This is a genomic window from Ruminococcoides intestinale, from assembly GCF_040095935.1.
Taxonomy (GTDB): domain Bacteria; phylum Bacillota; class Clostridia; order Oscillospirales; family Acutalibacteraceae; genus Ruminococcoides; species Ruminococcoides intestinale.
In genome coordinates, this window is sequence record NZ_JBBMFQ010000003.1 from 1 (window position 1) to 57,671 (window position 57,671).

Sequence of the window (57,671 nt, forward strand, 5' to 3'; positions counted from 1 at the left end):
CCGTGAGGCATTCAGCTTGGCAGTACTAATAGGTCGAGGGCTTGACCACAAGATTTCTTTGGTCAGCTGTGTAGTATATACTTAAACCGATTGGTCATTCCAATATGAATTTAACTAATCTTTCTTCTTAATCTTCTTTCCTTTATTCAGTTTTCAGGGTGTTTACCCTTTTATATACACCGAGTAATCGGTGGTTCATTTGAACTTTCAGCACCACATTATGTGGTGCTTTTTTGTTTATATTTCAGAAAAAAGTAAAGGGGTATTTTATAACCAAATATTGAAATAGTATTGATTACAATTACTGTATATGGTACAATGATAACAGTTCTAAAAACTATGATGTAAATTTGGATGGTACAGCACATTGATACAGAAGATGATATAGGGGGATAAACAATGAAAAAATTATTATCAATCATACTCGTTGGAATTTTGGCGGTTTCATCTTTCATTTTAACAACATTTGCTGCTGAAAATGAAAAGTCCGAAACTGAAATAGAGCGTGAGAAACTTGGCTGGCTCCTTGACGCATTTAAAATTCTCAACACAAACATTGGTGAGGCGAGAATCTATAACTATGTTGCAGGTGATACATATAATGCTGCATACAATCTTTATAATCAGGACGAACTTGCAACAGCCGAGGAATATAAAAATATGAAGGACAAGCTGTATAGTGCCGCTTATAACCTTCATGTTGATGTTGCATATGCCAAAACTGCTTACGATATGCCTGTAAGGAACAGAATTACAACAACTGGTATTCTGATGAGCAATGGAACGAATTTCAGCATAAGCTTGCTGATTTAAAAACCAACTTAGAGCCGTATATTGCAGGCACTAATGATTACGATGTTTGGGCTATTACAAATGCCTACAACGAACTTCTTGCTGTGTACAACAAGATGACGAATGCCTATACTTTAAAAGGTGATGTGAACAAAGACGGTGTTGTTAATGTTGTCGATGCTACCCTTATTCAGAAATATATCGCCCATGAGGTTGAATTTACAGGTGCGCAGAAGATGTTAACAAATGTAGCAAAGTATGAAAGCGATATATCGGTCATTGCCGCTACTGATTTACAAAAATTTATTGTTGGTCTTAATGGCGACTTTGGAAACAATCATATTTTCCTTGACGAGCAGGATGGTATACAGTATTTTGATGATACAATGCGTTGGTATGCTTACGGTAACTATAATATTTCGCCAAGGTACCCGTACATTACCTATGGTCCGTATGTTAAAAATGAGCATACAGACTTTTTCGTAGTCGGTTATTACGATATGATGTGTAAAGAACATGGCTATACAAAATAATTTCTTCAGATTAAAATTGAAAATATAAAATCGGCGGAAGTAATGCACAAACACATTGCTTCCGCTGTTTTTTGATTGGTCTTTAGTGTCATCTTAATATAGTACATCTTAGGATTAAAGTTGTTCCTTATCTTTACTATCTTCTTGGACATGGTGCGGTGCTACACCGCATAACGAGCAGTTAGGTAAAATGATAAACTTACCTCGGGTATTAGAGCTTATCGCTTTTCAAACTATCTTCTTGAACATGGCGCGGTGCTACACCGCTGATGTAGGGATAAAGTTCTTCGTATGAATCAGCCTGTTCTTCGTTTTGTACAGCCGTTGGAATAAGTCCTGTGCAATCCTGATTTGAACAGGTGTTAAGCTCTAAATCACTTGGTGTTAAAATCTTTTTGTAATCGGGTACTTTGCGTTTCATCTGCACACTTCCTTTGTAAAAGTGTGTGCGGATGAATTGAATTTATGCGTTTTACATAATGATTTTGCAAAATAAAAGGCAGTACAAGGATGTACTGCCTAAAGTGCGATATTACAGTATATTTATTTTTCGTTTAGATTTTACAATCTAAATAATTGGTGAACACGGTTCGCCGCTACAATTGCGGATGTATATTGTTGTTTTTAGATAATTTTACTTCTTAAAGAGTATCAGATTTTACTGCGTTTTTTGGAAAATTTAGCAGTAACAATAATTGCTATAATTATCAAAATGTGCAGTATAATGTGATACATATCAGGGACATACTTTCCTTCTATGCTTATAAGTGAAATGCAATCTTTAAAATAGGCTATTTTGTTATCAATATTTCCCATGAAACCATTTCCGAATATTGTATACCATTCGTGGCTTAGAAATTGAGTGACAAACCACATTCCGAGCCATATCAGATGAAGTATTTTACCAATTTTCTTAGTAAAAAGCATTAGCAAAAATGTAGCAATTGGGATTAACATAAATATCCACTCATCTTTAAAAGAACCCTCGACTAAATACTTATCTCCTATTTTTATTCCAATCATTGCAAGAAAGTACCAAAACAATAAAATGATATTACTGATTAAAACACTTTTTTTCATGATTATGGACTCCTCATTTTCAGCTAAATCATATTAGAAAGCTCCAATGCTTATGTAACTGCTTGCAAAAAGCGTTGCAATGTTACGCTCGGGCATTAAATGTTATTTATTAGTTAAACGGTCTTCACGAATGATTAATAATGAGCTTTTTGATTTTGTACACATCGCCGTCCATAACCTTATATGTACTGCGGAGTTCGCCGTCAATGTCGGGTGAAATGCTCTGGTGAATGTACAGGCTGTCGATACCGAAATCAGCCGCACCGCCGATATCGCTGATATAATCGTTGCCAATCATAATTGACTCGCTCTTTTCAAGTCCGTAACGGTCAAAAAGTGTTTTGAAATATTTTTCGTCAGGTTTAGAACATTCTTCGTCAGAGCTGATGCAAATGCCGTCAAAATATTTTGTCAGATCAAACATATTCAGCTCATTTTCTGTGAATGAACGCTGTGCGTTTGAGAGAAGATAAATCTTTTTGCCTTTTGCCTTGAGAGTGTCGAGAAGATCAAGTACACCGTCATAAAGCTTGATGTACTTTGTTGAGTAGCAACGGAATGCCTCGGCAATAAAAAACACCTCGGCTTTTGTAACCTTAACGCCTTTCTGCGTGAAAAGCTTGCGGAAAACCTTTTCAATTTTTATGTCAACAACTTTTGTGTCGGGAGACTTTTTGAGAACAGCCTTTTTTTCAGCCTGAACAAGTCTGTCGTACTCCTCGTTAAGCTCGTCATAGGTGTAGTGTGCACCCTTGTAGGCATAGAGAATGGCAATTTTCTTCCACAAATCATCGTTCCATTCATCTGTATTAATGTCGATGAGAGTGCCGTATAAGTCAAAAATGTAATTATTGTACATTTTTTGTCCTCCGAAACAAATTTCTAACTTTTATGTGTCTATTGTACCAGTTTTTTATTCTGATTGCAATAGCAGAATTTTTGTGTTATACTGGAGAAAACAGTATTTAATCGCATTTTTTGCATTTTTTTAAAATTACGGGGTGAATTTATGACTAAAAAAGAAATTGCCGTGAACGCTGTTCATGCCTTGAAAAAAGAATATCCCGACGCAATATGTTCGCTTGTCTACACAGATCCGTTGCAGTTGCTCATTGCAACAAGGCTTGCCGCTCAATGCACGGACGCAAGGGTTAATATGGTCACTCCTTCGTTGTTTGACAGGTTCAAAACGGCTCAGGATTTTGCCGACTCAACTCCCGAAGAAGTTGCTGAGTATATAAAAAGCTGCGGACTTTATAAGACTAAATCAAAAGATATTGTTGAAATGGCAAGAATGCTTTGTGACGATTTTGGCGGTGTCGTTCCCGATAATATTGACGATTTGACAAAACTCCCCGGAATCGGCAGAAAAACCGCAAATCTTGTGTGCGGTGACATTTTCGGTCAGCCTGCGGTTGTGGTTGATACACATTGCATACGCATTACAAAAAGGCTTGGACTTCATGATTTAAAGGATCAGAAAAAGATTGAATTTGCATTGCGTGAGCTTTTGCCGCCCGATGAAAGCAATGACTTTTGTCACCGACTTGTTCTGCACGGCAGAGCAGTCTGCACCGCAAGAAAGGCAAAATGTGAAGAATGCTGTATGAACGAATTTTGCCCAAAGAAAATCTGACAGAGGGGTTTGTATGGATAAGATGAAAGATATAAAGCTGATTGCGCTTGACCTTGACGGCACAACTCTTGCCGACAGCGACACCTTGAGCAAACGAACGCAAACTGCCATTGAATCTGCGATCAAAAGCGGAATAACCGTTGTTGCGGCAAGCGGCAGACCGTTCGTTATGATGCCCGACAGCGTGATGAACATTGTCGGTCTGGACTATGCGATTACCTCGAACGGCGCTGTAATAAGCAAGTGCGGTAAAACGGTTCACCGTTCGCTGATTTTACCCGATGATGTGTTGAAAATTCTCGGTGCTGTGCGTAATGACGATGTTATTCTTGAGGGATTTATTGACGGATTTACATATGCCGATGTCAGATATGTGCATAGACCGCTTGACTACGGCTGTGAGCCTGAATATTTTGAATACACCCGTTCATGCCACGGCAAGATTGTCGATATGAGAAGCTTTTTGAGCAAGCATAGAAATGAGCTTGACCTCATCAGCATTATAAGTACGGACGAAAAGCTTCGCAACAGGCTGTGGAGCAGTATCGAAAAGGCTTGCAACAGCGTTGAAATTACGACTTCAACCGACCATTTTGTTGAGATTATGTCGGCAGAGGCATCAAAAGCGAAGGCGCTCCTGCGTTTGTGTGACTTTTTGAATATCGGCATGGAAAATGTCTGCGCCTGCGGAAATGCCGATAATGATGCCGACATGATTGCCGAGTCGGGACTTGGTGCGGCTGTTGAAAATGCAAGTCAAAAATGCCTTGACCGTGCCGATATCGTAATCCCGTCAAATAATAACGATGGTGTTGCACAATTGATTGAGAAAATTCTTAAAAATTGATTGTAATAATGCGGCGGTAATTTCATATAAATAAAAACAGTCGGGAAGACATTGTTTTGCATTTTGCAAACTGTCTTCCCGACTTCCATTTTCCATTTTCAACTTTTCGTTTTCAATTTTTTAAGCATTTCCTCATGGTCGGCTTTAAGTGCTTTGATAAGCGTCAGACTGTCCCAGTCTTTGCTTGTGGGAGTGATAACCGCCTTGAGCGGAACTCGTCCGACACCGCACTTGTTAAGCGCTCTGATTAGCGAATCAATTGTCTTATTCGTGAAATTGTGCATGACAATCATTTCTTCGTCAAAGCCGTCACCGTCAAACTTTTCTGCCGCAGGCTCAATGCCCTTGATGCCTGCAAGGAAACCGATAGGCTGATTGAAATCTTCTTTTTCAACCTTTTTAACCTGAATTTTCAACGGCATAAGTGCAAACTTTGCCTTGCGGAATCTTTCGTCCGAAAAGTTGTAAAACATAGCAAGTTCTTTCATATCTTCACCGTTAATCCGTATCAAGCTTGAGAACCGCCATAAATGCCTCCTGCGGAACTTCAACAGAACCGAGCTGGCGCATACGCTTTTTACCTTCTTTTTGCTTTTCAAGGAGTTTTTTCTTACGGGAAATATCACCGCCGTAGCACTTGGCAAGTACATCCTTACGCATAGCCTTTACGGTTTCTCTGGCGATAATTTTACCGCCGATGCAAGCCTGAATCGGAATTTCAAAGAGCTGTCTCGGAATCTTTTCCTTTAACTTCTCAGCCATCTTTCTTGCCCTTGAATATGCCTTGTCGGCGTGAATGATGAACGAAAGTGCGTCGACAACCTCGCCGTTGAGCATAATATCGAGCTTAACAAGGTTGCTCTGAACATATTCTTTAAGCTCATAGTCGAATGATGCATAACCTCTTGTTCGTGATTTGAGCGTGTCGAAAAAGTCGTAGATTATCTCAGCAAGCGGAAGTACATAGTGTAAATCAACACGGTCGGCATCAATATACTGCATATCGACAAAAGTTCCCCGTCTGTCCTGACAAAGCTCCATAATATTGCCGACATATTCCTTAGGTGCATAGATGTGAGCGTCTGTTACAGGCTCTTCCGCCATTTGAATAAGTGACGGATCGGGGTAGTTTGTCGGGTTGTCAATCATCTCAACTGTGCCGTCTGTGCGTGTGATTCTGTAAATTACACTCGGTGCGGTTGTGATGAGGTCAAGCTGATATTCTCTTTCAAGTCGCTCCTGAATAATTTCCATGTGGAGCAGTCCCAAAAATCCGCAACGAAAACCGAATCCGAGGGCAACCGATGTTTCGGGATCAAACGAAAGAGCCGCATCGTTAAGCTGAAGCTTTTCAAGTGCATCTTTAAGGTCGCCGTATCTTGCACCATCAACAGGGTAGATACCGCAGAAAACCATAGGCTGTGCCTCACGGTAGCCGGGGAGCGGTTCTTCTGCGGGATTTGATGTGAGCGTAACCGTGTCGCCGACCTTTGCGTCTGCAAGAGTCTTGATTGAACCTGTGATGTAGCCAACCTCGCCTGCATAAAGACCGTCGGTCTTTTCGGGAGCGGTTGCGTGCATAAGTCCGCACTCAACAACATTGAACACACTGCCCGTTGCCATAAGCTTGAATTCATCGCCCGGGTGAATCTGTCCCTCTTTGAGCCTTACATATATAATTACGCCCTTGTAGCTGTCGTAGTAGCTGTCAAAAATCAATGCACGCAGAGGAGCGTTGATATCGCCTGTCGGAGCAGGAATATCGTGAACAACCTTTTCAAGAACTGCGTGAATGTTGATTCCTGCCTTTGCGGAGATTTTCGGAGCATCCTCGGCAGGAATACCGATTACATCTTCGATTTCCTGAATAACCCTGTCGGGGTCGGCACTCGGCAAATCAATTTTGTTGACAACGGGAACAATTTCAAGTCCGCTGTCAACGGCAAGATATGTGTTTGCAAGAGTCTGTGCCTCAATGCCCTGTGATGCGTCAACAACAAGAATAGCGCCCTCACAAGCTGCCAGTGAACGGGAAACCTCGTAGTTAAAGTCAACATGACCGGGGGTGTCGATGAGGTTAAAAAGATATTCTTCGCCGTCATCGGCTTTGTAGATAACGCTTACCGCCCTCGCCTTGATTGTAATGCCACGCTCACGCTCAAGATCCATGTCATCAAGCAGTTGCGCCTCCATATCCCTTTCGGAAACGGAGTTGGTCTGCTCAAGAATTCTGTCCGCAAGCGTACTCTTGCCGTGGTCAATGTGAGCAATAATGCTGAAATTTCTTATTTTATCCTGTGGAAAAGACAATGCTAATCACCTTTTTCTTTAATGTCTTTTTTGTACTTTATTTTAATCTGTATTTAGATTTAAATCCGAGCAACGCTCTGCTTTGCTTGCAAGGAGCAGAGCTTGCGACAGATTGCAATCAGTACAAAGGAGCGTCAGCTCCTCGTGAGTTTGGTTGTGGATTATTCCACGGCTAAACTCACGGATATTTCACGCTTCTAAAAGATGTGTGAAATATCTGTACTTAGATTATAACAATTTTAACGAATAAAGCAAGCAAATTTAAAGCGTTCGCAATGTGCTTGTAAACGATACAATTTGCGAAATGCTGTTGTATGATAAATTATATCATACACTAACCTCTTCTACAAGCAAAAAATCGTTGCAGTATTTTGACCTCGGTGTTATACTTTGCTTATATGAAATAACCCTATAAAAGGAGAAATTGGTATGACAAAAGGTGAAATTGCTAAGAATAATTTTATGCAGGGCTACAACTGTGCTCAGGCTGTATTGCTTGCATTTTGTGACGATTTGGGATTTGATGAACAGACTGCTCTTATGCTTGCATCGCCGTTTGGCGGCGGAATAGGCAGAATGCGTGAGGTCTGCGGTACTGTTACGGGAATGTATATGGCTTTAGGTCTTGCAAGGGGTTACAGTGACAGCAAGGATAATGCCGACAAAAAGCGTGTCTACACCGAGGTTCAGCAGCTTGCCGAAAGGTTCAAAGAGGACAACGGTTCAATCATCTGCCGTGACCTTCTCGGTATGAGAGCAAAGGCAAAGGATAACCCGACTCCGTCTGAGAGAACAGAAAAATATTATGCCGCCCGTCCGTGTCCTGAATTGTGCAGATATGCAGCGGATTTGCTTGATGAATACTTAAAGAATAAAAAAGGCTGAGGGGCGTTGCTTTGATTTGAAACTTATGCCTGCAAACAGTTGAATTTGGGAATAAATTGTGATAAAATGTTTAAAATAGGGCATTAGTCTAATGCGGTTAATTTTGAAAATTACCTTGAAAGGGGAATTGTGATATGTGCGGCATAGCCGGCTTTATGGGACAGGTTGAAAACAGAGCCGATGTCATCAGAAATATGACAGAGGTTATCACTCACCGTGGTCCCGACTCGGACGGATTTTTTACGGACGACAATATTTCCATGGGATTTCGCAGACTTTCCATTATTGACCTCGGTGCAGGTCATCAGCCTATATACAATGAGGATAAAAGCCTTGTTCTCACATTCAACGGTGAAATTTATAACTACAAGGATTTGAGAAAAGAACTTATCGCAAAAGGTCATAAGTTCTATACAGATACAGACAGTGAAGTGCTTGTTCACGGCTTTGAAGAGTGGAAAGAAGATATGCTCCCAAAACTCCGTGGTATGTTCGGCTTTGCTATTTACAACACAAAGGATAATTCACTTTTTATTGCCCGTGACTTTTTCGGCATTAAGCCGATGCACTACACTCAGATAGGCAATGACTTTGTCTATGCAAGTGAAATCAAGAGTATTCTTGAATATCCTAAGTTTGAAAAGAAATTCAACAGAAAGGCACTTGATTCCTACCTTTCATTCCAGTATGCAGTTCCGCCCGAAACTTTCTTTGAGGGTGTTTACTGCCTTATGCCCGGTCACTATCTCTGGTACAAGGACGGCGAGGTTGAAACTACCCGTTACTTTGAGGCTCGTTTCAATCCCGACGAAGAAATGACAGAGGAAGAGGCTGTTGACAGAATTGAAAAGGTTTTTGAAAACTCCGTAAATGCTCACAAAATTGCCGATGTTGAGGTCGGTTGTTTCCTTTCAAGCGGTGTTGACTCAAGCTATGTTTCAACATATTTTGCCGACCAGAAAACATTTACAGTCGGCTTTGACTTTGGCGAAAAATATAACGAAATCAGCTGGGCAAAAAATCTCAGCGAAAAAATCGGTGTTGAACACCACACTCACCTTATCTCAAGTGAAGAATTCTGGGACGCTGTTCCGACTGTTCAGTACCATATGGATCAGCCGCTTGCGGATCCGTCATGTATCGCACTTTACTTTGTATCCCGTCTTGCAAGCCATTATGTAAAGGTTGTCCTTTCGGGTGAGGGTGCAGACGAATTGTTCGGCGGTTACACTTGCTACAACGATCCGAGAGTGTTCAAAATTTATCAGACAATTGTTCCGCATTGCATCAGAAAGGCAATAAGAGCAATTTGCAGAAAGCTCCCCGACATCAAGGGCAGAGATTATCTTATCCGTGCCTGTGACAAGCTTGAGGAGCGTTATATCGGTAACGCATTTATGTATGACTACAAGCAGAAGCAGGAGCTTTTGAAAGATCCGTCAATTGCAACACGCCCACAGGATCTTACAAGAAAATATTATTATCGTTGCCGTAAGTATGACGATGTTACAAAAATGCAGTATCTCGACATCAATATGTGGATGGTCGGCGACATCCTCCTTAAAGCCGACCGAATGAGTATGGCTAACTCGCTTGAACTTCGTGTTCCTTTCCTCGATAAGGAGGTTTTCAAGGTTGCGTCATCGCTCCCGACAAAACTGCGCTGCAACAAGCACAACACAAAGTATGCAATGCGTAAGGCTGCCGTTCGCCATATGCCTGAGGCTACTGCCGAAAAAGAGAAACTCGGTTTCCCTGTACCGACAAGAGTATGGCTTCGTGACGAGAAGTATTATAATGTTGTAAAGACAAAGTTCAAGGGCAAAACTGCCGAGAAATTCTTCAATACAGATGTCCTTGTTTCATGGCTCGACAGTCATTTCAGCGGAAAAGAAGATAATAGCAGACGAGTTTGGACAATTTATGTGTTCCTCGTATGGTATGATATCTATTTTGATGAGGACAGCGAAAAGGTTGAAAAGCCTGTAAATCATCTTGATGAACTCAAGGCTGTTGCCGAGGCGAGAAGAGAAAAGCAGATTGACGCTCCCGGTGAGGTAATTATGGCTGCCGCAGAGGAGATTGACGAAAATTACGATGCTCCGGACTTTGGCGTTGACAAGTCAAAAAAAAATGACGAATCTGCCGGAAAAGCGGAAGAACCCGTAAAAGAGGAATCTGCGGAAGATGTGACAGAGGAAGTTGAAGTTCCCGATGACGGCAATGAGCCTGCAATCGTTGAGCCTGAGGAAGAACCCGAGGTTAAGGAAGAGCCTAAAAAAGAGGAGTATGTGAATATCTCAAATCCGGAGGATAACGAGATTTACGATGCTCCGAAAAAACCGTCAACTCCCCAGGAGCAGATGCAGATGGCTATTGACAGCATTGAAAAAAGATCAAAATATCTTGACGAGCCGAATGTAATTTCAGACGAGGCTGTTGACAATATCGTAAACTCAATCTCATTCTTTGATGACGATGACGAAAAAAGTAATTAAAGTATTTGTCAAAATGACAAAATAAACAAGGGCAACCGAGGTTGCCCTTGAATTATATCAGATAATTTAAACCACCGCTCCGAGACAGAGAATGTTTTGCAGGATTTTGTATTCTTCTTCAAAGTCGGAGAGGGGGAGAGGATTTTTGCCGAGCCCCATTTCTATGGTGAGGGCAGGTCGGCGGAATTTTTCGATGAACCAATCCTTAAAGCCGCCGCCTGTGGCAATCTCCTCGGGAAAGGCTATGTTGTAGCCGCTTGCCTGTGAGAATATTGACGCAAGCCGAAAGCTCAGAACGGGTGTGTGTCTGCCGAATGAACAGTAAATTTCCCGTCCCTGACTGTGCAGAGCGATTGCCCGTTCAAAGTCAATATTACGGCAAAGTGTTGTAAGTGCTTTAGTTTCGGGTTCGCTCTCGGGATGATTGCCGCCGAATCTTGTCGGCGCCGGACACTTGATATTGTTCTTTAATTCAAGCTGTTTAAGTCTGCACCAGCCGGCATTGAAATTGTGGTTGATGTCAACTCCACGGGCATTTGCCTGCCATTTATATGTATCGGTGCAGACCTTTTCGACAAGCGGTTTGTATTTGAATGCGGCGTCACTGCCATGCAAGGCAATTTCCGTGCCGTCGGGATTTACGCAAGGCACAATCGTAAGACCTCGAATGCTTAAAAAATTTCCGATTTTGCATCCGCCGACAGTTCTGTCGCTTTCCATTGCCTCACAACATTCTTCAAAAAATTTCAGCAGGGCAAGTATTGTGAGGTACTCCGAGCCGTGAAAACCGCCGCAGTAGAGTACACGATTCTTGGTGTTGCCGATGTGCAGAACATCAATACCTCTTCCGCACACGCTTTTTCCGGCAAAGCAATGCTTGATGAACTTGTACCTGTCGCAGAGCTCGTTTATGATTTCCTTGCGTGTTTTGTAATCGGGAAAAACATTATAATCGGGCATAACAAAATCCTTTCCTTTCGATAATTCAATCTTTAAAACGGAGGCATAATTATGGAGCTTTTTGAAAAAACTCTTGACAGCAAGAAAATTTTTGACGGCAGAGTTCTGCATATAGTCCTTGACGAAGTGGAGCTTCCTGACGGTAAAAGGTCAAAGAGGGAGGTTGTCAATCATCCGGGCGGAGTATGCGTTGCCGCTCTTGATGAGGACAATAATCTTTCTTTTGTAAAGCAGTTTCGCTATCCGTACAAGGAGGTTGTGCTTGAGCTTCCTGCCGGTAAGCTTGAAAAGGGTTCTACTCCGCTTGAAAACGGAAAGCGTGAGCTTCTTGAAGAAACGGGACTTGAGGGTTACTCCTACATTTCTCTCGGTCAGGTCTATCCGTCTCCCGGATACACCTCGGAAATTATCCATCTTTATGCCTGTCGGGTAAAGTCACAGGGTGAGCAAAGGCTTGACGAGGGTGAGTTTTTGAATGTTGAAAAAATCCCCCTCAACAAAGCCGTTGAAATGGTGCTTAACAATATGATTCCCGACTCCAAAACACAGATTGCCGTTTTAAAGACTGCCGCACTTTTGAAAAGCGGTAAAATTTAATTTAATCATAGGAAATATATATGCAGAATTTTACTGTTTCAGAACACGAAAAATTGAATACTGCCGTTGCTCTCGGATTTTTTGACGGACTTCACAAGGGACACCGAAGGGTTATTCTCTCGGCTGTTGAGCAGAAGAAAAACGGACTTTTGCCCGTGTGCTTTACATTTGCTCAAAGCCCGAAGGAGGTTCTCGGAAAATCTTCTAAGGGTGCGCTTATGACAACGGAAGATAAGCTGAAAACACTTGAAAGCCTGGGTATTGAACATACCTTCAGTCCTGACTTTAAAAAGCTGATGAATATGTCTGCAAAGGACTTTGTCGAGAAAATTATTTTTGGCGACCTCAATGCAAAATTTGTTGTCTGCGGTTTTAACTATCGTTTCGGAAAAAACGGCGAAGGCGATACCGATTTGCTCAAAAAGCTTTGTGACGAGAACGGTACAAAGCTTAAAGTGATTGAGCCTGAGCGTGACTGCGGCGATGTTGTTTCATCAACACTTATCCGCTCGCTTGTGAGCGAGGGCAGCATTCGCCGTGCAAACAAGCTTTTGTGTTCATATTTTGGTTTTTCTGCCGTGATCACTCACGGAAAAAGACTTGGCAGAGAACTTGGTACTCCGACAATCAATCAGAAACTTCCCGAAAATCTTGCCGTGCCGAAATACGGCGTTTATGCGTCTGCCGTTACGCTTGAAAACGGAAAGGTCTATTGCGGTGTGACTAATATTGGTGTAAAACCGACGGTCGGAGGAACAAAGCTTTTGAGCGAAACATGGATGCCTGACTTTCACGGCGGTGAAATATACGGTCAGACAGCCGATGTCCGTCTGCTTGATTTCATTCGTCCCGAAAAAAAGTTTGACAATATCACCGAATTAAAAAATGCCATAACCGACAATGCAGTTACGGCAAAAGAGATTTTTGGTGAGATGTATAGATACGGAGTCTGAAGTAAGCGTAGTATTTATCTATGGTTGACATCGCAATTCCAGCTTGATACAATATGATACGAGAACACAAGGAAGTTTAAGGCGGTTAGTCACATCCAAACGCAAACCGATGAAAGCATTGGCTAATATGTGCAAGGAGGTGACAAAGGTGGAATACATAATTTGTTTTACCTTACTTGTTACAATAATAATTGTTGCAATAAAAAAATAACCGCCCTACAGCCTCGAAAACTTAGGGACGGCTATTTTCGTCTTTACTTTTCCGGCTAACCGCTTTTAACGGTTTTCCTTGTGTTCTTATTATATATTATGCAAAAAGCAATGTCAATATTCCATTTGAATTTTATATGGCTGAAAAATGTTGAGCGGTGACGGAACTTTCCGACACCGCTTTTTTTATTTAAATTCATCATTAAGAATTTCATCAAGGTTATTGACCATTGCTGTGACGATTTCATATGAACCGCCGTCTGAGATTGACTTCATAAGAGCGTTTATGTTTTCTTCAAAATCCTTTGGCAAGAGGGCGCAATACTTTTTGCAGAGCTGAACCTGTCTTTTTTCACCGGGGTGTGTCTGACGGTTGAGTGCGAAGATAACATCAAAATAGCTTTCGAGAAAAGCGGTGATTCTGTGATTGACACTGACGATATCGCCACGCTCCTGAGCCTTTTTAATCTGCCTGTCATATGACGGAAGCTTTCCGTTCAAAAGGTTGCGGTTGTTTTTGATAATCGCACTGCGGAGATTTTCAGGAAAATCAATCTGCGCCATATCTCTGAATTTTGTGAAAGTGCCTGTCTTGTCAAAAAGAACCTTGCTGTTCTTGATATTGTGCCAAAATGCGGTTGTATAGCCGTTAAAAGCCTTGCCACCCTTGATCACCGTATCAATATACCGACCGAACCTGTCAACTTCACGGTAGATTATGTCAACGGGAATACCGTTATTCATAACCGTGTTGTCCTCGCTCTCCCAATAATGATTGCCGAATTCTGCAATCGAACAGTATTTTCCGAGGAGATTTTCTCTTGTTTCGGCTGTCGGAATTTCAGCACAGTAAACATAAATATCGTAGTCCGAATTTTCATCACTTGCACCTGTTGAACGAGAACCGCCGAGTGCGACAGCCTCAACCGTATCAAGCGACTTGAGTGCAAGCAAAACTTCTTCAAGGTTTGCGTCCTTAACATTGTATTCCGCAAAATTCATAGTTTTGATCTCCTTTATTTTATGGTATCATATTCCTTTTGTCGGATTAAGCCGTAACTTCTGCCGTTTCGGTTGGACTTGTCTTATCTTCAAGCACAACCCTTTTGCCTCTCCAACCGCCCTTTATCCAGCGGATAAACACAACGACGCCTCTGAAAATTTCATCGGCAGCCATGGCAATCCAAATTCCGGTAAGTCCCATTCCGAAATAAATTCCGAGCAGCCAGCCGAGTCCGACACTCAAAAGCCACATTGAAAAAATTGCGAGTGCAGTCGGAAATTTAACATCGCCGGCGGCTTTCATACTGTTGATTATAACAAGGTTTGTTGTTCTGCCGAATTCAAGAATAATCGCAATGAACATAACCGATGAACCGAGTGCGATAACAGCCTTATCGCCTGTGAAAAGTCCGAGCGTAAACGGCGAAATCAACCAGTTTACAATTGCAACCGAGATTGAAATTATCATACCGAAACGCAAAGTTTTCAGCACTCTGCGGTATGCAAAATCGTAATCGTGAGCGCCTACGCTGTGACCGACAATAATCTGTGTTGCATTTGCAGCGGCAAGAGCAATCATATATGTAAACATTGAAAGCATGTTGGCGTAGATTTTTGCGTTGATTGCAACGATACCCATTGTGTTGATGAATGCCTGTAAAAACAGCTGTGAACAGTCGTAGGAAATGTTCTCACCTGCTGTCGGAATGCCGAGTTTAAGAAGGCTTTTGAGAACATCATACGGAAACGGACGAAGATATTTAAGGCTGAACTTGCCTTTGATAACCGTGTAGAAGTATATAACGGATGCAATTACCGCAATAACTCTGCTTCCGCATGTGGAAACAGCCGCACCCGACGCACCGAGTCCGAGAACCTGAAGCGGTCCGTAGAGCAAAAGAGCATTTCCGCAGATATTGATAATGTTCATTCCAAGACCGATAATCATACCGAAAACGGTTTTGCCGTTGCTTGCAAAAATTGAGTTAAAAGCATTAATAAGCGCCTGAGTAAAGATTGTACCGCCGACTATTCGCATATACATATCCGATTCGTCAAGCATTGCCGCAGGCACCTGCATTGCCTCAAGCAGATTCCGACTGAATATGAATACAACAAAGCTGATTACAATACTCAGCACAAGGTTGAATGACAACGCAACCGTGTAAATCATATTCATCTTTTCTTTTTTACCTGCCCCAAGGTACTGGCTGACGATTATGCCCGTTGCGCTTGATATAATGTTAAAGGCAAGAGTCAGAAAACCGAGAACCTGGTTTGCGTTGCCGATTGCACCAACGGCGGTTTCGTTGTAGTTTGAGAGCATAATCGTGTCAACATAGCCGAGTGAGATGCCGAGCAACAGCTGTAAAAATATCGGCCACGCAAGCTTGATTACGCGCTGATTCATAACTGAATCGTTCGGATTTTTGAGTTTTGAAGAAGTAGCAGACATAATGTAATCTCCGTTGAATAAAATGATTAATATAAGTTTTAATGTTTTGAATGTTTTGAAAAAATATATTCTGTGTAAATTGTGCATTGCCGTTGTTCTGACTGCTTGACCGCCGTGTATTTGAGATGTATAATCTAATTGCGGATGGTTGCAATCTGTCGCAATCTTCAAACTAAGTTCAGATAACCGACGGTTGTTTTGGATAAAATCAGAAAAAATACAACGCAAATGCGAAAGGATAAATAGGTATGAATATATGCGTTTTTGGCTCATCAAGTGAGCAAATTGACAAAATCTATCTCGAATCTGCCGAGCATCTCGGCAAAAAGATTGCCGAAAAGGGCTACAACCTTGTTTTCGGTGCGGGAAAATACGGTGTTATGGGCGCATCTGCCCGAGGCGCATACAGCGCAGGTGGCCACACAATCGGAGTTACACCCGATTTTTTTATTGATGTGGGTGTTGTTTTCGACAAATGCTCCGAACTTATTGTAACAGATACAATGCGTGAACGCAAAGGTATTATGGAAGATAAAGCGGACGCTTTTGTAATTTGTGCCGGCGGTATGGGTACTTTTGAAGAATTTTTTGAGGTTCTCACACTAAAGCAGCTTAACAGACACACAAAGCCTATCATTATATATAATGTAAAAGGCTACTATAACTCAATGCTTGCAATGCTTGACAATGCCGTAAGTGAAAAGTTTATGACCAATGCCTGTAACAGACTCTACACGATTGCCGATACCGAAGAAGAAGTTTTCAATCAGCTCGAGAATTATGTTCCGTTCACCTACAATAAATATGAGTTTCTCAAAAAGGACGGTGAGCAGAATGGCTGACCAATGCGAATTTTGTGCAAACTTTGTCAGTGATGACGAATTCGGTGATTATTGCAATATCAACCTTGACGAGGACGAAATGGCAAGATTTTTAACCCGAAGCACAGACACCTGTCATTACTTTCAACTTTATGATGAGTACAAAATAGTGAGAAAACAAAATTAAATAATTTAAAACAGCAATATAACAAAATAAGTTACACGGTTGTAACTTTTGCCTCAAATTTAATTAAATGTCGTTTGTTATTATTGTAAACCTAAAATCCCCTTAATTAAAGGGGATTTTTTGTTTTTTTATATCATTTTAAAGGTTAGAATATGAATAAAAGACAAGCAGATTAAGTCCGTTAAAATATAATCGAAAAAGAAAAGTTTAGAGGAATGCACAAATGTAATGTGAAAATCTTGTGAATTCATCCAAAAAAAATGACAGAGGACAAATAAATATTGCAAAATGTGCGTTGAAGGTATAGAATATTATTATATTTTGTACAGCAGTGCGTTATTTTAGTGCATTATTTTTTAAGAGGAGAGGGTTTTTTATGGGCCTTTTTAACAGGATTATTGATAAGATGGTCAGCGACAAAGTTCCATTTAAAAAGAGAAAAAGGCTGATTGTTTTTGTTGCAATCATAACCCTTCTTTCAATGACAACAGCAACGGTTGCGTGGTTCACGGTAAATACATTTGCAGGTGTGGACAGGCTTGATCTTAATATCAGTCTTGCCGCTCAGCTCAAAGTAAGTATGGAAAACCACGGCAAAGACCTTGATAAATACGGCAAGGTAATCACGAACGAGATGATTGACGATTACCTTAAAAAGCACGGTTCAAGCCTTAAAGATACGGTACTTGATCCTGTCACAACAAGAGAGGGTACAGTATTTACCAATCAGCGTGGCACAGTCAGAGAGCCTAACAAGCGCAGCTACCTTGAGTTTGAATGCTACTTCATTGCGACTGAGGAAATGTGGGTTCACCTCACAACCGAAAGCACAAAAGCAGGCGCTGATGACGGTACAAAGGTATCGACAGAATCAACCGGTGCAAAGGCTGATGTAGTAAATTGTGCGAGAGTTGATTTCACAGCCGAGGGAGCAGGCAACGGCACAACAATTTATGAGCCGAACAGAAGCACTCCCGTAAACGGACAGACAACCTTTGATTTGCCGTCAGGTTCAATGGTTTACTCAAACAACACAAGACTTTTCCATCTTAATCAGCTCGATCCTGTTAAGGTAACAGTTCGCCTTTGGATTGAGGGTAACGACCCCGAGTGTGATGATGATGTTCAGGATGCACACATTTCTGTTCAGCTTGGCTTTGTCGGATGCGATAAGGATAATAAGCCAATATCTTAATTAACAACAACCAAACGGATTTAACTTTTGAGGGGAGAGAAAAACTTGTTCGGAAAAAAGAAACCAAAAATTGAACAACCGATTACTCCCGAGGAGTTAAGTCGCTTAAACGATAAGAAAATGGCAGATGCCGAGATTGAACATTTTCATGTAAAAAATGATTCAATCGAGATTGTAAAATACAAAAAGCGCAGACGGCTTTTGAGCATTATCCTTTCGGTCTGCATAATCATTCTTCTTATTCTGTTCATCGTTTCAACGCTTGTAACGCAATGGGGCGACTTGATTATCAGCATTGATTCTCCTGCCGTAAAAAAAGGTATCGTGCTTAGCGAAGACGCTGACTTCAAAACTCAGTGTGCTTCACTTACAGCGGAGCAGGTTAAGGATGTTACAAACATTACATATTCATGGCTTCCTGTTGACCTTGACACAAGCAAGGACGGTGCGCACAACGGTAAAAACTATGTTGCTTATACTTTCTATTGTAAAAATAACGGAGAGGTTGAGCTTGACTATGATGCAGTGCTTGAAATCACAGGTGCGGCGAAGTCGGCAGATGAAGCAACCCGAGTTATGATTTACAAAAACGGCAAGGGTGCAATTTACGGCAAAGGTCAGTACAAAGACAGAAGCAAAGCCGAAACCGATTGCACAAAGTTTGTAAGCGATAAGGAAGTTTATAAAACATCAACCGAAAAATTCAAGGTTGGCGATATTGACAAATACACAATCGTAATCTGGATTGAGGGTAACGATCCCGAATGTATCGACGATATCCGTAACGGTCATGTCAGAATGAGAATGCTGTTCTCGGTTCGTGACGATGAAGAATCCACAGCAAAACCGTAATTTTCGGTACAGTATTACATCAACTTGGTATTATGTGCCTCGGCACTGATATAGCAAAAAAATCCCTATGGTGTTTTAGGGACAAAAAATTATTTTATTTAGGAGGAATTTCTCTATGAAAACAACATCAAGAAAGAGATTATTAATCTCTTCCGTAGCAATGCTCCTCGTGGCAATGCTCGCACTTGGTACAGCAACATTTGCTTGGTTTACAACAAGCACAAATCCTTATGCTGATAACTTTAGTGCAAAAACTACAAAGCAAAGTACACTTCTTCTTTCTGATAGTAGCAGAACCGGTTGGACATCACATCTTGATTATAATGTAGGCAACAAAACAATGTACCCTGCTTCAGGTAACGGTACATCATGGGTAAAAGGTACAGCAAGTAACTCTCTTACAGGTGTCATTGATCAGAACACTTTACAGGCTGTTGCTCCTTCACCTGCACAAGGCGTAATTCCGTCTGATTATCTTTTTGCTCAGGAACTTAACCTGAAGAATAACGGTACTGCTGACATCAAGGATGTATCTATTGATTTCTATTTAAATACAAGTGATAACAAAGACGCTGCTGAGTATGCTCGTGTAGCCCTTGTTCCTATCGACGGTACAAAAGTAACCGCTGACGATTATGTAGCATTGGGCAACAATGTATATTCTACTACAACTAAGACTTATAACCCAATCATCAAAACAGACGGTACTGAGGGTACTCAGATCTCTACAAAGACTACATTCCATGTTGATGTAACAACCGGTGATGAAGTTATGAAGCCTGATGAAGTAAGATACTACAAGTTGTATGTATGGTTCGAAGGTCAGGATGAGAATTGTGTAGATGCTCTTTCCGGCCAGAAAATCCCAGGACTCAAATTTGATGTTTCTTCTACAATGGTTGAAGAGTAATTGATTTTTAATTTAACCCCGCGATTGGAGACCCCTTATGAAAAAAGTTATAAAAAGAATAGTAAACATAGTAATTGATATTATTGTGATTTTGATTCTGGCAGTGTCGGTTTTAATCGTTACATTGTCACTAACTTCCAAATCATCAGGGGTCCCCAATATTTTCGGCATTGCACCCCTCAGCGTTCTGACAGGTTCAATGGAAGATACAATTAATACAGGCGATCTTATTTTCTGTGAGGTTACAGACGATCCTTCATATGAATATAAGAAAGGCGATATTGTTACTTTCTATAAGGATATCAACGGTAATTCCGAACTCAATACTCACCGAATTGTTGAGGTTGTTAAGGATGACAACATTACCTACTACAGAACACAGGGTGACAATAAGAAAACTAACCCTGAGCCCGATGAAGAACTTCAAACTTCTTCATCTATTGTCGCCAAATACACAGGTACGAAGATTGGCGGCGTGGGTAACTTTTTAAGCTTTCTCAGAACTCAGCCTGGATTTTTCCTCTGCGTTCTGCTTCCGATGATTATTTTCTTTGTTTATGAAGCAATCCGAGTTGTTCTCAACCTCCTTGCCTACAATAAGGAAAAAACTCTCGAAGAGGCAAAGCTTGCGGTTGATTCCGCCGAGCTTACCGAAGAACAGAAAAAGAGAGCTATTGAGGAATATCTTGCCTCCGTCGGAGAAAATCAGGACAAGGCGGAAAATGAGCCCAAAGTACAAACACCTGCTGATGGCAATAATTCCGCTGATAATTCCGATTAAGTTATGACAAATTTGTCCCTAACGCACTAATAGCGTTTATCGTAACGGTATATTTCTTTCTCAGTCTCAGTGCTGAGAAAGAAATACAGTTACAGCTCACAGTAAAAACACAACAGAAATTTATCAGTTAATTGCAGTGGCGAACCGAGTTCTCCCATCTGAAATACGGATTTTCTGATAATACAAAAACAAATCATTAAAGCAAAACCGTTTCCGTCGGAAACGAACGGCGATTTCCTATCGTCGCAGTATAAGGCGATAAAATTTCGCCTAAAGAAGATGAGAGTAGATTTTTTTAAGGAGACGAAGTACCGTGGATACAGTATTTAAATTTCTTTTTGAATTTCTCGGTCAGTTTTTTGGCTCATTATGGTCAATAATCACCGGGTTATTTGGCGGAGTAGGCAATGCCTTTGATTTTTCCGCTTATGTAAACATTATTAATGCCTATACCACGGAGCTTGGCGGCCTTGCATGGGTAATTGCAATTATTGCCATTGTGCTTCTGGTTGCTGTGCTTGCACTTTGCGTATGGCTTATTGTCGTCGCTGTAAAAAAGTTTATTCGTTCGCACAGAAGAAGAAAAGATACAGATTCTCTTGTTAAAGAGGTTCAGGCACTCAACAAAGAGGTTATGAGACTCAACCTTGAAAAGGATAAGATTCTCTCTATGAAGGTTTCACAGATTGGTCTTAACCCCAACGAGATTGCAGAGCTTACAGGCGAAGAAATCGAGTCACTCAACAACGGCGAAGAAGAGGACACAGGCGAAAGCCGTTTCTACAAGCTTACGGAAATCGACCAGCTTTGGGCAGATTATGTTCCGCCGGTTTATGACAACGATATCACACTTCCCGAGTTCTGTGAGCGTTTCAGACTCTTTGCTTGTTCACAGCTTGGTCTTTACTACGATATTAAGCTTATCAGACTTTTTATTGCGTCATTCGCATCAACAAGACTTATTATCCTTCAGGGTATTTCCGGTACAGGTAAAACTTCACTTGCATATGCATTCGGTAAGTTTGTAAACAACCCGTCCATCGTTGCATCTGTTCAGCCGTCATGGCGTGACAGAACAGAGCTTTTCGGTTACTTCAACGAATTTACTAAGAAGTTTAACGAAACAGAGCTTCTCCGTGCAATGTACGAGGCTTCTTACAATGATAACATCTACGCCGTAATCCTTGATGAAATGAACATCGCAAGAGTTGAGTATTACTTTGCAGAAATGCTTTCAATTCTTGAAATGCCATCAAGAGACGAGTGGGTTGTTGATATTATCCCGAACTCATGGCCGAGCGACCCTAAGCATATTGTAAACGGTCAGCTCAGAATCCCGCCGAATATGTGGTATATCGGTACTGCCAATAACGATGACTCGACCTTTGCCATTACCGATAAGGTTTACGACCGTGCTATGCCGATTAACATTGACACAAAGGGTGTTCCTTTTGACGCACCTCTCACAGATCCTGTTTACATTTCATACAAACATTTTGAGTACATCCTCAATGCCGCTAAGGTTCAATTTGTTGTTTCCGAAGAAAACATCAAGAAGATTACTCTCCTTGACGATTATGTTATTGAGCATTTCCGTATAGCTTTCGGTAACCGTATTGTTAAACAGCTTCGTGACTTCGTTCCTGCCTATGTCGGTACAGGCGGAACCGAGCTTGACGGTCTTGATTATGTTCTTGCCCGTAAAGTATTCAGAAAATTTGAGTCACTTAACCTTTCATACATCCGTGACGAGATTGACGGCCTTTGTGCGTATATTGACGAGCTTTTCGGTGAAGAAAACATGAACGAAAGCAAGGATTATCTCCATATGCTTAAAAAGCTTGTATAATTTTAGCAATTCAGGGCGAACTCTGTTCGCCCTTTGCTTGGTGAAAGGACTTTGCGCCTTTTATAAACGGTAAACTATCTGATTGGAGAAAAATCAATGGCTGATTTTAGTAAATATTTCAGAGCATATATGAATATGCAGGATATTCTGAAAAATGATTTTACCTACAACTACATAATGGAAGGCCTTAAAGACGGCGACAAGGGCGAGGACAGACTCGACGGTAAGACCAACGAAAAGGTTATAGACATGGAATGGGTTGTTGCCATTGAGGAAACTCTTCCGTATATTCGGAAGGCAATTGACGAACAGCGCCGTTTTATTAAGCAGGTTGACAATGTTGTTAGAGTTGAGCTTGCAAAAAAGATTGGTCCCGAGTCGGTTAAACACCTTTCGCAGCACACTAACTTTATTGCCAAGGTTGAGGGTGATATGGTAACACCCAATAAAATCCTCACAATTGAGCGTGAAGAGAGCTTTGCAATTTACGAAAACCGTGTTCTTATGACGCTCATTCGTAAAGCGCTTCACTTTGTTGACGACAAGTATTCAAAGATGAAGGATGTGCCGAACGACAGTTATAACGATATTTCTATGGTTCGTCACATTAATTTTAACGAGAAAAAAGTAGATTTTAATCTTAACTATATAAATGAATCGCACGAAACACTTGCCGATGACCTTGATGTTCTTGATGTTACACAGCTTTCGGACTTTGACCGAATCAGAAAAATCAGAACAACACTCAATGAGTTTTTGAACACTCAGTTGATGAAGGAAATCGCAAATGAGCCTGAGGTTCACCCGCCGCTTACGCAGACCAACCTTCTCAAGAAGAACCCTAACTTCAAAAAGGCGGTTGAACTATGGAACTTCCTTGACAGCTACAAACGCAAGGGCTTTGAGGTTGTTACCGAGGATTATGACGGTAAGATGACGGACGCGGTTCAGCAAGATGTTTATTTTGCAATGGGCTTTGAGCATTTTATGATGTCTATAGCAACCAACCCCGGACTTCGTGTGATTCTCAAGGACCAGTACGACGCAGAAAATGCTCGTCTTGCTGAGGAGGCGGCAAAACCTCAAAAAACCCGTGAGGCGGTTATGAAGGCACAGCTTGAGGCTGTTCGTAAAGAGGAAATGGAAATCCGCCTTCGTGAAATCCGTGACCGTGAAAAGAAAATTCTTGACCTTACAAGTGAAATCAATAATTTAAAGGTTATAATCGATCAGAAAGAACAGCAGATTCTCACACTCAGAGGTAAGGTTTCTGCTCTTGAAGACCGACTTGAAGAGGTTAAGGCTGAACTCCAGCAGACAAAACTCAAGTTGATGGAGGCAGAAAAGAGAATTGCCGAGCTTGAGGAAGAAAATCAGCAGTTAAAAGATACTATTGAAGAGTTGAATAAAACGATTGATGAACTCAATCAGACTATTGACACACTCAATAAAAAAATAGTAGAATTAAATGACAGAATTCTCGTGCTTGTGCAGGAGAATGCTCGTTTGCAGACAAAGGTGAAAGAGCAGGAAACTGTTATCGCCGAGCAGAAAGCTCATATCGAAGAACTTGAAACTCAGGTTGCCGAACAACTTGCAAAGATTACGGCTCTTACGGAAAACCTTGAAAAATGTCATGCGCAGATTGAAGAGGACGCTCGTAAGATTACCGATTTGTCTGACAAAAATGAGAAGCTCACTGATACTCTCCAAACCGAACGCATTCAGCATAAGGAAACAGTCGACAAAATGAATGCCGATTTTGCTGAAGAAAAACAGCAGATGAACGACGCTCATTCGGCAGAGGTTGAATCGCTTAACCATAAATTCAACGATGCAGAGGCTGAACATAACACTTATGTAGCAAAGCTGAATGCGGATTTTGCGGCAAAGGCAAATGAAACAGAGCAAAAGCATCTTAAAGAACTTGCCGATAAGGAAGAGGCTCACAGGAATGAGCTTGTTGAAATTAAGGAAGCCAACCTTAAATCATCAGTCGCAAATGACGCCGCTCATGCGTCAGAGCTTAAAAAGGCTTATAAGTCGGTTGACAAAAAGGTTGAGCAGGCAGAAAAAGCTTGCGAAAAGCGTATGAAAGCCAAGGTTGCCGAGATTAAAAAAGAGGCTCAGGCTGAAATTCGCAAAGCCGAAAAGAAAGCAGGCGAAAAAATCAGCCTTGCAAAGGAAGAAGTCAAGTCGATTAAGGATGTCGGCGATTTGTTCGTTCGTGACTTCGGATTCGGCAGTGTTGCTGTTGTTTCTAAATATGCCGAAGAGCTTGCAAAATTCGGCAAGCTTTCAATTGCAGACGAGCTTATGGACGCTCAAAAGTCTGTAAGATCACTTTGCATTTGCAGAAGCAAAAAGGGTGTTATGCTTGCAGGATATTCCCGTAACGGTGCAGATGTTTACAAAATCTATAAAAAGCAGGCAGACCTTGAAGTTGCTTTTTCGGATTTGTGTTCAAAGCTGAAAAGTGCCGGAAGGCTTCCGCTTGTGATAACATTCTCAGGAGTTGACAGACCGTTTGCAATGAACTTTGAAAACATTGTTCGTGAGTCAACAGGCAAAAAAACTACTGTTGTTCATAACAAAACATTGAAGGCTGACGGATTTGTTGCCGTTTACTATAGTGTAGAATAAGGGGCAAAAATGAAAAATTCTACTGCGCCCAACAGAAAGACGGGCAGAATGATTGCTAAAAATTTAATAGTTCTGTTCACTGTTGCACTTGCCGCCTTTTATGGCATTCAGGCGTGGTTCACTGATAAACAGTCATCAGATGCCGACGGCATCAACATTGAGTGTCATGCGCCTGACGGTATTGAAATTGCTGTTGTTAAGCACGGCGATCCGGCTCCGACGGATGACGCAGCGTACAAAAATACGATTGAATTGAACAGCGAAAATTATTCGTTTATTGATGATATCAAGATGACTGAGGTTTCGAGCGACGGATACACATTTTATAAGCCGCCCCTCAAACAGGAAAACGGAGTTGCTTCTCCTATTCTTGATGTTGACGATTGGGATCTTGCCGACAGTTCGGTTCACTACCTTTCTTTTGACCTGTATGTTCGTTCAAAATCCAAGTTCGATATTTATCTGGACAGTAAATCTAAAATCAGTCCGAATGCAAAAAATTTGACTGGTGAAAATGCAGATAATAAGAGTGATTTCGGTGAAAGCGGTGACTCAAAGGGAATTTCAAGAGATTGCGTAACCGGTGCGGTAAGGTTTTCGGTTGCAAATTATAATACTAAAGAAACAAAGCTTTTGTGGATTCCTGCTCCAAACATTTTTCTTAATGTAAACTCAGATACAACAAAGTATTCTGTAAGCACAGACAAGCGTTCGGGTGAATCATATTCGCACGGTTATTATGTGAAAAACGGTAAATGGGTTAAAACGTCCGTTTCCGCTGATGACGGTTCACCACTCAGCCAGGTTCTTGTTGCAAACAGCAAAGGCTTTACAGACAACGGAGATTACACATATGAGCTTGGTGCAAAGAAAAAAATTATGACTTTGGAAAAAAAGGACGCGACTCAAGACAGCAAATATACAGGAATGGTAACTTGTAATATGTGGGTTGACGGCGAAGACGCAGAGGCAAGACTTGCCCTTGTAAACGGAAAGTTTAAAGCAAACCTTGTTCTCTCAAAGGGCGATGTACAACAATAAATAAAAATCAGGAAAGGAGCAATGAAGTATGAAACTGAAAGAAAGAATGCAGAACTCGTTTTTTGCACTTTCCGATAACAGACTTCTCGGCAGAAAAAAGCTCGCAATTTCATATGTATCATTGTTCCTTGTTTTTACTCTTGTGCTTGTGACAACGGTGGCATGGTTTACCGTAAAAGATAGGGCAAGTATTAATTCTCAGCCGTTTTCACTCGAGTCAAGTGCGGCACTCCGTGTCAATGACGGTCAGGAAGATCTTTCAAACCACCTTGTTGTTAAAGGCTTTAAGCTTGAAGAGGCTTCAAGCGTTGACGGAAGGAATATGTTCTTCCCGTCAGAGGGCAACTTTAAGGATTCAACATCTGCCATGAAATTCCGAGAAGGAACGGCGGGCGACAGGAATAAAACATATGTATATAAGGATTTTAAGCTTAATGCCGATTCAGATATGACAAATGTTTATGTCAAAGGTTATAATATTACAATTGTTTCGGCAGACGGTAAAACTGTTCTCGGTAAGTTTGACGGCTCAACCGAGATTATTCGTGACGATAAAGGCGTTCCTGTCAATCAGAAGGTCTATGATCCTTGTCCGTTAAGACTTGCGTTTATTACCGACAGCAGTAAAACTCCTACTGTAATTGATCCAAGTGCTCTGATTGACGAGCATGCTAAAAATTATAATGCAGTAAGCTCAACAAATATGGACGGCTCTCCTGCTACGAAGCTTTCATCATGCAAGACATTTTCTGATTTCTATTTCTATTCAGGCGAAAGCTTGTTCACGCTTTTAGGTCAGAAACCTCTTGATGTAACATTGGTAGCGTGGTTTGAGGGTGCGTATGAAGATCAGTCTGTTTATGATAAGTATGCAGGCGCATCGGTTACAATTGATGTTGAACTCGAAAGTAACTACAATGATATGGAGGCTATCACCTTTATTGATAAAACAAGAGGTGATAAGGGCGAAAATACTCCGTGGATTAAAACAGATGACTGTATAGTTACCATGCAGTATAAAGATACTGATACAACTCAGAAAACTGTCGTTATGAAATATCTTGGTTCGGTAGACGGATATAACACATGGACAGCTGCGTTGCCAAAAGATGTAACAACAGATATAAGCTTTTTCAGATTCAGTACAACGAATAATATAATCTATAACTCATGGCACACCAAGGATAATGTGAACGGTGAATTGAGCCCGACGGCACAAAATTGGATAAAAAACGACGAAGATTTGTATCCGTTACAGGAAAGCAGAATTGTAAACGGTAATCGCAGCCTTGTTTACACTGCCAAGAGAGGTAACGGTTATGGTAAAACCGATGATACTGCTCAAAGACTGTCCCCTTGTATCGGATACTGGGATTATAGTCCGAGCGGCTCAACTGTTGAAACAACAGCACCTTCACCCACAACTCCGACAAGCGGAGGAGGATCTTCCGTAGATCCTGAAATAAATACAGGTGTATATCTCAACATTCTGGATAATAAACAGTGGCTCAGAAATTATCTTACAAGCGGAACTTATGAACCTTATGTAATTTATAATTATAACGGCGTAAAATCAGACCATTTGATGAAGTTTGAATCTGACGGTTCAAGATGTACACTTGATAACTGCAGTGCGCCGAGAGGATCACGAGTTATCGGATTTAAGTTTGTGAACAAGAACGGTACACACACTCTGCTTATTCCGGCGAAGAATGAATATATATTCTCCACTCCGTTCAATGTTTCTTATGAAGTAAACAACGATGATACCGCAACGTATCATTAATAATGCAAAATATAAAAAGGAGGTGTCACAATGAAAGAAAGATTTGCTCTTTTGGCGGCTTATTTTAAAGAAAAGCTTGCAATCGGCAAAAAGTCGGGCAAAGAAAAGAGAAAAAGCTTGATTTTAAGCATTGTGGCACTTGTTGAAGTGTTGGCAATCGCTATTGTGTCGGTTTCTGCATGGGTGGAAACAATTTCAACCATTAAGCTTGATTTGAACAACGGTACAATTGATAACTATGTGTTTACCAACGCTAATATCGGCTACGGTAACGGCTATGACGGAAATACAATTGATCTTACAAAATATTTTCGTCAGGCAGGCGATGTTCACCTTGCCTCGGCAACAAGCGCAAACGGCACAGATGTTTATTTTCCGACCTTAACTGCAAACGGCGAGCCGTCTGCTACATACAGAAAGGCTACTGTAAACGATAAGAATGTCAACTACATTGATTTTTCTTTCAATGTTACCGCAAAGGGAACAAAGGCGTCATTCTATTTTGAAAAGATTCCCACAATCAAGGTTAACGATGCTGATGCAGATGAGGAAAAGCTCCGTGTTTCATTCGTTTGTGACGGCAGTAATACGGTTGTCTGCGGTAAGAGCGACAGCACGGCAGAGGTTGTTTCCGGTACAAACCTGAATATCAAAGGACAGGAAAATGTCAAATCTTTCGGTTCATACACGGGTTCAACAGCAGAAAGTCCTCTTTTTACCGTTCCGGCAGATTCAAAACCGCATAAGGTTACAATGCGTGTGTGGTTACAGGATGACACCAGAAAGACAAAGTATGCCGGACAGACTGTTACAATTGACAACTTCAAGCTTATCACTCAGAGTCCCCAGGCGGGAGAATTGACTTTTTACGATAAAACAACGGGCGATCCGTCACTCGGTGCGGGTTGGGCTACCAAAAACAATCGTGCAATCTGGATTAACCAGGCCGGCAAAAGCGAGTATGAAAAGCTTTCAAAGGATTCGAGCGGTAACTATTTTATTAAGCTCGGTTCAGACTATACAGATAATCCTAACGCAACAGTTACTTTCTACAGCTGTGAATCAACAGTAACATCAAATCCGCAGAACAGCTATGTTGCAAAATGGACAACAACTCTGCAAGCTGGTGTTGATGCCGATTCACAGACATTCACAGCCTACGGATATAAGGATAAGTCAAATAACGGCTACGGCACATGGGGAGAGGTTCAGAAAATTCTCCTTTCAAGTGAAGATGCAAGTACATTGCCGATGACACAGGTTGACGGAAAGTATCTTGCGGTTGATATGTATGTTCAGGGCAGTTCAACTCCGATAGCAATGACTTTTGAACCGAATGACAATGCGTCACTCAGCGGTTGGGTTGCATATTTGCCCAATCCTAACAGCGATGCAGCACGTTCGATTACATTCAAATTTACTTACAACGGCAAAGATTACAGCGTAAGCGCACCGAACAGAAATTCTTCGGTGAATTATGTTATTACTTCACAAAACACAGGTTACTGGGCGCCTCCGGCTATTGTTTCCGTTTATTCTCCGTGTAAGGATGAAAAGGATAATAATGCCGTAATGGGAACAGTAAGCGTAACAGGCGGTATGGACGGCGCAACAAGAGTTAAGGTTACAAAGGGTACAACCGTCACTCTTAATGCGACACCGACCGACAGCAACAAATACAGATTTATCGGTTGGTACTCTGACCCCGAATTTAAAGCTCCCGTTACCCTCAGCAACGGTGCTTACCCGGCAAATGATACATCAGCCGAGCATAAGTTTTATGCGAAATTCCAAAGACAGTATAAAGTTGAGGCAAAAGCTGTTTCGGACGGAGCTGTTGCAAACAGCACAGGTGGTACTGTTAAGATTTCAGGCGACGAAGCTGGCGCATACACTGTCGGTTCGTACCTTGAGGGGCAAGACACATCAATCACAGCCACTACAAAAGAGGGCTATGACTTCAAGGGTTGGTATTCTGACGAGAATTGCACAAAACTGGAAAGTCAGGATCTTACGCTTTCAATTAAGAATATTCAGGCAAATCATTTGTATTATGCCAAATTTATGATTAAGCAGTTCTCGGTAACAGCGGTTGCAAATCATCCGAATGATAAGAAAAACAGCACAGTACAGTTTTCTTCACCGTTATCCGAGGCGTCTGATACAAGCGTTACCGTCAAGGTAAACTACAACGGTTCTGCAACTTTTGTTGCGAATGCAGGCGAGGGTTATGAGTTTGTCGGCTGGTATTCGGACGAAAACTGTCAGACACTTGTCAGTAAAACGACTCCGTACAAAGTAAGCAGCATAAAGGCTGACTATACTCTGTATGCAAAATTCAAGATTATCAATCTTAATCTCAAAGTTTATTCAGTAACAGAGGGAAAAATCGACGGAGCGGGCGGTACGGTTCAGCTTGGAGCTGATACCCCTGCCGCAAAGATAGAGACAACTGTTGAGTGGGGTACGCTTGCCACACTCACGGCTAAAGCAAATGCCAACTATGAGTTTAAAGGTTGGTTTACCGATCCGCAATGCAGTATAAAGGCAGACAGCAAGATTCTTAACAATTGTCAGTACACAGATAAGACAGTGCAAACTGCGGCAATAAAGAAGGATTTGACTCTGTATGCAAAGTTTTCGGATGTATCATCTCGCAAAGTTACCGCTAATGCCGTGTTCGGCGGAAATATTGTCGATACAGCAGGTACTGTTAAGGCAGGCGATTCGCAGGAAGGTGCAACATCAACTGCGGAGGTTACCAACGGTAATAGCGTAACTCTTGTTGCAAATACAAAGCCAAATTATAAGTTTATGGGTTGGTATTCCGACAGGGAATGTACAAACTCTGTAGCATCGGAACAACAGCTTGTTCTTACAAATGTCGATGCCGGTTGCGAATACTACGCATTGTTTAAGCTGCAGTCGTTTTCAGTCAACGCAGTTGTTGATGGTGATTCAGTAGGTACGGTAAAGTTTACCGCACCTGAAGAAGTTGGACCGTCAACTGCAGTTACAGTTTCGGTGGATTATGACGGAAGTGCAACATTTGTTGCAAACCCTGCCGAGGGTTATGACTTTGACGGTTGGTATAACGATTCAAGCGTTACTCCAGTCAGCAACAAGGCAACTTATGTGTGTGAAAACATCAAAGATAGCTTTACTTTACATGCAAGGTTCAAGCTTAAAGAATTTGAGGTAAAGGCCTCAGCCGTACTCAACGGAGCAGTCAGCAATGCATGCGGTACTGTTCAGGCAGGCGACACAACAGCCGCAAGCACAGTTTCTACTGTTGCAAAGTGGGGCGAGAGTGTTGCACTGACAGCTACTCCAAAGTCGGGTTATTCGTTCAGCGGTTGGTACACAGACCTTGGCTGTACACAACCGTATACAGACGATTACAAAAACAATCCTTTGACAACGGTTATCAAGGCTAACACAACTGTTTATGCTAAATTTGAAGTTGAACAAAAGCGTGTTGTATATTTGCAAGTTCCGGATGAATGGAAAACATATAACAATGGTGCAAATACATCAAGTTTTGCTGTTTATATGTGGGTTGATAACAACACTTACAAATGGTTCCCGATGAAACAAGTTGAGGGTAATATTTATAGTGCTGATATTACGGGTACTTGGACTTCTGTGACAAATATCATCTTTACAAAGATGAATACAGGAGTTTGGGACGATTGGGACGGTAAGCGTGCCCAGACAGTTGATGAGACTATTCCGAATGATGGCAGAAACTGCTTTAAGATAACAGGTAACACAGGTGAAGGTAACACAGCAACAGGTACATGGGTAAAATATCCGTTTGATACATTTACCGTTACTCTTGATGCCGTAAGCTATAAATCAGCAGGCTCTACGGAAACAAACGGCTTTACAGGCGGTAAAGTCAGCGTTGGCGGTGTTGTGCACACAAGTGCTGTAACAAATACATATTCCGACCCGACAACCATTAAGGCAACAGCTGTTTGCAATGAAGGTTATCAGTTTGCCGGTTGGTATTCCGACAGTGACTGCATAAATAAGGTTGCAGATAATGCCGAACTCAGTATTTCAGTAAATTCATCGGTTCATTATTATGCAAAGTTTGTTAAGAGTTCAACAAAGGTAATGTACTTTGTTCCGAACACTAACTGGACAACCAATAAAAATGAGCGTTTTGCTGCCTATGTATATGAAAAATCAACCGGCGACGGAAAGTGGTACAGTATGACAGAAGATGCATCTCATAATTGCTATACATTTGCTATGGATGCATCTGGCAAATATGACAGGATTATATTTAGCCGAATGAACGGCAAGACAACCGAGAATAGTTGGAATAATGAATGGAACCGTACTCCGGGTACTCACGGAGGTAATGTAGAAGGTATTGCCATTCCGACAGACGGAACAAACTGTTTTGTTCAGGGAACTGAAAACAACGGTTGGGATAACTGCGGTGGTTCTTGGACAACAAAGTAAAATTAAAGGTTAAATCAACGGAGGTGAAACCATGAAGAAATCAAAATTTGCAATTGTAATCGCACTCGGACTTGTACTTTGTCTGCTTTGCGGTGTGACCACGACTTTTTCATGGTTCAGCCGTCCTCGAACCGAATCGGGCGACTCTCTCAGGTGGAGCGGTCAGTACAAAATCAGCAACGGTCAGAACATCAGCATCAAAACCGTTGAGTCAAGTGATGACGGCTCTACTTTCGGTGAGAATGCAGTTACTGATTTCGGCGGTTCTCTGCAGGCAGGTAAGAGAAGATATTTTTGTACCGAAATTTCTAACTCGGGCAATGCCGAACAGAATGTTTCGCTTTTCATAAAAAATCTGAAAACAAGCGGTACGGCATCTGCGTCGGGACTTTATGTCGGCGTCAACAAACCGCTCAAGACATATAGGTCTTATAATGATATTGTCGGTAGTGGCAGTACATATACGAAAACTTCGCACGGAAAATACAGATTTTATTTTGATACAAACAATGTATTATCTTGGAAAGATTCCGCTACAACAATCAGAATTCGTTACGGAACAGGTGATGTCACAACCCCAAAGTGGCAGGGCGATCCTATTGTTATGACACCAATCAGCGGTCAGAGCACACGGGTGTTGTATGTTGATGTACCTGTAACCGCAAAAGTTGTGCAATTTTATGCTAACGATGACAATACCGGTGCTAATGCTACACCGTATATGCTGTTGAAAGCTTATTGTCCGAATTTGGCTGTTGATAACTGCTATAAGTTTACTTTGAGGGCTGGAACAGGATATAACAATAACCATAACTGTGATACATATTCTTTTGGTAAGCCTTTAACTGACTGTGCTAACTTTATCAATTGTTACAACAGTATTAACATTCCGCTTGGCTCAACATTCAACGCAGGTCTTGTTGCAGGAACAGATTACGTAGGTAGCAGTATAAGCTATTCGTCATCATCAAACGGCGTGTTTACAGTCGATGCAAACGGTGTAATTACTCCTGTGGCTGAGGGTAATGCAGAGCTCACAACCACAATTAAGGGCGGTGCATATGGAGATACCTATTCCGTAACCACGGAAATCAGTGTTACATCTGCAAGCACAGATTCAATAGACACACCTATTGTGACAAACCTTGAAATCAAGCCGAAAGCTACTGACGGACCTACGGTTTCAAAGGTGTATTGGTACATCAAGAATGAATCGTCATCAACAATAACATACACGCTTGATGATGTTTATATCTCGCTTTAAAATTTTAAATTTTTAAATTTACAAAAGGGTTGTTTTTACAGCCCTTTTTTATTATAATTTATAATCGGTAGCAGAGAATAAAATCCGCCCGTTTTGACGAATATATACGCATTTTCGTTATATAAAATATGTACATTTACGGATAGCTTGTGTTTGTACGAACAATTACAATGTTACATTCGGGCGAAATATGTTTTGAATTTAACAAACTGTCTTCACGAACTGAGAACGGCAACTTGCCGTGGAGGAATTTATGGATAAAAATAACGATTTTGAAAATGCGGTTGAAGTGACATCTGTAACAACCGAACACCCCAAATCAAAAAATAGAATAAGGAAAAGGCATGAATCAAAGCTCCGCAAAACCTTGCGGATAATTAAAAATATAATTTGCTGGGGAGTGCTTGCAATACTTGTGCTGACCGTAATTGTGTTTATGGGTTCAAAGGTGAACGGAAAAACACCTTCGCTTTTCGGATATTCCGTGCTTCGAGTTTCAACGGGCAGTATGCAGCCCGAGCTTATGATCGGCGATGTTATTCTCGGAAAGTGCGTTGACGATCCGACCGCCCTCAAGGTCGGCGATATTATCACCTATCGCGGCAGTGGGCAGACCGAGGGACTTCTCGTGACTCATAAGGTTGTAGTTGCACCGTATAAAACAGCTGACGGCACATATAAGCTACAGACAAAGGGCATTGCAAACGATGCTCCCGACCCGGAAATTTCAACCGAAGATGTGCTTTATATTATGGTGTGCAAGCTTGGATTCATTGACACATTGTACAACCTTTTCTTCTCACCGTGGGGACTGCTGATTTTTATTGCGGCGCTGCTGCTGATATTCATTGATGAGCTTGTCGTTATAATCCGCATACTTACGGGACATGACAAATCACCGAAGGACGGCGACATCAACGAAATTATAGACCGTTTGCAAAAGGAAAAATTGCAACAAAAGGCTGAATCCGACAACGATACAAAATCGGAAGAATAAATAAAAGCTGAATATATTTAATTTCGGACGAAAGGAAAATTCTCTTTTCGTCCGTTTTTTGTTGGCGAAAAAGACAAAGCGGAAAAATGGTGAAAATAGCTTTTATATGGGCTAAAATCGGCTTTTTAGTTGCATTTTTGGGCGATTTGTGGTATATTTTATACGGTCAAATTTGACCGTAACATACTGATTGTGTTTAGAAATTGATATGTTAAGGGTGGTTTCATGGATTACAAATTAATAGCGCTTGACATTGACGGTACGCTGACAAACTCCCAAAAGGAGATTACTCCCCGTACAAGATATGCTCTTATGGAGGCGCAGAAGCAGGGCAAGAAAATTATTCTTGCGTCAGGCAGACATCCCGTAGGAATTATGCCGATAGCAAAAGACCTTATGCTTGACCGTTTCGGCGGTTTTATTATGGCTTTCAACGGCGGCAGGATTATCAATTGCGAAACAGGCGAAACTATGGTGAGCAAGCTGTTTCCGCTTGAATATCTTCCCGACATCGTGAATGTTTTGAAGGATTCAAACATTACAATCAACACATACGATGACAAGCGAATCATCTCGGATAATAAGGTGAACGACTATACCTATGTTGAAAGGGACGTTATCAAGGCTGAAATGGTTGTTGTTGACGATTTTATCTCATCTGTAAGATTTGATATCAACAAAATTCTTCTTGCAGGCGAACCCGATGAGCTTGACAAATATCAGAAAATTCTTGCAGACCGTTATGACGGCTTGCTCGATGTATATAAAAGCGCACCTTATTTTCTTGAGATTATGCCGTTTGGTGTTACAAAAGGCTCAATGCTTCCGCTTTTGCTTGATAAACTCAAGATTAAAAGGGAAGAGCTTGCCGCTTTCGGCGACAACTACAACGATATGACAATGATAGGTTATGCAGGCTTCGGCGTTGCAATGGGTAATGCCGAAACCGATGTAAAGAAGATTGCCGATTACATCTGCGAATCAAACGATAACGACGGTATTGCAAATACACTTGATAAATTCGTTTTAAAGCAATAGTCGCAAAGTTTGAACCTAATATAAGCTTGAAAATATAAAATATAATTTAACGGAGCGTCAGATTTGACTTAACACTTTAAAAGAGTTGAAAAAACAGAATCTGTCGCTCCTTTTTGTATATAATAGCCAAATTGAGGGCTTAATCTTTGGCGGCATCAAAGTTGTAATAATTCTTTAAAAGAAAAATATATGAGGCTGTCTAAATTATAATATAATTGTATGTTATGTTGTACAAAGTATAACAAAAGGAGGAAAATCTATGGCAAAAATCAAAAAATTGCTTGCTTTGATTTTGTCGATTTGCGTAATTTGCACGGTATCTGTTATGTCCGTAAGTGCGGCTAATACAGATGACGATAACGACACTTCGGCATCAAGCACAATCACAGTACATTACTACTGTGAGGAAGGCACGCCCACAATCTATTATTGGAACAGTCTTCCGAAAAACATCAGCACGGAGTACCCCGGCGTTAAGATGACTTCCGAGGGAAACAACTACTACAAGTACACTTTCAACGATGTAACAAAAATCAATATGATGTTTGTTACAAACGGAAAGCAGTCTGCGGAACTCACAAGAAACACAGGCGAGTGGTGGTACAAAAATAAGAGATGGTCAAGCAAAAATCCTGAAGATATGCAGGAATTTGACCGTGTTGACATGCGTGAAGACACAATTTATTTTGTAATTACAACCCGTTTCTATGACGGTGACACAGGTAACGATGTTCATTGCTGGGATGACTCACAGGCAAACAACCCCGACAGCGATCCCGCATGGCGTGGTGACTTCAAAGGTCTTATCGACAAGCTTGACTACATCAAGGCTCTCGGATTCAGCGCAATCTGGATTACTCCTGTTGTAACAAATGCGTCAGGCTACGATTACCACGGCTACCATGCAATGGACTTCTCAACAGTTGATGTTCGTTATGAGAGCGACGGCGCTACATATCAGGATCTTATTGATGCCGCTCATGAAAAGGGCATCAAGATTGTTCAGGATATCGTAGTTAACCATTCAGGTAACTTCGGTGAGGCAACTCTTGCTCCTATGTTTACAAAGGAATACGACTCAATTCAGGATCTTGCTTCTGTAGATTGCATGAAGGTTATTGAGGGAAGCGACTTTGCTAAAACATTCCCGAACTACGATGACCTTGAGCCTAAGTATCAGTATGCCGCAAGACTTAATATCATGAAGGATACTAAGGAGCTTGACTCCGGTAATCACGACACGGAAAACTACTATCACCACTTCAAAGACCTCAGCTGGGAAAGCCCGACTGTACAGACAGGTCAGATTGCCGGTGACTGCGTTGATATCAACACAGAGAATCCTACAGTTGCTAATTACCTTAACGACGTTTATAACAACTATATCAACATGGGCGTTGACGCTTTCAGACTTGATACTGAAAAGCACGTTTCAAGACTTACACTTAACCAGTATTACTTCCCGTCATGGCTCAAGACAGGCGGTAAAAACTTCTTCATCTTTGGTGAGGTTTGTACTCGTGTAAGTGAATTCTGGAACCACAACATTCCTGCAATTTCAGCTCCGTTCTATACATGGGCTGAATCAGACAGCCAGTACATCGATTCATTTACAAATGATCAGGCTGCAAACATTAATCTTACACTTAAGCACTATGACAGCAACGCAAGTACAGCAAATCAGCCCACATCTGATAATGTTTATCTTGACGGTCTTAAATATCACACACCTGATTACAGCAAGTCAAACGGCACAAGCGTAATCGACTTCCCGATGCATTGGAACTTCTCAAATGCAAGCAACGCATTTACCCGTGCTTGTGAAGAAGATCCGTACTACAATGACTCATCATGGAATGTAACATATGTTGATTCTCACGACTACGGTCCTGATATGGACAGCCGTTACGACGGCGGTACACAGTCATGGGCTGAGAACCTTGATGTACTCTTTACTTTCCGTGGTATTCCGTGTCTTTACTACGGTTCTGAGCTTGAGTTCCAGAAGGGTGTTCCTATGGACGTAGGTCCTAACGCACCTCTTTCAACAACAGGTCGTGCATACTTCGGTGACTACCTCGAGGGCGACGTAACAGCAACAGACTTTGGTACATATTCTAATGCAAGCGGTGCTGTTGCAAGCACACTTGAAGCACCTCTCGCTGTTCATATTCAGCAGCTCAACCGAATCAGAAGAGCAGTTCCTGCACTTCAGAAGGGTCAGTATACAAGAAGCAAGACTTATGTTGACGGTAATATGGCATTCATTCGCCGTTACACACAGGGCGCTACAGACAGCCTTGCTTGTGTAACTATCTCAGGCGGTGCTACATTCAAGAACCTTCCTAACGGCAAGTATATTGATGCAGTTACAGGCGATGTTAAGTATGTTACAGACGGCACACTTACAGTATCTTCTGTTGGTAGGGCTAATATGAGAGTTTATGTTTGCTGTGCAGACGGTTTCACCGGAATTGACGGTCAGATCGGCACTAACGGCGCATATCTCAAGTAATAAAATAATGTTATTTTTTACGGAGCAGGTTTTTCCTGCTCCGTATTTTTCTGCCCTAAATCCTCAAATGACGGATTGCGGATTTATATCCGTCAAAATTATACTTCATTTATAAATAAACATTCCGAAAATTGCATAATGATGAATAAAAAGACAGAAAATTATGCAAATTCTACATATAAGGTTAAAAATCATTATGACACTTCTGCAAGAATTGTACCTTTTCTTTTTTTAAAAAATGTGCTATAATGTATAAAATATAGTTTCAATTTATTGTGAATTTTAAAAGGGAGTGTTTTTTATGACAAACAGCGAGTATTCGGATGTTACACCGCAGATTCATGCTCTGGCTCAGAAAATGACGCATAACTCCGTTATTGATACAGATTTATACAGCAAGTACAATGTAAAAAGAGGTCTCCGTGACCTTGACGGTAAGGGTGTTCTCACAGGTCTCACAGATATTTCTACAATCACACAGAATAAGCTTGTTGACGGAAAGCTTGTTCCTTGCGAGGGTGAGCTTCGTTACAGGGGCTATAATGTTAAGGATATCGTTGACGGTATTCTTGAGGATGACCGTTTTGGTTTTGAAGAGGTTACATATCTTCTTCTCTTTGGCGATATGCCTAACGAAGAACAGCTTAAAGACTTTAAGGAGCTTCTCGTTCAGTACAGAACTCTTCCTCAGCACTTTGTTCGTGATGTTATCCTCAAGGCCACAAGTAACGATATGATGAATTCAATAGCAAGAAGTGTTCTCACACTTTTCTGCTATGATAAGAATGCTAACGATACATCAATCGACAATGTTTTAAGACAGTGTATACAGCTTATCTCCGTATTCCCTCTTTTGTCGGTTTACGGCTATCACGCATATAATCACTATCAGCGTGATAACAGCCTTTATATCCACCGTCCAGAGCCTACAATGTCAACAGCCGAGGTTATTTTGTCGCTTCTTCGTCCCGACAGACACTATACTCCGCTTGAGGCAAAGGTTCTTGATATGGCGCTCATTCTCCATATGGAACACGGCGGCGGTAACAACTCAACATTTACAACACATGTTGTAACATCTTCGGGTACTGATACATACTCGGCAGTAGCTGCGGCACTTGCATCACTCAAAGGTCCTAAGCACGGCGGTGCAAATGTTAAGGTTTACTATATGTTTGAGGATCTCAAAAAGCATGTTAAGGACTGGGAGGACGAGGACGCTCTTGAAGATTATCTTGAGAAGCTCCTTGACAAGCAGGTTTTTGATAAAAAAGGTCTTATCTACGGTATGGGACACGCAGTTTATACAATTTCCGACCCCCGTCAGCAGATTCTTCACGGTGCTGTTAAAAAGCTTGCGTTTGCCGAAGGTCACAATGATGAATTTGATCTTTATGAGAGAGTTGAAAGACTGGCTCCGAAGGTTATCGGCAGAAAGCGTAAAATCTACAAGGGCGTTGCCGCAAATGTCGATTTCTACAGCGGACTTCTTTACAGCCTTCTTGATATTCCGTGTGAGCTTTATACTCCGCTTTTTGCAACAGCTCGTATTACGGGTTGGAGCGCACACAGACTTGAGGAGCTTATCAACTGCGGTAAGATTATCCGTCCTGCATATATGAGCATTTCCAAAAACAAGGAATATGTTGATTTGAAAGACAGATAATACGGCGAACCGCCGTTCCCCGTTCGAGAAGTTAGTTTTACAAGTGCGAGAGTTAAATTGCCCGAGCGTATGGAAAATTGAAAGTTGAAAATTGAAAATTAAAGTCGGGCGACAGTTTGCAAAATGCAAATCATTGTCGCCCGACCGTTTTTTATATATGAAATTAACTGTTTGGTCGTGGGGCGGATAATATCCGCACTACGATTTTTCGCAACATTCATCTTAAAACAACAAAAGACCGCTCTTTTGAGCGGTCTTTAAAGCTTGTGTTTTAAATTCAAAATTTATTACAATCAGCAGAAGAATACATCCATTTCTTCTGCGTTGCCGTCGGCAACAAAGTATGCCTTGCTTTCTTCGGGCTTGAGATAGATTGAAATTTCCTTTGCATCCTTGCCGTATGTAGCCTTAACATTTTTGATTACTTCTTCAACAGGAACCTGTGCGCCTGCATATTCTACGAAGAAATTAACCTTTGTTTCAACCGGAACGGGCTTCTTTGGAGCAACCTTCTTTGGAGCAACCTTCTTTGGAGCTGCTTTCTTAACAGGAGCCTTTTTAACGGGTTCTGCTTTCTTAACAGTTTCAACCTTTACATTTTCTGTCTTTGCGGGTTCAGCCTTCTTTGCAGCTGTAGCAACAGTCTTAGCAGGCTCAGCCTTTGCAACAGTCTTTTTTACAGGCTCTTCCTTAACGGGAGCAGTTTTTGCAGGGGCTGTTTTTGCAGTTGTTTTCTTTGTTGTTGCCATAATAAATCCTTCTTTCAAAGTAATAAAATATTGCAGAAATAAAAGTTTTATCTTTTGTAAATATTATACATTTCAGAGTAAAAAATGTCAATAAACTGTACAAAAATTCGGCGGTTAATACATATTTGCGAAAAAATAAAATTCCTGTTAGTTGAAATGCACAATGTTATTGCCTAATATTTGTGAACTATGTCGTTTTTTCTGTCAAAAAAAACGAAAAAAAGCACATCATCATTTGAAAACCTCTTGCAACTGTGCTAAAATGATAGCGATTAATTTAAGAGAGAAGAATGATTTATGGGAGAGAATTTCATTATTATTGCACAACAGGTGCTTGTACTGTTCATTTTGATTGCAGTCGGTTTTATTTGCGGTAAGAAGAAAATTATCACCGATTTTTCCGCCCGTCACATGACCGATATAGTATTGTATGTTGTGACGCCCTGCGTTATGATTTCTGCTTTTCAGCGGGAGTTCTCGTTTGAACTTTTGAGCGGACTTATAATTTGCGTTGCCTGCTCTGCACTTATTTTCGCTGTGTCAATACTTATCTGTAACCTGATTTTTCATGATAAGGATGAAAGCCGTAAGGCTGTTATCCGCTTTGCAACAATTTATTCAAACTGTGCATTTATGTCTTTGCCCCTCCAGAAGGCAATTCTCGGTGATGACGGTTGGTTTTACGGCTCAATTTTCGTTGCCGTATTCAACATTTTTGTATGGACGCACGGACTTGTTTCAATGAGCGGTGACAAAAAACAGCTTTCATTCAAAAAGCTTGTTCTCAACCCCGGTCTTATCGGTGTTCTTCTTGCAATTATCCTGTTTATTACAGGTTTTAAGCTTCCGTACATAATCAGCCAACCGGTTGAATATCTTGCAGTTTTGAACACTCCGCTCCCGATGCTTATTATCGGTTTTTACCTTTCACAGGCTGACTTTAAAAAGGCGTTCACTGACAAGGGCGTATATTTTTCTTCGGCAGTCCGTCTGATTGCTTTGCCGATGATTACAGCGGTTGTAATGTCATTGTGCCGTGTCACACCCATAATTACCATGGCTTGCGTAATTGCCACATCAGCCCCTACTGCCGCAACAACAACTATGTTTGCAACAAAGTTCAACAAGGATGTTGAGCTGTCGGTTAGTATCGTTGCCGCAACTACGGTATTTTCACTTGCAACAATGCCGCTTGTCGTAATGCTTACGGGCATGATGAGCGGATTTAGTAGTTAATGTAAAATGGAAAATTGAAAATGGAAAATTATGGTCGGCGGTGTGCCACCGCAGACCTTTCGAGAAGATAGTTGAGATAAATGAATTGCATTGATGCCCGAAACGGCATTGATGCAATTTTTATTTTATATGAATTTAACTGTTTAATTGCAGAGGAAAACCGTGTCCTCCCGTTAGTAATGGCAGAAAATTTATGTTAAATCCAATTCATAATATGTCTTATTATTATAAAACTGTCTGCTCGAATTGGGAATGGCGGCTCGCCGTGTGGGAGGATTAAATAAACAATTACAATTCTACGCTCGGGCATGATATGTTTTTGATATTACAAACTGTCTACACGAATTGGGAACGGCGGCTCGCCGTAAAAATATATGGAAATCTCGGCTGAAATTTGATATAATGAACATATAAAAATATATAATCCTTTGAGGGGGACTGTATTATGTCGAGAAATCCTATGCAAAAACAGAAGCTTTTGTATCTGCGAAAAATTCTTCTTGAAAAAACCGATGAAAATCACGGGCTGACTTCAAGTGAAATTCTGGCGGAGCTTGCGTTGTACGGAATTACTGCGGAGCGAAAAAGTCTTTACGATGATTTGCAGGTGCTTGAAAAATTCGGAATGGACATCTGCAAGAGCAAATCATCAACCGTTAAGTATTATGTTGCAAGCAGAGAATTTGAACTGCCCGAGTTGAAGCTTCTTGTTGACGCAATTCAAAGCTCAAAATTCATTACCGAAAAAAAGAGCATTTTCCTCATTCATAAGCTTGAAGGGCTTGCAAGTGTTCACGACGGCAAGGAACTGCAACGGCAGGTTTTTGTCGCAAACAGAGCTAAAACAATGAATGAACGAATTTATTATTCGGTTGACAAAATTCAGAATGCAATAGCACTCAACCGCAAAATCTCGTTCAAATACTACCGTTGGGAACTCGATTTTTCGGGAACGGAGCGAATTGTCAAGCGTGAAAAAATCAGGAACGGCGGATACACGGCTTCACCGTGGGCGCTGTGCTGGGATGATGAGAATTACTATCTCATTGCCTATGACACCTGTGCCGACAGTATAAAGCATTACCGAGTTGACAAAATGGACGATATCGAGGTGCTTGACGATGAGCGTGACGGGGGAAAGACCTTTGAAAAATTTGATCCTGCAGATTATTCAAAGGGCGTTTTCTCAATGTTTGGCGGTGAAAAAGCTACGGTTAAGCTGTCGGTTGACAATGACTGCATAGGTGTTATTGTTGACAGGTTCGGCAGGGATATTTTTGTTACAAAGGAAAGCGACACAACATTCGGTGTATCGGTTGATATTATGACAAGCAAACAGTTCTACGCTTGGGTATTCGGTCTTGGCGGAAAGGTCAGAATTATATCACCGCAAAATGTTGTTGATGAATTTAAAAAGCAGCTTGAAAATGTAAACGATTCATTTTAATTGCCATACGGTTGGCAATATTTCATATTAAAATCGTTAAATAATAATGTCTGATTCGGAAACAATCATAACAATTATCAGTAGATAAATTGATACATTATTGCGTAGAATTAAAAATCAATTAACATACAGCAGACAGCGGAATATTTAAAATTTGCACTAATTACGGTTTATACATTTATTTTTTGCACATTTGTCGTAATTATTGACTTTATTGTGCATAAAGTCTATTATATTGTTGCAGTGATTATTTGTGTTGTTTTTAGACACAAAATGTTTGAAAACATAATTTTTTAGAATCGGGGTTATTATTATGAATTTTGATTTCTTGCGTTCGGCAACCGCATCCAGTTCAGCTTACAGAGTAGTCTGCGGTGAAATGATTATTGACAGCAATATGTGGAATGTTCACAACGAGGTTCTTGTGGCTGTTGTAAGGGACGGCTATATGACCGTTGAAATGGGTGCTGACACTTATTCGCTCTCAACAGGCGACATTTACTTTATTTCACCTAATCAGAGATACAAAATTAATAATACAGGCAACGCAAGAGTTGACGTTATTCTTCTTAACCTTTCAATTCCTGCATCGCTCACTCAGGAGTTTATTCCGCAGAGTCTGATCAGAGGTCTTGTAACAGGCAACTGCACTCACTTTGCAAAGGTTACGAGAGGCGACTACCGTTATAACAATCTTATTGACGATATGAACACGGTTATTTCTGCCGAGAACGAAAAGCACGAGTTCTTCCAGATTCTTGTTCACGGCAAAATGTACGACATTTTCTATATTCTTTTCTCATCGGGTCTTGTTAAGATTTGTGATGTTGAGGCTCAGGGCAAAAAGTACCGTGCTCTCCGCAGAATTACGGAATATATCAACAACAACTTCTGCGACAGCATTACTCTTGATACAATAGCTCAGACAACAGGTCTCAGCCGTTACTATGTGTCGCATCTCTTTAAGGAGCTTATGAATACAACATTTGTAAACTACCTTAACGAGCTCAGACTGACAAGAGCCGCAATGCTTCTTACTACAACGGACACTCCCGTTATCGAAATTGCAGGTATGTCGGGCTTCAACAACATTTCAAACTTTAACAGAGCATTCAAAATGTACTACGAAACAACACCTTCAAAGTACAGAAGAGCTGAGAAACAGTCATTTTAAATAAGTATTTTTAAAATAAAAAGCCGGTGCATATGCGTCGGCTTTTGTTTATGGTAATAATTTGTCCGCTTAGGTAATATTGTTTAAAAAAGGCAGTTCATTTTTGTAGAATGCTTAAATTGAAAAGAAAAGCATACCGTGGTATAATTATTACGTGTGTGACAGCGTGTTTTTTTGTGCGTCATTTGTGTTTAGAAGTATTAAACGGCGGTGAAACGATGAAGTTTTTCAATAAAAATATAAACAAGGTTTTGTCGGTTGTGCTTGTTGTAGTATCCGTTTTGGTAGTTTTGCAGTTCGTCTGCTCAAACGGTACTCTCAATGCCGGAGAAACTCCGACAGAATCGGCAATGGCAAGGGTGAATCCGAATATTCGGAAGATTGTTCCGGCAACAACTGTTTCCGCAACAACCGTACCTGTTGAAACAACAACGGCAAAGCCTAAAGCAACCAAGGCAACAACTCAGCCTCAGACAAAAGCCACAAAGGCAACAAAAGCGACAACTCAGCCCGTGACAACAACACAGGCAACTGTTCCGTTTGCTACGGCAATTCCGCCGAAAGAGCCTGTTGATTACCAATCTCAATGGGACGCAGGTTATCTTGTGGCAATTGACAATCCGGACAAAACCTATGAATGCTCCAAGGTAACGCTTACCGATGAGGACAGGGATCTTCTTGAAAGGCTTTGCATGGGCGAATTCGGTTCGGGCGGTTTTATAGGAGCGGCACTCATTGCTCAGTCGGTAAAAGATGCAATGTGCTTTGACGGTTATCCGACAGTTGCCTCGGTTATCGAGAACTGCCATTATACCGGCAGTACCAAAATCGGCACAAATCAGGAATGTATTCAGGCGGTAAGCTATATCTTTGACGAAAACAAGGATGCCGTTCAGCACCGCATTATGTATATGTATAATCCCGATATGGTTCAGAGCGCTTTCCACGAAAGTCAGAACTATATCCTGACATATCAGACTGTCAGATTTTTTGACAGGTGGGGGTATTGACGAAAATCCTTGATTTTCGTCAGCTAAATTCACGCAAGCGTGAGCTAAATTTGCTACGCAAGCTAAATTATCCTGCGGATAGCTAAATTGTCCTGACGGACAGCTAAAAGTGAATTTAATTTAGCTGAAAATATGATATGCAGCAATTAGAGTCAGGAAACATAGTTTCCTGACTTTTTGATTTTCTTTGCAAATCGTAGGGGCGCTCATTGGGCGCCCGCTTTGATGAATGGATTTGTTTTATAAAAATGTTTTGATGTGATGAATGATATGTATAATCTGTAGCGGCGAACCGTGTTCGCCAATCGTTTTGGTTGAAAAACCAAAACGAATAAAATGCCCGTACATAATCTTTGATATATCAAACAAAATAATAAACAAATATTTTGTATTAGGTCGAACCGATTTTACAATCGTTTAAAATGGCGAACACGGTTCGCCGCTACATTATAGCAGTAACTTTGCAACATTTATATAATTGGATTTAACATAGATTTTCTGCCGTTACTTAGCGGGCGTCCAATGAACGCCCCTACAGATTCCTTACAAAACAAAAATGCATCAGAGCCTTACCGGGCATCTGATGCATTTTATTTATCTGACTGTCTTTTCAAATTATTGACGGTTGCACACCGCCGTCCTTAATTTTCAATTTCCCATTTTACATTTTCAATTTATAAACGGGGAACGGCGACTCGCCGTTATTTAAGTGTTTTCATACATTGCTTGAATGTTTCAATTACATACCATGCTTCATCGTCTGTGAGAGTTGAGTTCATCGGGAGGGTGAGCTGGTTTTTGTGCATATTATACGCATTCGGATAATCGGTAATCTTGAAACCACGCTTGCTGTATGCCGAAAGCAACGGCAACGGCTTGAAGTGGACATTGCACATTACGCCGTGGTCAGCCATCATATTATAGAACTTGTTACGATATTCTGCGTCTTTGCCGATAAATCTTACAAAGTAAAGGTGACCGCTGCTGCGGTGGTTTTCATCGCAGTGATTAAGCACCTGAACAGGCAAATCCTTAAATTCTTCGTTGTAAAGCTTTATAAGCTGATGTCTGCGCTCAAGCATTTGATCGTAGCGTTCAAGCTGAGCCACACCGATTGCGGCAAGTACATCGGTCATATTACACTTGTACTGAGTGTCAACAACATCATATTCCCACGATGCGACTTTGTTTTTTTGATATGCGTCCTTGGTCTGACCGTGAAGTGAGAGAAGCATATACTGCTTGTACATTTCTTCCTCGTCAATTCCGTCATGTGAACGGTGAACAGCCGCACCGCCCTCGGCGGTTGTCATATTTTTTACAGCGTGAAAGCTGAAGTTTGTGAAGTCGGCAATTTCACCGCACATTTTACCGTGCCATTGCGCACCGAATGCGTGAGCGCCGTCAGCCATAACAATAACTCTGCCGAACTTTTCCTGAAGCTCGTTGCGTGGATTGAAAACGCCTTTCTTTCTTTCAACAGCCTCAAAAATACGGTCATAATCGCACACAACACCTGCAAGGTCAACAGGAATGATAACCTTTGTATTGTGGTTGATTGCCGCCTCCATTTTATCGTAGTCCATTTCAAAGCTTCCGCTTTTGCAGTCAACCATAACAGGCTTTGCGCCCACATGGTAGATGATTGATGCGGTTGCCGTGTAGGTGTATGCCGGAACGATAACCTCATCTCCCGGACCGATGCCGAGAATACGCAGAGTAAGTTCGGCACAAGAGGTCTGCGATGAAAGGCAGACAGCCTTTTCCGTGTGACATCTTTCTGCAATACGGCTTTCAAAAAGCTTTGTTTCGGGACCTGTTGTAATCCAGCCCGATTTCAGAACCTTTATAACTTCGTCAATTTCTGCCTGAGAAAGGTCAGGCGGCGAAAAGGGAATTTTTCTCATTTTTAATTTCTCCTCAGGTACAGCCGTGCATTAACCACTGCCGTACACAAACTATAGACAAATCTGAAAATATTGCACTCTTTTAACCGAAACAAAAGTTGCAACCGATTGCAAGCAGTACAAAGGTGCGTCAGCTCATCGGAATTTCGGCAAAAGGTTAAATCTTTATTGAAATTCTAAGTTTCAATCGCCAAACGGGCAAATGACACATATATTAAATTATACAACGCAAGTCATAAAAAGTAAAGTTCCAAAATACCCAAAATATACTCTGAAAATGCGGTTTTGTATGGTGTATGAGCCGTATTGCAGTTGATTTTCAGCTTTTTTCGCTTTCGGAGGCTTTCTTTTGCAGATATTTCTTTTTTGTTGCAAGACCGCCTCTTATGTGCCTTTCGCTTTTGTTTGTGTCAAGAATTTCCCTCACCTGTCGGTAAAGTGCAGGGTTAAGTACCTTTAGCCGTTGGCTGACATCCTTATGCACGGTGCTTTTGCTCACACCGAACTTTTTTGCCGTACTTCTCACGGTTGCCTTGCTTTCGATTATGTATTCACCGAGCATTGCCGCTCTTTCTTCTACGATACCTTTCACATACAGCCCTCCTGTCTGTCCTCCTTAGGGGGGACATCTGTAATAGATTGTATGTGCAGACAGCGGATTGTATGACGGTATAGCTTAGTATGTTTTATTGCGTTTTATTGTGTTTTATTGCGTTTTACCTGTAATTAAACTAAATTTTTGTATAAACAGACAAATAAATGCTTATAATTTCGGCATTTATGCGGATTGAATTATCACGGTTACCAATGGTACAATTTAATCATAACAGTCAGAGAAAATCAAAATTTTTTGTGCATTTTGCTTCTTTGGCTTGAGAGGAGAAATACATATGAAAAATATTAAAAAAACAGCGGGTAAATTATTTGCAATGATTCTCACGGTATCGGTTGCAGTGTCCTGTGTGGTGTCAACGGGCATTTTTACAGCTTCGGCATACACTGCGCCGAAAGAGGGCAAAATTTTTTATAACAAAACAATGTACGACAAATACGGTAAGGCTGAAGGTATGGTTCTTGACAGCCTTAAAAATTTTGACGAGGAAATTGATATCAGCAGTCTAAATGTTCCGAGAAGCGATGTTGCGGAATTTTTTAAGGTGCTGACCTTGACTCATCCGGAGCTTTACTATGTGAATCAGGGATTTTCGTACTCCTACTATCCGTCAGAGGATAAGGTTGCGTCAATCTATCCCGAGTACACAATCAGCAAGAGCGAGTATGCAACACAGAAAAAGTCGCTTGATAAAGAGGTTGAGAGAATTCTTTCGCTTGTGGACGAGAATATGACCGATTCCGAAAAGGCACTCGTAATTCACGATGAGCTTGCCATTATGAGCGAGTACAGCACATCAGATTACAACAAGGCTGATATTTACAATTCGCTTGTTGAAAAAACTTCCGTATGTCAGGGCTATGCGCTTGCGTATTCCTACATGCTTTCACTTATCGGAATAGACTCCGAACTTGTTGTTTCAAACTCAATGAACCATATGTGGAACAAGGTTCATATCGGCAACGCTTGGTATAATGTTGATGTTACATGGGATGATCCTATTAATGACAGACCGGGACACGCTCAGCATACATACTTCCTTTTGAGTGACAATGCCATTCAGAATCTTCCGTCAAAGCACTATGATTACACAATAAGCTACGGTGCAAATTCGACAAAATATGATAATTACGAAATCCATAATTTCGACACAAGGCTTTGTGAGGTTAACGGTGAATTTTACGGCTTTGTCAACAACAATTCTTCAGCTAACAAGGGTGCATTGTTAAAATACAAGCTTGACAGCAATACATATGAGAAAAAGCTGAAATTGAACGAAAGATGGAGCGCAGGCGGTAATTCCTACTGGCTAAATACATTTATGAGCCTTGAAAAATACAACGATACTCTGTATTTTAATACCTCCGACGCCGTGTATTCATACGATGTTGAAACAGGCAGACAGGCAGTTGCTGCATCCGACATCAACGGTGTGTCGGTGTCATCAGGCAGGCTTTGCTACGGCATGGTTCTCAAGGGCGACGCAATGTATGTTGCCGTGTTGGATTCTCCGAACAACAAGGCAACTTTGCAGTATGTAAAAAGAGTTGACAAGGGCAACCTTGTAATCGGTATGACAAACTATGTTATGACTGCAAGCACCAATTCAGCCGAAAAGGCATATTACGGTGACGCAAACGGTGACGGCAAAATAAACATTGCCGATGCAACCGCAATTCAGAAAGCAATTGTGGGTATCGTCAATCAGAACGAGATAGAGCGTATAAACTCTGATGTAAACTTTGATTCCGATATTACCGTCATTGATGCAACCACAATTCAGATGTATATTGTAGGGCTTATATAACGGCAAGCCGTTGGCAAATTGAAAATTGAAAATGGAAAATTTAGGACTGCGGTGGCACACCGCAGTCCTTTCGAGAAGATAGTTAGATTAGGAAATTGCATTGATGCCCGATACGGCATTGATGCAATTTTTGCTTTATTTATATAAATTTTAATTTGTACAAATCTTTGCGGGGTTATCTGCAGGCATATAATGTCCGCCCAACAAATTTGCAACAACTTCCATATATACAAAAACGGTCGGGCAACAATGTTTTTCACTCTTGCAAATTGTCTTCCCGACCATAATTTTACATTTTACATTTTCAATTTTCACTTTTATGCCCGAACCGTACACCGTTACTGTTCAATATCGCTATTGATTTACCCATGCAATTATGCTATAATTTCAAGGATATAGTGTATTAACGGAGGCTTTGGAATGCTGGATTCATATGTTGAAATTGACCTTGACAAAATCGGTGCAAATGCCCGTGCGATAACACAAAAATACAGCGACTACAAATATTTTATTGCCGTTCTCAAGGGTGACGGTTACGGTCACGGTATGGAAGTGGCAAATGAAATGTACAAAAACGGCATTAACTATTTTGCCGTGTCCTCTCTTGAGGAGGCTCAAAGCTTTCGTAAGGTCAACAAGGACGCTCCGCTTTTGTGCCTGCATCCGGTTCATCTTTCGAGAATTGAGGAGGCAAAGCGGCTTAATCTCACCATTGCCGTGAATGAGCTTGATTACCTCAAAAGGTTGCTTGATTTGAACATTGGCTGCAATTTCAAGGTTCATCTCCAGATTGATACAGGCTTCAACCGCCTCGGCTTCAAGGATAAGAACGAGGTTAAAACTGCCGTTGATATGATTAACGGTTCAAATTTTGTTCTTGAGGGAATTTATCAGCATTTTGCAACAGCCGGAATTTTTGATCCCCATTGGGACGAGCAGGTCAGAAACTTCAAGGAGCTTACATCGCTTATTGATTTGAATAAAATCCCGATTGTCCATATGGGCAGTTCCGTTTCAATGCTCACCCACCCGAAACAGCCTTTTACAACAGGCGTGAGAATGGGCATTGCAATCTACGGCTACAATGTTGCCCCCGATTCTCTTTCAAATTCGCCAAAGGACAAACTCCGCAAAATGCGAAACAATTACTTCATTAAGAAGTACAACATCAGCGAAACATATTTTGATGTAAAGATAGATTTACAGCCGGCTATGAAGATGAAAACCCGTATTCTTCAGCTTAAAAAGGTGAACAAGGGCGAGTGGTTCGGCTACAATGCGTCATATACGACAGATGAGGATATTATTCTTGCAATTCTTCCTGTCGGCTACAACAACGGCATCGGTCACGCAAATCACGGCAGACAGGTTGTTATCAACGGCAAAAAATATCCTGTTGTCGGTGAGATGTGTATGAATATGACGGCTGTTAAGGTTGATTCATCGGTAAAAATTGATGACGAGGTAACACTCCTCGGTGACGGTATAACAGTTGGTATGTTCGGCAGAAGTTCGGGTATGGGCAATGCTGAGGCGCTTGTGAATATAGGCAAGAACAATCCGAGATTTTATGTAAAAGACGGTAAGGTTGTAAAGGAGAAGTAAGATGGCAGTTTCGGTACACAAATGGCTTTTGAATAAATTCAGAGATATTAACCACAGCAGAATGGATAAGCACATTGACATTATCGCCAAGAACAGCGGTAAGTCAAAGGCTTATATCAAGTTCGACATAATCCGCAACTTTCTCATCAGAGGCACAGGCTACACGGACTATTTCCGTTGCGATTTTATCAACCTTTCGGCTAAAGAGAAAAAAACCTTTGTAACTGCAAAAACTTTCTACAAAATTCTTGAATATCTCAACGATGAGGAATATATCGTTCTTCTTCGTGACAAGCTTGTTTTTGACGAGCTTTTCAAAAAGTATCTCAAAAGAGATTTCATCAACCTTCGCACAGGCAGTAAGGAAGATTTCAGGAAGTTCCTTGACGGCAGAGAAACCGTTTTTGCAAAAGATCCGACAGGCGAGGGCGGTCACGGCATTTCAAAAATCACCGTTGCCGATGTAAAGGACAGCAACAAGCTTTATGATGAACTCAAGGCAAACGGTCAGCTTCTTGTTGAGGAAGCAATCGTTCAGAGCGATGACCTCAACGAAATCAATCCGTGCGTTGTAAATTCATGGCGAGTTGTTACGCTCTATAAGGACGGCAAGGCACATATAATAAATAACGCTCTCCGTATCAATCAGGACGAGTCAAATGTTATCGGATGTACAAATGACCTCTACCTCAGCCTTGATGCAGACGGCAGAATCGACAGTAATGTAATTGACGACTACGGCAATGTTTATGACAAACACCCGATGACAGGCAAAAAGTTCTCCGAGGTTAAGATTGCAGGCGTTCGAGAGGCTCTTGACATGGTTGTTGAGGCAGCGGAAAAGATTCCGCAGGTGAGATATATCGGTTGGGATATCGCCTTTTCAAAGAACGGTCCCGTTATGGTTGAGGGCAACGAGTACCCGGGCTACGGACTTTTGCAGTTCTATAAACTAAAAGGCAAACGCACAGGCCACCTGAAAGAAATCGCCGATGTCCTCGGTGACGAGATGAATAACATTAAGCTTTGATTATTCAGCCAAAACTTTATAATAAAAACAAAAAACAGCACCGATATGACTTCGGTGCTGTTGTGTGTTGTATGGGCTGTATTGTGTGAGGTTGCGCAATCCTGTATGAGCGGTCATCAGCCGCCCGCAGATAAAGACACAATAATTTAGATTAAATCATAATATAAATATCGCAAAATAACCGTAATTCTGTCGTGGCGAACACGGTTTCTGTTACATGTTATGCACAACATTCGTCATATCAAAACATTTGTTTAAACAAAACAATTCATCAAGTTGGGCAACCAATGAGCTTATTTATATCTGTATTTGAACAGCTGTGGCATACAAATATCAATCTGAGATATTTTTTTATTTTCAATTTTTATCAAAATTATACAGGAGGGGGTTTCTTCGTTGACTTGAAACATCAACGCAGCCTCTTGCTCTGGGTAAGGACTCAAAATGGATACTCTTTTTGCGACAACGAAGCCTCATTTATATTAATGTTAAAAAAGTGGATGTAACCGAAATCAGTCACATCCACTTGATATGGTTGCGGGAGCCGGATTTGAACCGACGACCTTCGGGTTATGAGCCCGACGAGCTACCGAGCTGCTCTATCCCGCGATATACAACTCTGCTGTTTTTTACAGCTTTATTATTATAGCATTATGTAAAGGTTGTGTCAATAGTTTTTTGTATATTTTTTTATTTTATGCTTTGTCCGGCTTTTTGACTGAATTTATTTACATTTTAATCTTAGTTTTTTAAGGGTATGTACACAATTGTATGGCGGAACATATGCAAATAAAAGATTTAAATACCTGTTAAAACAAAAGTGAGATTGTGCAAAATAATGATTTATATGTGTTTAGCACGGTGAATTTGATATATTGATTGCAGATTGCTTTTGTGGTACAATTACCGTGTGAATTTGCGGAATTTTTAAATTGCGACAAATACAGATGAGAGGGAATTATGGGAAAGAACAAAACACGCAGTAAATCTGCACTTAAACAAAACAGTGTCACAGCTGAAAACAAAAGGCTCGGCGATGACGGAAACATTAATTTTACTTTTAAAATTTTGTCGGCAATCGGCATTATTATCATAGTTTCGGGGCATTGCTACAACGGCGGTGTGTCGCTGATGTACGATTGGTTTCCGAAGTATTCGTACAATCTCGCCTTGTTCGTTTTCATTTCGGGATATTTTTACAAGGAAAAGCACGAGGAACATATTTTCAAATATATATGGGGACGGACAAAACGCTTGTTGATTCCTGCGTATCTATGGAACATTGTTTACGGAATAATTGCATTCGCACTTACTCAGGTCGGCTATACGATTGCTCAGGGCAAATTTGATCTGTACAACCTTTTTGTTATGCCGTTTATTGACGGCGAAAGTTTTGCCTACAACCTCGGTTCGTGGTTTGTATATCCGCTGTTCTGTGTTTATGTTTTTAATATACTGTTTCGCAAACTGCTCAAAAAGGTTCACAGGGGCAACGAGTATGTCATTCTTGCCGTGTATCTTGCAATCGGAATTTTCGGTGTGCAATACTGCATTTGGAATCCTGCCCCAAAGGGTGCGTTGCTGTTATTGTTCAGGTCAATGTTTTTTCTGCCGTGTTTTGAGTTTGGCAGATTTTATCACGAAAAGCTTGAAAAACACGATAATCTCAACAGCGTTGCATATTTTACAATCGTTCTCGGAGTTCAGCTTCTTCTCCTCACATTCTGTGAAAATCTTGAATACACTCCATCAAAGTGCGTGAAGTTTGACAACGGCTGCGTCATTCCTTATGTAACCGCAATCACGGGCATTGCGTTCTGGCTGAGGGTTGCAAAGCTGATTACTCCGATTATCAAGAACAAAAAGCTTGTCAGAATGATTTCTGACAATACCTACAGCATTATGATTCACCACATTTTTGCCTTTATGATTGTAAAATGGGCGTTCTGGGGATTGAGCGTAATTACACCGCTGTTCAAAGATTTCGATATTTTAAAACTCAAGTCAACAATCTGGTACATTTATCGTCCGAACGGCTTAAATTTTTACTGCATAATCTACCTTGCCGCAGGAATATTCATTCCGATTCTTATAGGAACGGTTACGCACAGGATATTTGAATTTATGAAAGAGCATACCTTGAAGAGTATGCAAAAAAGCAGTCGGACAAGTAAAGTAAACAAAATTGAAAAAGTCATAAAATAATGCTTTTTTTACAGGCTTTAAAATGAATAAAAAATAAGCTGTATGTGCATTGTTACAAAATAACACGGCTTATATTGTGCAATATTTGCCTTTAAAGCTGTGCGAATGAACAACTTGCACTAAAAGGTAAAATAATATTTATTCATTTCGCCGTAGCAAAAAACATTAATTTGTGTTACAATATTTCATTATAGTATTTAGCGGAGCAGATATGCCGATATACAGAATAGCTGATTTGAATGTTGAAGTTAATCCAAAATTTAAAATATGCAGGAAACGGCTTGAAAGCTATGCCGTTAAGTCGAATGAATCGGGAAAGACCGACATTGCGATATCGGTTTCGGATGACGAAATCCGTGAGCGTCTCAGGCTTTCCGACAACCTCAGCGAACAAGGTGCGGAGGATGTTCTGATACTCTCAAAATTCTGCAACGCCGTGCTTGACGGATTTGACGGATTCTTTTTTCATTCGTCCTGTCTTGAGCTTGACGGTGAGGGCTATGTTTTTTCGGCAGTCAGCGGAACGGGCAAGTCTACCCACACGGCTCTGTGGCGAAGGCATTTTGGCAACAGGGTGACGATGATTAACGATGACAAGCCGGTTATACGAAAATGTGACGGAAAATTTTATGCTTACGGAACTCCGTGGATGGGGAAAGCTGACATAGGAACAAATACAAAAGCACCCGTTAAGGCTGTGTATATTCTTCAGAGATCAGAAGAGAACACGGCAGTCAGGGTGTTGCCGTCGCAGGTTATGAAACAGTTGCTTGAGGCAACGGTTATTGATGTTGAGCGGAGCAGAATGGAAAAGCTGCTTGAATTGCTTGATGAGTTCTTTAAGGACACACCGTTGTTTTTGCTCGGTTGTAATATGGATGAAAGTGCTGTTATGACGGCTTACAATGCCGCAAACGGCGGATAAGGCTATGGAAATTTCAGAAAGCGGAGGAATATAATATGGAATTTGTTCAGGTCGTTTCGGTTGAAAATATGAGAAAAAGCGACGCAAGGACGATTGCGGAGCATACTCCTTCGGCGGAGCTTATGTACAGAGCCGCACAGGGGATTTTTAATTCGGCAAAGTTTGTGGGCAGGGTTGCCATAGTTTGCGGTAAGGGCAACAACGGCGGCGACGGTTATGCGCTCGCCTGTATTTTATGCAAAAACGGCTTTACACCGACAATTTTCAGAGCAAGCGACGGCTTTTCAAAGGACGGCCTTTACTATTATAAAACCGCAATGTCGCTCGGTGCCGAGGAGATGCCGATGTCACAGGCGGCTTTCACGGGATTTGACATTGTAGTTGACTGTCTGCTCGGAACAGGCTTTTCGGGTGAATTAAAGGGTGAAATGCTTGAAGCGGTTGAGCAGATTAATATGACAAATGCCTATGTTATAAGTGCAGACATCAACAGCGGAATCAACGGTGACACGGGTGTGTGCAGTACGGCGGTAAACTCGGATCTTACCGTTTCAATCGGTTCGTTCAAGACAGGCTTGTTCCTCAATGACGCACCGTATTACATCGGTTCAGTCACAAACTGCGATATCGGAATCAGCCTTATTGAAGATGAATACAAGCTGATTGACTATTCTCTTTTGCATATGTTTGAGGGCTACGGCTCTCTTGTTATGACTGCGGAAGAATTTTTTGAAAAGTACGGCTACGAGCCTTCAAAGTGCAATGTTGCACGCTGTGTTGAGGAAATCAGCAAAAAAGAACGCAGAACAGTTGTAGTAAAAACAGACCATTCTGCGGTAATTGCGGATCTTAAATATATTTATTTTTGCGCTGACTATGTTATTAACAATTGATTGATTTTAATTGAGTTAAGGGTGAAACCATGAAGTACAAGAAGGTGTTGTTACCGCCCGAGCCGTATTACAGCGGCAGGGTTACAAGATATCCGGACAAAAAAGCTGCCTTTGAATCGGGACTCAGGTGGCATGGTTCATATGAAATTTCCTATATAAAAAAAGGTAAGGTAAGGCTTAACAAGCTTGACAGTGAAATTATTCTCAATGCGGGCGATGTCTATGTTCTTAACAGTCAGGAGGTTCATTCCTATGAGGACATCGGTGAGGATACTCAGGCTGTTATGCTCAATATCATTCCAAAGGCAATTGCACCGTATGTTGACGATCCGCATATTGTGCCGAGTTTCAAACAACCCGAGGGCGAAGCTCTTGAGTTTATCAGAAAAGCAATGGACATATTCCACGGATATGAAGAGTACGAGAGCAAGCTTATCAGCATGAAGGTAAGAGCGGTGATGTACAGCGTTGCGTACTATCTCATCCGTGATTGCATTGACAACGATATACAATATGTTCACGGTTCTCAGGCTGATGATTTTGACTGCGCCAAAAGTGCTATCAGATATATGCACGATAATTACAAACACGAAATCACGCTCAATGAAATCGCCAATTATGTTGGCATGACGCCTGCTCATTTTTCAAAATATTTTAAGGATAAAACAGAGGAAACATTTTCAAAGTATCTTCGCCGTGTTCGCCTTGAACACGCTATTGATGATTTGAGAAACAAAAAAATCACCGTCAGACAGGCGGCGATTGAAAACGGTTTTCCGAATGTAAATTCGTTTATCCTGTTCTGCAAGTCCGAATACGGCAGAACTCCTGCGGAACTTAGGAATTACAGCGAGAAGAACTGACGGCGAGCCACCGTTCTCGGTTCGTGAAAACAGTCGCTTCAAGGCGAGAGCTTTTTAAATTGAAAATTGAAAATGGAAAATTGAAAATTGCGGTCGGCGGTGTGCCACCGCAATCTATTCGAGAAGATACTCGGATAAAAGAATTGCATCAGATGCCCGAATATGGCATTGATGCAATTTTTGCTTTATATGAAAGTAAATGTATACTTTTAGGGGAGAACCGATGTTATACAACCGTCACAACACCTATTTCAACTTGATTATTGATTCTGGGGATGAATACGGTGTTGCTCAGACCTGCGCAGACAATCATTTTTGTGCCGTCAAGGTCAAATTCGCCTTTGTCATATTTCGGAAAAAGTCCCTGATTCGGAGCGATTACTCCGCCGATGAACGGCAATTGAATCTGTCCTCCGTGGGTGTGACC

47 protein-coding genes and 1 tRNA gene (1 of these 48 running past the window's edge) are annotated in these 57,671 nt (G+C 41.2%); 35 read left to right on the forward strand and 13 right to left on the reverse strand.

The window, feature by feature from the left end:
* The first annotated feature begins 399 nt into the window (after positions 1 to 399).
* Both WMO31_RS06120 and WMO31_RS06125 read left to right on the forward strand, forming a co-directional pair.
* Positions 400 to 813 (forward strand): hypothetical protein, encoded by a 414-nt coding sequence (locus WMO31_RS06120; protein ID WP_015522968.1) that lies wholly within the window; start codon positions 400 to 402, stop codon positions 811 to 813.
* 95 nt (positions 814 to 908) lie between these two features.
* Positions 909 to 1,325, forward strand: coding sequence for a dockerin type I repeat-containing protein (locus WMO31_RS06125; RefSeq protein ID WP_015522967.1), 417 nt, complete (start codon positions 909 to 911; stop codon positions 1,323 to 1,325).
* A gap of 211 nt (positions 1,326 to 1,536) precedes the next feature.
* Here the strand turns inward: WMO31_RS06125 and WMO31_RS06130 are convergent, their stop codons facing one another.
* From WMO31_RS06130 to WMO31_RS06140, 3 genes are all read right to left on the reverse strand, one after another.
* Complete coding sequence (locus WMO31_RS06130) at positions 1,537 to 1,746, reverse strand: hypothetical protein (RefSeq protein WP_015522966.1); 210 nt, start codon at positions 1,744 to 1,746, stop codon at positions 1,537 to 1,539.
* 230 nt (positions 1,747 to 1,976) lie between these two features.
* Positions 1,977 to 2,405 (reverse strand): hypothetical protein, encoded by a 429-nt coding sequence (locus WMO31_RS06135; RefSeq protein ID WP_015522965.1) that lies wholly within the window; start codon positions 2,403 to 2,405, stop codon positions 1,977 to 1,979.
* 124 nt (positions 2,406 to 2,529) lie between these two features.
* Positions 2,530 to 3,264 (reverse strand): HAD family hydrolase, encoded by a 735-nt coding sequence (locus tag WMO31_RS06140; protein WP_015522964.1) that lies wholly within the window; start codon positions 3,262 to 3,264, stop codon positions 2,530 to 2,532.
* 150 nt (positions 3,265 to 3,414) lie between these two features.
* Here WMO31_RS06140 and nth point away from each other — a divergent pair, with 150 nt between their 5' ends.
* Together nth and WMO31_RS06150 are read left to right on the forward strand one after the other, a co-directional pair.
* Positions 3,415 to 4,041 (forward strand): endonuclease III, encoded by a 627-nt coding sequence (gene nth / locus WMO31_RS06145; RefSeq protein ID WP_015522963.1) that lies wholly within the window; start codon positions 3,415 to 3,417, stop codon positions 4,039 to 4,041.
* A gap of 13 nt (positions 4,042 to 4,054) precedes the next feature.
* Entirely contained in the window at positions 4,055 to 4,888 is an 834-nt protein-coding gene (locus WMO31_RS06150) for a Cof-type HAD-IIB family hydrolase (protein ID WP_015522962.1), read from the forward strand.
* 98 nt (positions 4,889 to 4,986) lie between these two features.
* On the opposite strand, the gene WMO31_RS06155 is transcribed toward WMO31_RS06150, so the two are convergent.
* Entirely contained in the window at positions 4,987 to 5,400 is a 414-nt protein-coding gene (locus WMO31_RS06155; RefSeq protein WP_298181729.1) for a DUF3783 domain-containing protein, read from the reverse strand.
* Positions 5,387 to 7,198 (reverse strand): translation elongation factor 4, encoded by a 1,812-nt coding sequence (gene lepA, locus WMO31_RS06160; protein ID WP_021882680.1) that lies wholly within the window; start codon positions 7,196 to 7,198, stop codon positions 5,387 to 5,389. Before lepA ends, WMO31_RS06155 begins: the two co-directional genes overlap by 14 nt.
* Positions 7,199 to 7,627: 429 nt before the next feature.
* Between lepA and WMO31_RS06165 the strand changes: the two genes are divergently transcribed.
* Both WMO31_RS06165 and asnB read left to right on the forward strand, forming a co-directional pair.
* Positions 7,628 to 8,083, forward strand: a complete 456-nt coding sequence (locus WMO31_RS06165; protein ID WP_101070984.1) for a C-GCAxxG-C-C family protein — start codon at positions 7,628 to 7,630, stop codon at positions 8,081 to 8,083.
* Between the two features lie 134 nt (positions 8,084 to 8,217).
* Positions 8,218 to 10,581 (forward strand): asparagine synthase (glutamine-hydrolyzing), encoded by a 2,364-nt coding sequence (asnB, locus tag WMO31_RS06170; protein ID WP_367999386.1) that lies wholly within the window; start codon positions 8,218 to 8,220, stop codon positions 10,579 to 10,581.
* Between the two features lie 66 nt (positions 10,582 to 10,647).
* Here asnB and WMO31_RS06175 read toward each other — a convergent pair whose 3' ends face one another.
* Complete coding sequence (locus tag WMO31_RS06175) at positions 10,648 to 11,541, reverse strand: M14 family metallopeptidase (protein WP_015522960.1); 894 nt, start codon at positions 11,539 to 11,541, stop codon at positions 10,648 to 10,650.
* Between the two features lie 51 nt (positions 11,542 to 11,592).
* On the opposite strand from WMO31_RS06175, the gene WMO31_RS06180 reads away from it, so the two are divergent.
* Together WMO31_RS06180 and WMO31_RS06185 are read left to right on the forward strand one after the other, a co-directional pair.
* Complete coding sequence (locus WMO31_RS06180; RefSeq protein WP_337367805.1) at positions 11,593 to 12,138, forward strand: NUDIX domain-containing protein; 546 nt, start codon at positions 11,593 to 11,595, stop codon at positions 12,136 to 12,138.
* A gap of 20 nt (positions 12,139 to 12,158) precedes the next feature.
* Entirely contained in the window at positions 12,159 to 13,091 is a 933-nt protein-coding gene (locus WMO31_RS06185) for a bifunctional riboflavin kinase/FAD synthetase (protein ID WP_367999387.1), read from the forward strand.
* 396 nt (positions 13,092 to 13,487) lie between these two features.
* Here the strand turns inward: WMO31_RS06185 and WMO31_RS06190 are convergent, their stop codons facing one another.
* Both WMO31_RS06190 and WMO31_RS06195 read right to left on the reverse strand, forming a co-directional pair.
* Positions 13,488 to 14,303, reverse strand: a complete 816-nt coding sequence (locus tag WMO31_RS06190; RefSeq protein ID WP_367999388.1) for a DUF4037 domain-containing protein — start codon at positions 14,301 to 14,303, stop codon at positions 13,488 to 13,490.
* A gap of 46 nt (positions 14,304 to 14,349) precedes the next feature.
* Complete coding sequence (locus tag WMO31_RS06195; RefSeq protein WP_117950227.1) at positions 14,350 to 15,759, reverse strand: MATE family efflux transporter; 1,410 nt, start codon at positions 15,757 to 15,759, stop codon at positions 14,350 to 14,352.
* A gap of 248 nt (positions 15,760 to 16,007) precedes the next feature.
* Here WMO31_RS06195 and WMO31_RS06200 point away from each other — a divergent pair, with 248 nt between their 5' ends.
* The 16 genes from WMO31_RS06200 to WMO31_RS06275 all read left to right on the forward strand — a co-directional run bounded on the left by WMO31_RS06200 (position 16,008) and on the right by WMO31_RS06275 (position 39,780).
* On the forward strand, positions 16,008 to 16,601 hold the full coding sequence (locus WMO31_RS06200) for an LOG family protein (protein WP_117913217.1): 594 nt from the start codon (positions 16,008 to 16,010) through the stop codon (positions 16,599 to 16,601).
* On the forward strand, positions 16,594 to 16,767 hold the full coding sequence (locus WMO31_RS06205; protein WP_015522940.1) for a DUF6472 family protein: 174 nt from the start codon (positions 16,594 to 16,596) through the stop codon (positions 16,765 to 16,767). The genes WMO31_RS06200 and WMO31_RS06205 overlap by 8 nt, the downstream gene beginning before the upstream one ends.
* A gap of 376 nt (positions 16,768 to 17,143) precedes the next feature.
* Positions 17,144 to 17,962, forward strand: coding sequence for a hypothetical protein (locus WMO31_RS06210; RefSeq protein WP_195231918.1), 819 nt, complete (start codon positions 17,144 to 17,146; stop codon positions 17,960 to 17,962).
* 45 nt (positions 17,963 to 18,007) lie between these two features.
* Positions 18,008 to 18,814: a hypothetical protein gene (locus WMO31_RS06215; protein ID WP_117979763.1), complete on the forward strand. Its 807-nt coding sequence runs from the start codon at positions 18,008 to 18,010 to the stop codon at positions 18,812 to 18,814.
* 115 nt (positions 18,815 to 18,929) lie between these two features.
* Complete coding sequence (locus WMO31_RS06220; protein ID WP_117950231.1) at positions 18,930 to 19,724, forward strand: hypothetical protein; 795 nt, start codon at positions 18,930 to 18,932, stop codon at positions 19,722 to 19,724.
* A 37-nt stretch (positions 19,725 to 19,761) separates the two neighbouring features.
* The gene (locus WMO31_RS06225; RefSeq protein WP_195231917.1) at positions 19,762 to 20,505 is read left to right on the forward strand and encodes a signal peptidase I; all 744 of its coding nucleotides are present in this window, start codon (positions 19,762 to 19,764) and stop codon (positions 20,503 to 20,505) included.
* A 313-nt stretch (positions 20,506 to 20,818) separates the two neighbouring features.
* On the forward strand, positions 20,819 to 22,354 hold the full coding sequence (locus WMO31_RS06230; protein ID WP_367999389.1) for a hypothetical protein: 1,536 nt from the start codon (positions 20,819 to 20,821) through the stop codon (positions 22,352 to 22,354).
* Between the two features lie 96 nt (positions 22,355 to 22,450).
* On the forward strand, positions 22,451 to 24,997 hold the full coding sequence (locus tag WMO31_RS06235) for a coiled-coil domain-containing protein (RefSeq protein ID WP_367999390.1): 2,547 nt from the start codon (positions 22,451 to 22,453) through the stop codon (positions 24,995 to 24,997).
* Positions 24,998 to 25,006: 9 nt separating this feature from the next.
* Complete coding sequence (locus WMO31_RS06240; RefSeq protein WP_367999391.1) at positions 25,007 to 26,038, forward strand: hypothetical protein; 1,032 nt, start codon at positions 25,007 to 25,009, stop codon at positions 26,036 to 26,038.
* Between the two features lie 28 nt (positions 26,039 to 26,066).
* Complete coding sequence (locus tag WMO31_RS06245; protein WP_367999392.1) at positions 26,067 to 27,824, forward strand: hypothetical protein; 1,758 nt, start codon at positions 26,067 to 26,069, stop codon at positions 27,822 to 27,824.
* A gap of 30 nt (positions 27,825 to 27,854) precedes the next feature.
* Positions 27,855 to 32,300 carry an InlB B-repeat-containing protein gene (locus tag WMO31_RS06250; RefSeq protein WP_367999393.1) on the forward strand — a complete coding sequence of 1,482 codons (4,446 nt, stop codon included), beginning with the start codon at positions 27,855 to 27,857 and terminating at the stop codon, positions 32,298 to 32,300.
* 31 nt (positions 32,301 to 32,331) lie between these two features.
* Positions 32,332 to 33,564 carry a hypothetical protein gene (locus tag WMO31_RS06255; RefSeq protein ID WP_298177388.1) on the forward strand — a complete coding sequence of 411 codons (1,233 nt, stop codon included), beginning with the start codon at positions 32,332 to 32,334 and terminating at the stop codon, positions 33,562 to 33,564.
* A gap of 253 nt (positions 33,565 to 33,817) precedes the next feature.
* Entirely contained in the window at positions 33,818 to 34,561 is a 744-nt protein-coding gene (locus tag WMO31_RS06260; protein WP_317426461.1) for a signal peptidase I, read from the forward strand.
* A gap of 225 nt (positions 34,562 to 34,786) precedes the next feature.
* Positions 34,787 to 35,599, forward strand: a complete 813-nt coding sequence (locus WMO31_RS06265) for a Cof-type HAD-IIB family hydrolase (RefSeq protein ID WP_303992596.1) — start codon at positions 34,787 to 34,789, stop codon at positions 35,597 to 35,599.
* Positions 35,600 to 35,858: 259 nt separating this feature from the next.
* A complete protein-coding gene (locus WMO31_RS06270) occupies positions 35,859 to 38,114 on the forward strand; it encodes an alpha-amylase family glycosyl hydrolase (RefSeq protein ID WP_195231910.1) in 2,256 nt (751 codons plus the stop codon).
* Between the two features lie 301 nt (positions 38,115 to 38,415).
* On the forward strand, positions 38,416 to 39,780 hold the full coding sequence (locus tag WMO31_RS06275; RefSeq protein ID WP_367999394.1) for a citrate/2-methylcitrate synthase: 1,365 nt from the start codon (positions 38,416 to 38,418) through the stop codon (positions 39,778 to 39,780).
* A 293-nt stretch (positions 39,781 to 40,073) separates the two neighbouring features.
* On the opposite strand, the gene WMO31_RS06280 is transcribed toward WMO31_RS06275, so the two are convergent.
* Positions 40,074 to 40,529 carry a DUF6465 family protein gene (locus tag WMO31_RS06280; RefSeq protein WP_117847237.1) on the reverse strand — a complete coding sequence of 152 codons (456 nt, stop codon included), beginning with the start codon at positions 40,527 to 40,529 and terminating at the stop codon, positions 40,074 to 40,076.
* Positions 40,530 to 40,826: 297 nt separating this feature from the next.
* On the opposite strand from WMO31_RS06280, the gene WMO31_RS06285 reads away from it, so the two are divergent.
* From WMO31_RS06285 to WMO31_RS06300, 4 genes are all read left to right on the forward strand, one after another.
* Positions 40,827 to 41,765: an AEC family transporter gene (locus WMO31_RS06285; RefSeq protein ID WP_015522927.1), complete on the forward strand. Its 939-nt coding sequence runs from the start codon at positions 40,827 to 40,829 to the stop codon at positions 41,763 to 41,765.
* Between the two features lie 445 nt (positions 41,766 to 42,210).
* A complete protein-coding gene (locus WMO31_RS06290; protein WP_367999395.1) occupies positions 42,211 to 43,212 on the forward strand; it encodes a helix-turn-helix transcriptional regulator in 1,002 nt (333 codons plus the stop codon).
* A 313-nt stretch (positions 43,213 to 43,525) separates the two neighbouring features.
* Positions 43,526 to 44,386, forward strand: coding sequence for a helix-turn-helix domain-containing protein (locus WMO31_RS06295; RefSeq protein ID WP_367999396.1), 861 nt, complete (start codon positions 43,526 to 43,528; stop codon positions 44,384 to 44,386).
* 218 nt (positions 44,387 to 44,604) lie between these two features.
* Positions 44,605 to 45,396: a hypothetical protein gene (locus WMO31_RS06300; protein WP_101071008.1), complete on the forward strand. Its 792-nt coding sequence runs from the start codon at positions 44,605 to 44,607 to the stop codon at positions 45,394 to 45,396.
* A gap of 701 nt (positions 45,397 to 46,097) precedes the next feature.
* Here WMO31_RS06300 and WMO31_RS06305 read toward each other — a convergent pair.
* Positions 46,098 to 47,303 carry a DegT/DnrJ/EryC1/StrS family aminotransferase gene (locus tag WMO31_RS06305; RefSeq protein ID WP_015522922.1) on the reverse strand — a complete coding sequence of 402 codons (1,206 nt, stop codon included), beginning with the start codon at positions 47,301 to 47,303 and terminating at the stop codon, positions 46,098 to 46,100.
* 319 nt (positions 47,304 to 47,622) lie between these two features.
* The gene (gene spoIIID, locus WMO31_RS06310; RefSeq protein WP_046433134.1) at positions 47,623 to 47,895 is read right to left on the reverse strand and encodes a sporulation transcriptional regulator SpoIIID; all 273 of its coding nucleotides are present in this window, start codon (positions 47,893 to 47,895) and stop codon (positions 47,623 to 47,625) included.
* 298 nt (positions 47,896 to 48,193) lie between these two features.
* On the opposite strand from spoIIID, the gene WMO31_RS06315 reads away from it, so the two are divergent.
* From WMO31_RS06315 to WMO31_RS06325, 3 genes are all read left to right on the forward strand, one after another.
* Entirely contained in the window at positions 48,194 to 49,723 is a 1,530-nt protein-coding gene (locus tag WMO31_RS06315) for a dockerin type I domain-containing protein (RefSeq protein ID WP_367999397.1), read from the forward strand.
* Positions 49,724 to 50,143: 420 nt separating this feature from the next.
* Positions 50,144 to 51,328, forward strand: a complete 1,185-nt coding sequence (locus WMO31_RS06320) for an alanine racemase (RefSeq protein ID WP_367999398.1) — start codon at positions 50,144 to 50,146, stop codon at positions 51,326 to 51,328.
* A 1-nt stretch (position 51,329) separates the two neighbouring features.
* Positions 51,330 to 52,358, forward strand: coding sequence for a sugar-transfer associated ATP-grasp domain-containing protein (locus WMO31_RS06325; RefSeq protein ID WP_021883612.1), 1,029 nt, complete (start codon positions 51,330 to 51,332; stop codon positions 52,356 to 52,358).
* Positions 52,359 to 52,890: 532 nt separating this feature from the next.
* Here the strand turns inward: WMO31_RS06325 and WMO31_RS06330 are convergent.
* A tRNA-Met gene (locus WMO31_RS06330) sits at positions 52,891 to 52,967 on the reverse strand.
* A gap of 351 nt (positions 52,968 to 53,318) precedes the next feature.
* Here WMO31_RS06330 and WMO31_RS06335 point away from each other — a divergent pair.
* From WMO31_RS06335 to WMO31_RS06350, 4 genes are all read left to right on the forward strand, one after another.
* The gene (locus WMO31_RS06335; RefSeq protein WP_367999399.1) at positions 53,319 to 54,563 is read left to right on the forward strand and encodes an acyltransferase family protein; all 1,245 of its coding nucleotides are present in this window, start codon (positions 53,319 to 53,321) and stop codon (positions 54,561 to 54,563) included.
* Between the two features lie 211 nt (positions 54,564 to 54,774).
* Positions 54,775 to 55,488 carry a hypothetical protein gene (locus WMO31_RS06340; protein ID WP_367999400.1) on the forward strand — a complete coding sequence of 238 codons (714 nt, stop codon included), beginning with the start codon at positions 54,775 to 54,777 and terminating at the stop codon, positions 55,486 to 55,488.
* 35 nt (positions 55,489 to 55,523) lie between these two features.
* Entirely contained in the window at positions 55,524 to 56,381 is an 858-nt protein-coding gene (locus WMO31_RS06345) for an NAD(P)H-hydrate epimerase (protein WP_367999401.1), read from the forward strand.
* Between the two features lie 29 nt (positions 56,382 to 56,410).
* A complete protein-coding gene (locus WMO31_RS06350) occupies positions 56,411 to 57,244 on the forward strand; it encodes an AraC family transcriptional regulator (RefSeq protein WP_367999402.1) in 834 nt (277 codons plus the stop codon).
* Positions 57,245 to 57,470: 226 nt separating this feature from the next.
* Here WMO31_RS06350 and WMO31_RS06355 read toward each other — a convergent pair whose 3' ends face one another.
* On the reverse strand, positions 57,471 to 57,671 hold the 3' portion of the coding sequence (locus WMO31_RS06355) for a metallophosphoesterase (RefSeq protein ID WP_304011273.1). 645 nt of this gene lie beyond the right edge of the window; the window shows 201 of its 846 coding nt (coding positions 646-846); its start codon lies beyond the right edge, outside the window; the stop codon is at positions 57,471 to 57,473.

What these genes read in the sequence shown, in the direction of transcription:
- WMO31_RS06120 (WP_015522968.1), top strand. Translation starts at nt 400, where the DNA reads ATGAAAAAATTATTATCAATCATACTCGTTGGAATTTTGGCGGTTTCA.
- WMO31_RS06125 (WP_015522967.1), top strand. Translation starts at nt 909, where the DNA reads ATGACGAATGCCTATACTTTAAAAGGTGATGTGAACAAAGACGGTGTT.
- WMO31_RS06130 (WP_015522966.1), bottom strand. Translation starts at nt 1,746, where the DNA reads ATGAAACGCAAAGTACCCGATTACAAAAAGATTTTAACACCAAGTGAT.
- WMO31_RS06135 (WP_015522965.1), bottom strand. Translation starts at nt 2,405, where the DNA reads ATGAAAAAAAGTGTTTTAATCAGTAATATCATTTTATTGTTTTGGTAC.
- WMO31_RS06140 (WP_015522964.1), bottom strand. Translation starts at nt 3,264, where the DNA reads ATGTACAATAATTACATTTTTGACTTATACGGCACTCTCATCGACATT.
- nth (WP_015522963.1), top strand. Translation starts at nt 3,415, where the DNA reads ATGACTAAAAAAGAAATTGCCGTGAACGCTGTTCATGCCTTGAAAAAA.
- WMO31_RS06150 (WP_015522962.1), top strand. Translation starts at nt 4,055, where the DNA reads ATGGATAAGATGAAAGATATAAAGCTGATTGCGCTTGACCTTGACGGC.
- WMO31_RS06165 (WP_101070984.1), top strand. Translation starts at nt 7,628, where the DNA reads ATGACAAAAGGTGAAATTGCTAAGAATAATTTTATGCAGGGCTACAAC.
- asnB (WP_367999386.1), top strand. Translation starts at nt 8,218, where the DNA reads ATGTGCGGCATAGCCGGCTTTATGGGACAGGTTGAAAACAGAGCCGAT.
- WMO31_RS06175 (WP_015522960.1), bottom strand. Translation starts at nt 11,541, where the DNA reads ATGCCCGATTATAATGTTTTTCCCGATTACAAAACACGCAAGGAAATC.
- WMO31_RS06180 (WP_337367805.1), top strand. Translation starts at nt 11,593, where the DNA reads ATGGAGCTTTTTGAAAAAACTCTTGACAGCAAGAAAATTTTTGACGGC.
- WMO31_RS06185 (WP_367999387.1), top strand. Translation starts at nt 12,159, where the DNA reads ATGCAGAATTTTACTGTTTCAGAACACGAAAAATTGAATACTGCCGTT.
- WMO31_RS06190 (WP_367999388.1), bottom strand. Translation starts at nt 14,303, where the DNA reads ATGAATTTTGCGGAATACAATGTTAAGGACGCAAACCTTGAAGAAGTT.
- WMO31_RS06195 (WP_117950227.1), bottom strand. Translation starts at nt 15,759, where the DNA reads ATGTCTGCTACTTCTTCAAAACTCAAAAATCCGAACGATTCAGTTATG.
- WMO31_RS06200 (WP_117913217.1), top strand. Translation starts at nt 16,008, where the DNA reads ATGAATATATGCGTTTTTGGCTCATCAAGTGAGCAAATTGACAAAATC.
- WMO31_RS06205 (WP_015522940.1), top strand. Translation starts at nt 16,594, where the DNA reads ATGGCTGACCAATGCGAATTTTGTGCAAACTTTGTCAGTGATGACGAA.
- WMO31_RS06210 (WP_195231918.1), top strand. Translation starts at nt 17,144, where the DNA reads ATGGGCCTTTTTAACAGGATTATTGATAAGATGGTCAGCGACAAAGTT.
- WMO31_RS06220 (WP_117950231.1), top strand. Translation starts at nt 18,930, where the DNA reads ATGAAAACAACATCAAGAAAGAGATTATTAATCTCTTCCGTAGCAATG.
- WMO31_RS06225 (WP_195231917.1), top strand. Translation starts at nt 19,762, where the DNA reads ATGAAAAAAGTTATAAAAAGAATAGTAAACATAGTAATTGATATTATT.
- WMO31_RS06235 (WP_367999390.1), top strand. Translation starts at nt 22,451, where the DNA reads ATGGCTGATTTTAGTAAATATTTCAGAGCATATATGAATATGCAGGAT.
- WMO31_RS06240 (WP_367999391.1), top strand. Translation starts at nt 25,007, where the DNA reads ATGAAAAATTCTACTGCGCCCAACAGAAAGACGGGCAGAATGATTGCT.
- WMO31_RS06245 (WP_367999392.1), top strand. Translation starts at nt 26,067, where the DNA reads ATGAAACTGAAAGAAAGAATGCAGAACTCGTTTTTTGCACTTTCCGAT.
- WMO31_RS06250 (WP_367999393.1), top strand. Translation starts at nt 27,855, where the DNA reads ATGAAAGAAAGATTTGCTCTTTTGGCGGCTTATTTTAAAGAAAAGCTT.
- WMO31_RS06255 (WP_298177388.1), top strand. Translation starts at nt 32,332, where the DNA reads ATGAAGAAATCAAAATTTGCAATTGTAATCGCACTCGGACTTGTACTT.
- WMO31_RS06260 (WP_317426461.1), top strand. Translation starts at nt 33,818, where the DNA reads ATGGATAAAAATAACGATTTTGAAAATGCGGTTGAAGTGACATCTGTA.
- WMO31_RS06265 (WP_303992596.1), top strand. Translation starts at nt 34,787, where the DNA reads ATGGATTACAAATTAATAGCGCTTGACATTGACGGTACGCTGACAAAC.
- WMO31_RS06270 (WP_195231910.1), top strand. Translation starts at nt 35,859, where the DNA reads ATGGCAAAAATCAAAAAATTGCTTGCTTTGATTTTGTCGATTTGCGTA.
- WMO31_RS06275 (WP_367999394.1), top strand. Translation starts at nt 38,416, where the DNA reads ATGACAAACAGCGAGTATTCGGATGTTACACCGCAGATTCATGCTCTG.
- WMO31_RS06280 (WP_117847237.1), bottom strand. Translation starts at nt 40,529, where the DNA reads ATGGCAACAACAAAGAAAACAACTGCAAAAACAGCCCCTGCAAAAACT.
- WMO31_RS06285 (WP_015522927.1), top strand. Translation starts at nt 40,827, where the DNA reads ATGGGAGAGAATTTCATTATTATTGCACAACAGGTGCTTGTACTGTTC.
- WMO31_RS06290 (WP_367999395.1), top strand. Translation starts at nt 42,211, where the DNA reads ATGTCGAGAAATCCTATGCAAAAACAGAAGCTTTTGTATCTGCGAAAA.
- WMO31_RS06295 (WP_367999396.1), top strand. Translation starts at nt 43,526, where the DNA reads ATGAATTTTGATTTCTTGCGTTCGGCAACCGCATCCAGTTCAGCTTAC.
- WMO31_RS06300 (WP_101071008.1), top strand. Translation starts at nt 44,605, where the DNA reads ATGAAGTTTTTCAATAAAAATATAAACAAGGTTTTGTCGGTTGTGCTT.
- WMO31_RS06305 (WP_015522922.1), bottom strand. Translation starts at nt 47,303, where the DNA reads ATGAGAAAAATTCCCTTTTCGCCGCCTGACCTTTCTCAGGCAGAAATT.
- WMO31_RS06315 (WP_367999397.1), top strand. Translation starts at nt 48,194, where the DNA reads ATGAAAAATATTAAAAAAACAGCGGGTAAATTATTTGCAATGATTCTC.
- WMO31_RS06320 (WP_367999398.1), top strand. Translation starts at nt 50,144, where the DNA reads ATGCTGGATTCATATGTTGAAATTGACCTTGACAAAATCGGTGCAAAT.
- WMO31_RS06325 (WP_021883612.1), top strand. Translation starts at nt 51,330, where the DNA reads ATGGCAGTTTCGGTACACAAATGGCTTTTGAATAAATTCAGAGATATT.
- WMO31_RS06335 (WP_367999399.1), top strand. Translation starts at nt 53,319, where the DNA reads ATGGGAAAGAACAAAACACGCAGTAAATCTGCACTTAAACAAAACAGT.
- WMO31_RS06340 (WP_367999400.1), top strand. Translation starts at nt 54,775, where the DNA reads ATGCCGATATACAGAATAGCTGATTTGAATGTTGAAGTTAATCCAAAA.
- WMO31_RS06345 (WP_367999401.1), top strand. Translation starts at nt 55,524, where the DNA reads ATGGAATTTGTTCAGGTCGTTTCGGTTGAAAATATGAGAAAAAGCGAC.
- WMO31_RS06350 (WP_367999402.1), top strand. Translation starts at nt 56,411, where the DNA reads ATGAAGTACAAGAAGGTGTTGTTACCGCCCGAGCCGTATTACAGCGGC.